The following is a 57,671-nucleotide window of genomic DNA, read 5'->3' as shown; positions in this document are numbered from 1 at the left end:
GCTGAAGGTCCGCAGCACCTTGGAGTTCAGCTTGGGCTTGGTGGCCAGGAACTCGGTGATGCTCTTGGTGCGGTCGGCCCCGGTACGCGGCGTCCCGGTGAGGTTGGAGATCGCGTCCTCGCGGTACAACTGGTCGAAGATGGCCCCCTGTCCGCTGTTGAACGCGGCCACGAACACGTCGTTCTGCTGGTCCGGGTCGTCGGTCAGGGTCAGGTCGAGGGTCTCGCTCATGAGGAGAAGGTCCTTTCCGGTGGGGTGCGCTCAGAGTTCCTTGCCGTACGGGTTGTCGATCGCGAAGCGCCACTGGCCGTCGGCGCCCAGACGCAGCACGTCGAGGCCGATGCCGGAGTGGCGCTCCGCCGCGCTGTCCGCCGTCGCGGGGACGTCCATGGCCCAGTCCGTGACCAGCAGGGCGGTGTCCGACGTCACGTACGACTCGAGGACCTTGTTCGTCAGCACGGGCTTGGCGGCCAGGAACTCGGCCAGCCCCTTGCGCCGTTCCTCACCGCTGACGGCGTGCCCCTTCTCCCACACGCTGATCGCGTCGTCCGTGTAGAGCCGGTCCACGGCTGCGGCGTCACCCGAGTTGAAGGTGCGCACATAGGTGGCGGCGTGTTCCAGAACCGCCGCGGTGAGCGCGTCGTTGGTCTCTGCCATGGCAAAACCACTCCGTTCCGTGAGATGTGCCGTCACCGTAGGCGGGCGCGGGCCACCCCCCGGTCACTGCCAGGCAATGGGTCGGAGCCGGTGCCGGGACGCCGGGGACACCGGCTGATGGACGGTCACTGGAGCGGATCGGAACGCTCAGTTCCCTCCGGCAGCGGATCATCACCCTCGACGTGGCTCACTGAGAGAAGCGGACTGCTCGCGGCAGCACGTCGCCGTCGAAGCCGATCCCGGCCGCGCCGGTCCTCGCGTGGCGGTCAGTCGCGTCGCGAGCTCCGTGAGCCGTTCCGCCAGAGCCCCTGGCGCGGATCTCGTCATGGCGGTGAGCTCGATGGTCGCCGCTCCGTGACGCGGCGGTCCGAACCTGACGGTGGGGCGCGCCCCGGACACCGCGGCGGGTACGACGGTGACGCCGAGACCGCCGGACTTCGAGATGCCGAGGAGCAGGGCGAGCCGGCGCAGCGTCACGTCAGTGCGCCAGCCTGCGACGAGCAGCGCCCGGCCCTCCAGCGGCAGTCCCCAGGGCTTGCCGCGCCGCAACTCATCGGCGCGACGGGACTCTCCGTGAGTGGAGGACCGGCAGGGGCTTCGAAGTGCGACGCCTCGAAGCCGACGATCGAGTACGACATCCGGTAGCACGATACTGACGCACACCGCATGCGCGGCCCGGGCCGGTCACAGGGCCCACCCCGGGCCGCGCCACACCGGAGAACGGAGACACGCAGTGAGTTCCGGCGGGATCACATGGATAGCCGACGGGGACATCTCCTGGCTCGGCTACTGCATCAAGCTCGCCCGGGGCCTGACCGGCGAACAACTCGCCGCCCGCCTCGCCGCTCCCGGCGCCCCCGTACCGGTCCGGGCCACCACCGGGCCGCAGGCCGAAAGTCTCGTCGACGAGCTCGACGCGGAGCACGGCGACGCCGACGGCATCGCCGTCCGCTACGGCGACCACGCCGGCCTGGGCTTCGCCCTTGCCTACGGCCACTGGCCGTCCGTCCTCGGGCCCGCGTACCACGACGGAACATCCCGAGACGGGGTCCACGTCTTCGAGCTCTACTACGAGAAGCAGAACCCGAAGGTCCCGCCGCCCGCATTCGCCTACTTCCACGACGACCACTATGTCTGCGGTTTCGACATGTACATGCATACCTGGTCGCAGGAGATCACCGGCCCCGGCGCCGACCTCGTCCGCGCTGACATCGTCGCGGCCGGAATCCCGGAGGAGACGGAGAGGGACACGGCGCACCGTGCCTCTCTCGCCGTTCTGGAGCAGCGCTTCGAACTGGCCCTGCCGCGTGATCTGATCCTCGACGCGCCACTGCCCACTGCGCTCGTCAGAGGGCAGCAGCCGCGATGAACCCGGGCGCACTCGGGCTTGCGCCGAGCCCGCCCGGGCCGGCTCCCTATCGGAGCCGGACTCCTGTCACGCCGTCAGCGCTGCAGTGTCAGCAGACCCGGACGGTAGGGCAGGAGGCCGTAGTCGCCGCCGGAGTTGGGGCTGCGCCCCTGGTAGAGCAACTGCAGGTGGCAGGGATCGACGGTCATGGTCTGATCGGGGCTGGTGCGGAGCAGTTCGCCGTGGCTGATGTCGTTGGTCCACGTGGCGCCGCTGTTGGCCTTGCCGGCGAAGGGGTTGCTCTCGGTCGCGGCCTGGGGTGTCCACGAGCCGTTCAGACTGGTGGCCGTGAACGAGCGGAAGTAGCGGCCCTGCGAGCCGATCGCCTCGACGATCATGAGGTAGCGGTTCTGGCCCTGCAGCTTGTAGACCTGCGGGGCTTCGAACAGGTTGTTCGTCGTATCGCTCATGACCACGGTCGAGGTCGTGCCGAAGCTGCCCGGGAAGTTCCCGTTCGGCATGCTGGCTCGGTAGATCTTGCCGTTGTCACCGGCGAAGAACAGGTACATGTTCGTCCCGTCACCGATGAGCGTCTGGTCGATCGGTCCTGTTCCGGAGTCGGAGATGCCTCCGGAGAAGAGCACCTGCTGGGACGACCAGCCATTCGGGTTGGTGGGGTCGCTCGACGTCCGGTAGGAGAAGGCGGTCCCGCCCCACTGGTAGGCGAGCACCCAGATGTTCTTCGGTGCGAAGTAGAAGAGCGTGGGCGCGACGGTGGACGTCGACATCGTGTTCTGGCTGGCCGAGGCCATCTCCGACCAGTTGGTGAACAGGCCGAAGTTCATCGAGCCCCAACGCGTCCCCGTGTCGTGCGTCGTCGCATAGACGAGCTGCTTGCCGTTGTAGGGGACGACGGTGAAGTCCTTGAGCGAGACCCACCCCGGCTTGGGCTGTGCCAGCGCGCCCGTTGATGTCCAGCGGTATGTCGACGGAAGATCACACTGGCCGGGGGTGTCGGCGCCGACCTTGACGAGCTGCCACTGCTGGTTGGTGCCGCCCCAGTCGTCGTACTGGACGACGTTCGCGTTGTCGGCGCTGGAGGCGCCCTGCACTTCGAGGGCCTTGTTGCTGTGGCGCGAGATGAGCCTCACGTAGCCGTCCGCGCTGTCGGCCAGCCGCCACTGCTGGTTGGCGGCGTTCAGGTCGGCCCACTGGACGATCGAGCCCCCGTTCGCGGTCGACCAGTTGTGGACGTCCAGGACCTTGCCCGAGTGGCGGGACACGATGCGGTAGTAGCCGCCCCCGGAATCGACGAACCGCCACTGCTGCTGGTTCTGATCGTTCCTGGTCCACTGAGTGATGCGGGCACCGTCGTCGGTCGCCATGTTGTAGACATCCAGGGCCTTGCCGCTGTTGCGGTTGACCAGCACATACGAGGCGTTGGGGTCTACGGTCGCCGCGCCGGCGGGCTGGGCACCGAGGAAGGTGGACACGAGCAACAAAGGCGCGAGGACGGCGAGTAATCGTCTCAGACGGACCGGGGGTGGGTGGCGAAACCACATGGGTGGGCCTCCTTTGGGGGCGGGGGTGAGGTGACCCCGATGAACCACGGAGCGGACTTCCCGGGAGAGGAGGGGCGATCTCGAAACATTCGAAGGATTCCCGGAAGCTTTGACGCCACAAGCTAGGAATGCAGGGCCCTTTGGTCAAGGCCTGTCGCCGATCTGTCCACAAACAGCGCCTCCCCTCGGGCCGGACAAGCTGTCGAACCGACCGGAAGCACGGCCTCGGCCCTGCGGCATCCGTCGACGGCGGCGCCGTGGGTTCGCCGTCCGGCTCGCCGAGACTCCGGAAGTTTCGGTCGAGGAACCGAAATTTCTTCTGCGGGGAGTGTTGACGATGCATCGTCAACACCTCAATCATCCCTGCCTGAGGGACTGGTCATAGTTCGAGATATCGAATCGAGTCTGTGCCGCAGGGCAGATCCACGCACAGCTGCACGGTGCCGGTCGAGATCGTCCTGGTCCCATGACCGCGGTGTCCGGTGGTTCCGAGCTGCCCGGGCTTCGGACCGCCCCGTCCGTCTGTGCGTGGGAGCGGACGACGCATTCCCCTGCGCTTCAGTCCTTCGTCGATTCCTACCCTGGAGGCACATTCATGGGCTCGTATGTCCTTCCCAGACCCGTTGTCCGCCGGAAGGTCCGCGGCCTGCTGTGGGCGCTGGTCGTCGGCGTCCTCGGCGTGGTCGCCGCGCTGGTCGCGCCGCCGACCGCGCACGCCGCCGAGAACACGCTCGGCGCCGCGGCGGCGCAGAGCGGCCGCTACTTCGGCACCGCCATCGCCTCGGGCAGGCTGGGCGACTCGGCGTACACCACGATCGCGGGCCGTGAGTTCAACTCGGTGACGGCCGAGAACGAGATGAAGATCGACGCCACCGAACCTCAGCGGGGCCAGTTCAACTTCACCGCCGGCGACCGTGTCTACAACTGGGCGGTGCAGAACGGCAAGCAGGTGCGCGGCCACACCCTGGCCTGGCACTCCCAGCAGCCCGGCTGGATGCAGAGCCTCAGCGGCAGCACGCTGCGCCAGGCGATGATCAACCACATCAACGGCGTGATGGCCCACTACAAGGGCAAGATCGCCCAGTGGGACGTCGTGAACGAGGCGTTCGCCGACGGCAGTTCGGGAGCCCGGCGCGATTCCAACCTGCAACGCACCGGCAACGACTGGATCGAGGTCGCCTTCCGTACCGCGCGCGCCGCCGACCCGGCCGCCAAGCTCTGCTACAACGACTACAACGTCGAGAACTGGACCTGGGCCAAGACCCAAGCCATGTACAACATGGTCCGCGACTTCAAGCAGCGCGGCGTGCCGATCGACTGCGTCGGCTTCCAGTCGCACTTCAACAGCGGCAGCCCCTACAACAGCAACTTCCGCACCACCCTGCAGAACTTCGCCGCCCTCGGCGTCGACGTCGCCATCACCGAACTCGACATCCAGGGCGCTCCGGCCACGACGTACGCCAACGTGGCCAACGACTGTCTGGCCGTCCCGCGCTGCCTCGGCATCACCGTCTGGGGCGTGCGCGACACCGACTCCTGGCGAGCGGAGCAGACGCCGCTGCTGTTCAACGGCGACGGCAGCAAGAAGCCCGCCTACACCGCCGTCCTCAACGCACTCAACGGCGGTACCTCCACGCCCCCTTCGGAGTCCGGAACGATCAAGGGCGTCGGTTCGGGCCGCTGCCTGGACGTGCCCGGCACCAGTACCGCCGACGGCACCCAGCTCCAGCTGTGGGACTGCCACAACGGCACCAACCAGCAGTGGACGTACACCGCCGCCGGCGAGCTCAGGGTCTACGGCAACAAGTGCCTGGACGCCGCCGGCACCGGCAACGGCACCAAGGTCCAGATCTACGGCTGCTGGGGCGGTGACAACCAGAAATGGCGCCTCGACTCCAACGGATCCATCGTCGGCGTCCAGTCCGGCCTCTGCCTCGACGCCGTCGCAGGAGGCACCGCCAACGGAACCCTGATCCAGCTCTCCTCCTGCTCGAACAGCAACAGCCAACGCTGGACCCGCACCTGAGGGGACCTGTCACCTAACGAAAGGGTGAATCGATGAAGACCTACGGTGCGGTTCCTCCCGCCCCTGCGCGAAAACATCGCTGGTGGTCCCGGGTTGCCGCCCTGGTGGCGACCACCCTCGCGATCGGCATGCTCGCCGCGGTGAACCCGGCGCCCGCCGAGGCGGCGACAGTGGACACCAATGCCTGGTACGTCCTGGTCAATCGCAACAGCGGCAAGGCGCTGGACGTCTCCGGCTCATCCACTGCCGACGGCGCGCGGGTCGGCCAGTGGACGCGCAACGACGGAGCCAACCAGCAGTGGCAGTTCGTGGACTCCGGCGGCGGGTTCTACCGCCTCAAGGCCCGGCATTCGGACAAGGTTCTCGACGTGGCCGGCGCCTCGACCGCGGACGGTGCCGCGATCCAGCAATGGGCCGACCACAACGGGGCCAACCAGCAGTTCCGCCTGGCCGACTCCGACGCGGGCCACGTCCGGCTGATCAACCGCACGAGCAGCAAGGCAGTGGAGGTTCAGGGCGCCTCCACGGCCGACGGAGGCAACGTCGTCCAGTACACCGACTGGGGCGGCGCCAACCAGCAATGGCAGATGATCAAGCTGTCGTCCGGTGGCGGTGGCGGTGGCGGATGCGGCAGCGCCCCGGCTCTGGCGAGCGGTACGCACACGATTCAGAGCGGCGGCAAGAGTCGCAGCTTCATCCTCAGGGTTCCCGCCAACTACGACAACACCCACCGCTACCGGCTGATCTTCGCGTTCCACTGGCGGGGCGGAACCGCCGGCGACGTCGCCTCGGGCGGCACGAGCGGGAACGCCTGGTCCTACTACGGCCAACAAGAACAGTCGAACAACACCGCGATCCTCGTCGCCCCCCAGGGCCTCGGCAACGGCTGGGCCAATGAGGGCAATGAGGACATCACCTTCGTCGACGACATGATCCGGCGCATCGAGGGCGGCCTCTGTGTCAACCCGGCACAGCGCTTCGCCACGGGATTCAGCTGGGGCGGCGGCATGAGCTACGCACTCGCATGCAGCCGGGCGAACGTCTTCAGGGCCGTCGCGGTCATCTCCGGCGCTCAGATCAGCGGGTGCAGTGGTGGCACCCAGCCCATCGCCTACTTCGGAATCCACGGCGTCAGCGACTCCGTCCTCAACATCGGGCAAGGGCGGTCCCTGCGCGACCGATTCGTCAGCAACAACGGCTGCACCTCCCAGGGCCCGCGCGAGCCCGCGCCGGGCAGCCGAACGCACATCACCACCACCTACTCGGGCTGCCGTGCCGGATACCCGGTCCAATGGGCCGCGTTCGACGGAGGCCACATACCCGGTCCGGTCGACGGCTCCCCCAACGAAAGCGGCGTCACCACCTGGACCAAGGCAGAGATCTGGAGGTTCTTCGCACAGTTCCAGTGACACGCCCGCACCATGGAGTGGGGCCAGGATCATCCTGGCCCCACTCCGTCGACGTCTGTCGCGCGCTGTCCCAGCCGCACGCATCCCCCGGCGTGTGACGTGCGCAACAATGACACGTTTGCGGTGCCTTGCGGGAAGTTTGGCGTGATCATGACGGCATGACACATATGAACCGCCGTACGGTGCTGGCCTCCGCTTTCGCGACCGCTGCCGCGGGAACGCCGCTGGTCACCGGAGCGGGGGTGAGCGCGGCGCATGCCGCCGGCGAGGACGACTTCTACAGATCGAACACGGACCTCTATACCCAACTGTCCGGGCGGGAGGGTACGGACTTCGGTCGTCGCTACAAACGGCACCAGATGCTCGACAGCGATCTCTCCGGTACATCGCCGTTCCATCGCACGACCGTGATGGCCCTGCATGGCGGCGGTATCGAGATCGGCACCTCCGAACTCTGCCTGGGCATAGCCGGGTACGACCCGAAAGACCTGTCGGTCTGGACCCCGGACGGCGGGCCCGTGCACGACTACTGGATGTTCGAGGGCCTCCTTTCCGCGGGCAACAGCAAACTGCACGTCACCTCGAAGAACTGCGACGACCATGTCGCCCTCTCCATGGCCGCGAGCAGTCTAAACGTCCTCAGCCTGCACGGCTGCAAGGAAGAGCAGGCGGGTGCCGCCATGTCCGTGGTGGTCGGCGGACTGAACACCTACTTCAAGACCTATCTGTACGAGGCGCTGTCTTCCGCCGGTTTCAACACCATCGACGGATCCACCAATGACGACCTCGCGGGCGTCAACAGGACCAACCCGTGCAACTTGACCATGTTGAACATGGGCGGGCAGCTGGAGATCACCACCGACCTGCGTCAGAGCCTGTTCGGTGACTACAGCAGCCGTGCCGCGCGTGCCGGGAGCGCGACCTCCGACGCCGACTTCGTCCGCTTCACCAGCGCCTGCCGCAAGGCGATCGCCCGCCTCGAGGCACGCGCCGACCAGCAGATCCTCTGAGCTCGGCGTTCAGTACGTCACGGGGTGCCGAGATGGGCGCCGCCTACGCCCGGACTGCGCTCCGCCGAGGCCAAGGGCAGAAAGGGCGGCCGCCGCCCCGCCGTCCCGGCCGACAAGACCGACACCGTCCGCACCGCACACCAGTCCAGGCCGCATCCCTCGCTTTCCGGTCCCGGGGAACGGTTCTGACTCCCGGCTCACGGAAGGCTCCCTGCTCGCCGCCCACCCCTGAAACCAACTCCGTTCGTTTCATTGACATCTCACTCAGAAGACCTACCGTTGGGAGCGCTCCCATAACAGCCTTGCAAACTGGAAGGAGTCCCCCCACATGCGCAAACAGAGTCCGTTAGCCGGGCGTTCGCGGTCACCCCTCCGCCGGCCTCTCCAGGCGCTCGTCATGCTGTTCGCCGTGGTTGTCGGCGCACTCACCTGGTCGGCCCCCGCTCAGGCTCACGGCACCGTCGTCGGCCCCGCCTCCCGCGCGTACCAGTGCTGGAAGACGTGGGGCAGCAACCACACGAACCCGGCCATGCAGACCCAGGACCCCATGTGTTGGCAGGCCTTCCAGGCCAACCCCGACACCATGTGGAACTGGATGAGCGCGCTTCGCGACGGCCTCGGTGGCCAGTTCCAGGCGCGGACGCCCGACGGGACGCTCTGCAGCAACAACCTCTCGAGGAACGCCAGCCTGGACAAGCCCGGCCAGTGGAAGACCACCACCGTCGGCAACAACTTCTCGGTCCACCTGTACGACCAGGCGTCCCACGGTGCGGACTACTTCAAGGTCTACGTGAGCAAGCAGGGCTTCAACCCGAAGACGCAGACCCTGGGCTGGAGCAACCTCGACTTCATCACGCAGACCGGCCGCTTCGCCCCGGCGCAGGACATCACGTTCCCCGTACAGACCTCCGGCTACACCGGACACCACATCCTGTTCGTGATCTGGCAGGCCTCGCACCTCGACCAGGCCTACATGTGGTGCAGCGACGTGAACTTCGGCTGAGCCGGGGAACGCCGCACACGGCACCGGTCCCTGCCGAGTGGGTCGGCAGCGTGACCTGCCGCCGGGGGGCGCCGTGCTGGGTGTCGACTACCCGGACCGGCACCCGCATTCCCAAGGGCAGCGCCCGCTGGTACACCGAGGTCGCCCGTACCGGCGTACTGCCCGGCGCCTGACCGGTCCGGCAGGCACAGCATCCCGGCGTGGTGTGCCGCACCACGGGACCGCCCCCGACCGCCGCAGGAGCGCGCGGGCGGGGGCGGTCCATGCCCGGCGCCCTGTGCGTGTGAAGCGACCCATCAAGAGCCCCGCTGGTCCTGAGGGAAGTGTGGACGCATCGGGCCGGAGTCTTCTAGCCTTGTCGGCGGACCATCACGGTCGTCGATGTGACCCGGCAGCGCGGTAGCCATCGACTTCTCCTGTTTCCGAGCTGTTGCCCCCGCTCGGCGTACTGGCCTGCTGAAGTACACCCGGCGGGCCGAAGCGGCGACATCCCGCTACGGCATCGGCGCGGCAGCGCGCGCCCCAAGCCTGGCAACCACCTGTTCAGGAAGGGGACTGCATTGTCATGTTCATGTTAACCAGGAGAGTCGCGGTCGCGCACTGGCAGGCCATCGGATCGGCTCTGCTCCTGGTCGCGGCCGCTCTCGTCGCGACCTTGTCCAGTGCGACCCCGGCCTCGGCGCACCCGATCAACCCCACCGACTTCCAGCAGGTCCAACTGGCCCGCGGGGTCGGGGAAGTCGGGGAGCCGATGTCGCTGGCCGTCCTCGCCGACCGGTCGGTGCTGCACACCGCTCGCAACGGGACCGTGCGCCGCACGGATGCGGGCGGCAACACCACGGTGATCGGCACCATCCCCGTCTACGCGCACGACGAGGACGGCCTGCAGGGCATCGGCATCGACCCGCGTTTCGCGACCAACCGGCACATCTACCTCTACTACGCCCCGCCGCTGTCCACACCAGGCGGCGACGCGCCGACCACCGGCGGCAACTGGTCGGCGTGGCAAGGTGTCAACCGGCTGTCCAGGTTCACGCTCAACGCCGACTTCACGCTCAACCAGTCCAGCAGAGTGGACATCCTCGACGTGGCGGCCGACCGAGGTATCTGCTGCCACGCAGGCGGAGACATCGACTTCGACGCGGCGGGCAACCTGTACCTGTCCACGGGCGACGACACCAACCCGTTCGAGTCCGCCGGCTATTCCCCCCTCGACGAGCGGACCAACCGCAACCCGGCGTTCGACGCGCAGCGCACCGCCGCCAACACCAACGATCTGCGAGGCAAGATCCTGCGGATCAAGGTGAACGAGAACGGGTCGTACTCGATCCCGGAAGGCAACCTGTTCCCGCCCGGCACGGCCAGGACCCGGCCGGAGATCTACGCGATGGGCCTGCGCAACCCGTTCCGGATGAGCGTGGACAAGGCCACCGGCATCGTCTACGTCGGCGACTACGGCCCCGATGCCGGCAACACCTCGGCGCGCGGGCCGCAGGGCCAGGTCGAGTTCAACCGCGTCACGGGCCCCGGCTTCTACGGCTGGCCGTACTGCACCGGCACGAACACGAGCTCCGAGACGTACGCCGAGTGGGACTTCGCCACCAACACGGCAGGCGCGAAGTACAACTGCTCGGGCGGGCCGACGAACAACTCGCCCCGCAACACCGGCTTGAGCGTGCTGCCCCCCGCCAAGGCCGCCTGGATCCGTTACGGCGGTGACGCCGGCAGCCCGCCGGCGTTCGGCGGCGGCTCGGAGTCGCCGATGGCGGGCCCGGTCTACCGCTACGACCCCGACGTCACCTTGCCCACGAAGTTCCCCCAGTCGTTCGACGGGCAGTTCTTCGCCACGGAGTTCGGCCGCGGCTGGATCAAGCCGATCCACCTCAACGCCGACGGCACCCCAGGGACCGTCGACAGCTTCCCCTGGTCCGGCAAACAGGTGATCGACTCGGCGTTCGGACCGGACGGCTCCTACTACCTGCTGGACTACGGCGCCGGGTCGTACCAGGGCGACCAGTACTCCGCCCTGTACCGCTTCGACTACGTCGGCGGAGGCAACCGGGCGCCCACGGCGGTGGCCGGCGCCAACCGGACCTCAGGCGCGGCGCCGCTGACCGTGACCTTCTCCTCGGCCGGCTCGTCCGACCCCGACGGCGGGGCACTGACGTATTCGTGGAACTTCGGTGACGGCACCAGCTCCACCGCCGCCAACCCGACGAAGAGGTACGACACGAACGGCAACTACACGGCCACACTGACCGTGCGCGACCCGCAGGGTGCCGCCGGCACCGCCGACGTGCGGATCACCGTCGGCAACACCGCGCCGACCGTGACCATCGACAGCCCCGCCGCGGGGGAGATCTTCGCCTTCGGCGACACCGTGCCGTTCCGTATCACCGTGACGGATCCGGAGGACGGCACGGTCGACTGCGCGAAGGTCAAGCTGACGTACATCGTCGGTCACGACAGCCACGGCCACCCGATCACCTCGAAGAACGGCTGCTCCGGCACGGTCACCATCCCGGTCGACGGTGAGCACGACGACGCGGCGAACATCTTCGGGGTCTTCGACGCCGAGTACACCGACAACGCCGGACTCACCACGCACACGCAGCACATCCTGCAGCCGAAGCACCGGCAGGCCGAGCACAACAAGACGTCGTCCGGCGTCGCCACCCTCGACAAGTCGACAGCCGAGGGCGGCAAGTCCGTCGGTGAGATCGAGAACGACGACTGGATCGCATTCGAGCCGTACAAGCTGAGCAACGCCACGTCGTTCAGCGCCCGGGTGTCGTCGGCCGGCGCGGGCGGCAGGTTGCAGGTTCGGGCCGGCTCGCCGACCGGTACCGTCCTCGGCTCCGCCACGGTCCCGGTCACCGGCTCATGGACGAACTTCACCACCGTGGGCGGCTCGATCTCCGGTGCACCGGCCGGCACCACCACGCTCTACCTGACCTTCGCCGGCGGCTCCGGATTCCTCTTCGACGTCGACGCGTTCACTTTCGACACCGGCGGCGGCCCGGCACCCGGCGCGGGTCCGATCGTGGGGCTCGCGAACAAGTGTCTGGATGTCCGTGACGGCGGCTCGGTGGACGGGACGGCGGTGCAGATCTCGTCGTGCACGGGTTCGGCGGGGCAGCGGTGGACGGTGACGCCGGGGTCGACGGTCAAGGCGTTGGGCAAGTGCCTGGACGTCAGCGGCAACAGCACGGCGGACGGGGCGAAGGTCCAGTTGTGGTCCTGCAACGGGGGCGCCAACCAGAACTGGCAGGCGTACCCGGACGGGTCGCTGCGGAACCCGCGGTCGGGCAAGTGCCTGGACGTGTCGGGCGCCAACTCCACCGACGGCACCCCCGTGCACCTGTGGAGCTGCAACGGCGGAGCCAACCAGAAGTGGACCCTCCCCTGATTTCTGTCCCCGAGAAGGGAGCGACGGACATGCGCAGACAAGCCCGAATGCTGCTGGGCGGGGCGGCGACGACACTCGCCGCCCTGGCCCTCCTCGCGCAGCCCACACCCGTCAGTGCCGCGGACACGTCCTACGACGTCCTCGTGTTCTCCAAGACGGCCGGTTTCCGGCACGACTCGATCCCGGCAGGGATCCAGGCCATCCGCGACCTCGGCGCGGCGAACAGTTTCACCGTGACGGCCACGGAGGACGGCAACCAGTTCACCACCGGCAATCTGAGCCGTTACGAGGCGGTGGTCTTCCTCAACACCACCGGCGACGTCCTGAACGACGCCCAGCAGTCGGCGTTCCAGTCGTACATCGGAGCGGGCGGCGGCTTCGTCGGCGTCCACGCGGCCGCCGACACGGAGTACGACTGGCCGTTCTACGGTGAGCTGGTCGGCGCCTACTTCGCCTCGCACCCCGCCGTCCAGCAGGCCGACGTCAAGGTGGAGGGGCGGGCGCACGCGGCGACCGCCCACCTGCCGCAGACCTGGACCCGCACCGACGAGTGGTACAACTTCCGGACCAACCCCCGTACCACCGCGCGCGTGCTCACCACGCTGGACGAGTCGTCGTACTCGGGCGGCTCGATGGGCGCCGACCACCCGCACAGCTGGTGCAAGACCCACTCGGGGGGCCGGGCCTTCTACACCGGCGGCGGGCACAGCCAGGCGTCGTACACGGAGCCGGCGTTCCGGGCGCACCTGCTCGGCGGCATCCGGTACGCGGCAGGCCGGACCAAGGCCGACTGCCGGCCCGAGACCGGCTACACGACCCTCTACAACGGCTCGACCACCGGCTGGTCGCAGACCGGCCCGGGCGGCTTCACCAACTCGGACGCCACCCTCACCTCGTACGGCGGCATGGGCATGCTCTGGTACAGCGCCCGGCAGTTCACCAACTACTCGCTGAAGCTGGACTGGAAGATGCCCGGCGACGACAACTCCGGCGTGATCGTGGGCTTCCCGCCGACGAGTGACCCGCAGTCGGCACTGGACAAGGGCTACGAGGTCCAGATCGACGCCACCGACGCGCCCGACCGCACCACCGGCTCGATCTACGCCGTCAAGGCCCCGGACACGGCTGCCCGGGACGCGGCGCTCAACCCACCGGGCGAGTGGAACACCTTCGAGGTGCTGGTGGAGGGCGAGCGGCTCCAGGTCTGGCTCAACGGCGTGAAGATCAACGACTTCACCGACACCGACCCCGCCCGTTCGCTCGCCGGCCACGTCGGCATCCAGAACCACGGCACGGGGGACGACGTGTCGTTCCGCAACGTCCGGATCAAGGAACTGGGCGGCGGCCCGTCACCCACCCCCGGCGTGGGTCCGGTCGTGGGGCTCGCGAGCAAGTGTCTGGATGTCCGTGACGGGAGCTCGGTGGACGGGACGGCGGTGCAGATCTCGTCGTGCACGGGTTCGGCGGGGCAGCGGTGGACGGTGACGCCGGGGTCGACGGTCAAGGCGTTGGGCAAGTGCCTGGACGTCAGCGGCAACAGCACGGCGGACGGGGCGAAGGTCCAGCTGTGGTCCTGCAACGGGGGCGCCAACCAGAACTGGCAGGCGTACCCGGACGGGTCGCTGCGGAACCCGCGGTCGGGCAAGTGCCTGGACGTGTCGGGCGCGGGCTCCTCCGACGGCACCCCCGTGCACCTGTGGAGCTGCAACGGCGGAGCCAACCAGAAGTGGACCCTGCCCTGAGCTGACGCGGCACGCCGGTCTCGTCTCTGACAGTGAAGGCGGTACGTGAGATCACGTACCGCCTTCACCCGTGCGGCTACGCCCGCGTCCAGCGCTGGTTGGCGCCGTCGTGGCAGTTCCACACGATGACCGCGGAGCCGCCCGCGGTGCCTGCGCCGCTGACATCCAGGCACAGCCCGTTCTGGCCGTTGCTGATCGTGCCGTTGCTGTTGAAGACCCACTGCTGGCCGGCGCCGCCGCCGCAGTCCTGGATCTGTACCCGCGTGCCGGCGGTGGCGCCGGCCGGGACGTGCACGCACTTGCCCAGCACCCGCAGCGCCGCACCGTTCTGGGTGAACTGCTGGTTGGTGTTGCTGTGGCAGTCCCAGATGATCATGGGTGTGCCGTTGGCCGCGTTCGCGCCGTCGACGTCCAGGCACCGGCCCGAACCCTCGTTGCGCAGCCGGAAGGTGGACGGGTTCGGCGGCGGGGTGGGCGTCGTGTCGTCGAACTGCGTGAAGAAGTTCCACACCACCGCCCGGGTCCACGACCTCTCACCCGGTTCGTAGTCGCCGGCCGATCCGTCGACAGGACCGGGCGTATGACCCGCGTCGAACGCGGCCCACGCCACGGGATAGCCGGCGCGGCACCCCGAATAGGTCGTGACGACATGAGTGAGGCTGCCCTGTGCCGGCTCCCGCGGGTTCTGGGGGGTGCAGCCGTTGTTCCGCACGAACCTGTCACGCAGGGAACGACCTGTGGAGATCGGGAGCACCGGGTCACGCAAGCCGTGCAGTCCGATGTACGCGACCGGCTGGGTGCCGCCGTTGCACCCGCTCAACTGCCCGCCCGAGTAGACGGCGACCGCGCGGAACACGGTCGGCCGGGCGCACGCGAGGGCGAAACTCATGCCGCCTCCGTAGCTGAAACCCCCGGCGAAGCGCTGGTTCGTGTCGACGCACAGGCCCGCCTCGATCTGCCTGAGCATGTCGTCCACGAAGGTCAGATCCTCGCCGCCCGAGTTGGCCCAGCCATTCCCGAGGCCCTGGGGCGCGACGAAGATCGTGCTGTTGTTGGAGAGCGCCCGCAGGCCGTAGTACGACCAGGAGTATCCGCTGGTTCCGCCCGAGTCGACGTCATTGGCTGTGCCGCCGTTCCAGTGGAAACCGAAGACCAGGCGGTACGGGCGGTCGTTGTCGTAGTCGGCGGGCACCCGCAGGATGTAGTTCCGCGTCCTGCCGTTGCTCTGAATCGAGTGCGGGCCGCTCGACAGCGTGGGGGACTTGCCGCATCCGGCGCTCGCGGCGACGGAGCGGACCTCGGCGGCGGCGGGCGTCGGCGAGATGCCGCTGATGCCGACCGCGCCGAGCAGGAGCGCGGCGGCCACGGCGATCGGCGTGCGCCATCGGTGACGATTCTTGCCTTGTCGCATCACGTTTCTCCCTTCCTTCATTGATGGAGCGACTCAGCGGTAGCCGGCGGCGACGATGTTGGCCTGTACCGCGCTCTCGGTCGCGTCGGACGGGTATCCGGACACCATCGCGCCCTCGTAGAAGGTGCCGGCGCTGAGGTTGGCGCCGCCGCCGGGCTTGCAGCAGTCGCCACCGCTGCCGAGGATGATGGCGCCCTGCTTCTTCATGGGGCTGTAGCCGGGCGGAAGCGCGCCGTCCCAGAGCGTGGTCAGGCTTCCGGTCTGGGCGTTGCCACCCCTGAGCGCGAAACGGCTCGTCCCGTTGTTCTTGAGCATCGCCGTCACGAACTTGCTGGTGAAGGCTCGCTGGTTCGTGTTCCAGGCCTGACTCCCACCGGAGTAGAGCCCCCATTCGAGGTCGGCCTGGACCCACGGGCCGCTGCCGACGCACCCGCCGAACCAGCACTGGGTGCTGAAATTGATCGCGTCCATCGCCCCGGCCGCGTCGGCCGCTCGGGTCGTCTCACTGTTGCCGTAGTCGAAGCAGCAGCCGCCGTTGACATGGGTGCCGCTGGTCACCATGTACATGCCTTCGGGGGCGCTGCCGGTCGGCACGCCGGTCAGGTGGCCGTCCCGCCAGTAGCTGTTGCCGGGATTGATGTAGAGCGAGTAGGCCTTGCTGCCACCGACCGCCAGCGACTCCGACGTCGCGAGCGCCGGGCGGCTCTGGCTGGAGCCGGGAACCACACTCGACCCCTGGTACCACAGGTCGTTCCCGCGGCCGGACTGGTCGTAGACGACGGTGATGACACAGGTGGTCCCCGCGCAGAACGAGTCCTGCGTCGTCGCGTCGGCGGCGCCACCCGCGCTCAGGACGCCGATGTTCCGGGTCGCGCTGTCGGAGGAGCGCCGGACCTGGTAGAGGTTGCCTTTGTAGGTGCCGTAGAGCGCTCGTACGGTGCTGTGGGCGGCGATGCAGGGGGTGCCGCCCGAGGCGTAGATGTCGCACGTGCCCGCGCCGCCCGGCACCGGCGGCGTCGGCGGTTGGGCCGGCGAGTTCCACTGCTGGTTGGTGCCGCCGTTGCAGGACCAGAGGATGATCCTGGTGCCGCCCGCGGTGCCGCCGGCGTTGGCGTCGAGGCACAGTCCGGACTGGACGCCGGTGATGGTGCCGTTGGGGTTGACGTTCCACTGCTGGTTGTTCTGGCCGTTGCAGTCCCAGATGATGACGGCGGTGCCGTTGGTGGTGCCGCGTCCGATGGCGTCGAGGCACTTGTCGCCGTGGACGGTCAGTTGTCTGCCGGTGGTGTAGGTCCAGGTCTGGCCGGCCGCGCCGGCGCAGTCCTGGAGTTGGGTCTGCGTGCCGTTGGTGGTGCCGGGGACGGTCAGGCAGCGGCCGGACTGCACGCCCACGACGGGGGCGCTCTGCCCGGGTTCGATCGGTGCCGCCAGCGCGGTGGCGCCGACGGCGACAAGCGCCAGGGCGGTGCACAGCGCGGACAACCGTCCGTACCGGCGGGGCCGAGGTATCCGAAACACCATGGCGGTTCCTCACCTGTTCGTAGGGAGGATGCCCGGCGCACGACCGCGCCGGGCATCCCGTCCGGACGGGCTAGACGGCGGTGAACCGCCACTGCTGGTTGGTGCCGCTGTGACAGCTCCACTGCAGGAGTCGTGCGCCGTCGGCCGTCGAGCCGCCGTTGACGTCCACGCACAGTCCACTGGGCACGCTCTTCATCGTGTACACGCCCACCGTGGTGGTCGGTGCGACGAGGAACTTCTGCGCATTGCCGTTGTCGCAGGTGGACTGCTGCAGGAACGCGCCCTGAGAGGTGGAGCCGCCCGTGACGGCGAGGCACTTGCCGCTGTGCACCGCCTTCAGGTGGACGGCGCCGCCACCGGCGTCGACGGCCTGCCACTTCTGGTTGTTGCCGCCGGTGGCCGCCCACTGGACGATCTGGGCGCCGTCAGCGGTCGAGGTCTCGCTGACGTCCATGAATTTGCCGCTGTGCTGCGCCGCGACCGTCCAGGTCCTTCCGGCCACCCCGCCACCGCCGCCGCTGCCCGGTTCACCGACCCCGTTGCCGCCGAAGGTGAGCGAGTCGAGGTCGAACCCGTTGTTCGAGGTGCCCTTGAACACCAGGTAGAGCTGGTGCGATCCGGCGAGATCGGCGGTGTTCACCGCCGACGTGGACTGGTAGTTGTTCCAGCCGCCGGTGCTGGGCACCGGTGTGGTGGCCAGGAGCGTGCCGGTCGGGGAGTCGGCGCGCAGTTCGATCGATCCGCCGCCGCTCGGCGACGACAGGCGGTACTTCACGCTCGTGACGCCCGACAGACTCATCGGTCTGAACGCGATCCAGTCGCCGTCGGAGATGTCGCCGACCCGCTTTCCGCTCTCCGCGCCGGCCTGCTCGACGATCCGCACACCCGACTGGTCCGTGTAGAACTCGGCCTGCTTGTGCTTGGGCTGGAGGATCACTTGGGCGTAGCCGGTGAGCGGGCTCGCACCGCCGGGGCCGCCGTCGTCGGTGTAGCGGGCGTTGAGGACGTAGTACAGGTTGGCGCCGTCGGGGTGCCCGCCCAGCAGCGTCGTGTCGATGGTGCCCGAGCACCCCGGATGGTCCGTGGTCTCATGCTGGTGGTCGTCGTGGCCGAGGGCGGGGTTGACGAACACCTTGGCGCAGTCGATGGGCGCGCCGCCGGGATCCGAGACGGACACCTTGTACGGGACGCGGTCGCCGAAGTCCAGCATGCCGCCGTTGGACGGAAGGGTGAGGGTGACGATCGGTGCGGTGTTGCCCACGGTGATCGGCACGTTGGCGAAGGCCGTCCTGCCGGTGTTGTCGGTGACCTTGAGCTGGGCGGTGTAGTTGCCGTTGCTGGTGTAGGTGTGTGACGGGTTGGCCGCCGTGGACGTGGTGCCGTCGCCGAACGTCCAGTGGTAGCTGAGCGTGCTACCGGGATCCGGGTCCGTGGACCCCGCGCTGCTGAACTGCACGTTCAGTGGCGCGTCCCCGTTGGTGGGCGTTCCGGCGGCTTTGGCGACCGGCGACCGTCCGCCGTGGTTGTAGTCGATGCGGTAGAGCCCCGAGTCGTTGTTGCCACCGGAGAAGTTGTTGCCCCATTCGAGCAGGTACAGCGAGCCGTCGGGCCCGAACTCCATGTCCATCGGCTTGAGGAACTTGGCGGCGGGCATGAAGGGGTTGGTCCGGGTGACCGCGGTCGCGGAGTCGAAGTGGACCTCCTTGACGGTGTGGCGCGACCACTCGTAGAAGAAGTGGACCCCGTCGTAGTAGGGCGGGAACTTTGTCTCGGACGGGTTCGCGGCGTTGTAGCGGTAGACCGGTCCGCCCATCGGCCCCGAGCCGCCGGAGCCGAGTTCGGGGAAGTTCGACGAGACGCCGTAGCCGTACCACATGTTCGGCGCGACGATCGGCTTGAGGCTGGTCAGGCCGGTGTTGTTCGGCGAGTTGTTGACCGGCGCGTTGCAGTTGAACTTGGCTCCGACGACGCGGGTGTCCGGGTTGTAGGGCGCGTAGGCCTGGTTGTCGCCGTGGCAGAAGGGCCAGCCGTAGTTGCCCGGGGACTTGATGACATTGAGCTCGACGAGCCCTTCGGGGCCGCGGTTGGTCGTGGGCGGGTTCCGGTCCGGGCCGTAGTCGGCGAGGTAGACCCAGCCGTTGTCCGGGTCGATCGAGAAGCGGAACGGGTTGCGGAAGCCCATCGCGTAGATCTCCGGCCGGGTCTGCGCCGTGCCCTGCGGGTAGAGGTTGCCGGCCGGGACGGTGTAGCCGCCGCCCGCCGACGGCCGGATGCGCAGAAGCTTGCCCCGCAGGTCGTTGGTGTTGCCGGCGGTGCGGGCGGCGTCGAGGTTGGCCTTGCCCGGCCGCCAGTCCAGCGGGGCGTAGCCCTGCCAGTTGGAGTCGAGGTTCGGTGGGACGTCGTCCCCGGTGCCGATGTACAGGTTCTTGTCGGGGCCGAACTCGATGTACCCGCCCGTGTGTCCGGGCTCGGCGAACGTGCGGTCCCGGGTCGCGGGGATGTCGATGATCGTCACCTGGCTCGACATGTTCAGGGTGTCGCCGGTGAGCGTGAACCGGGAGACCCGGTTGATGTCGTTCGGGACGCCGGCCGGGGAGTGGTACAGGTACACGTAGCCGTTGTCGGCGAAGTCGGGGTCGAGCGCCAGTCCGGTGAGGCCGTCCTCGCCGCCGGTGTAGACGCTGAGCGTGGCGGCTGTCACGGTCCTGTTGGTGGTCGGTTTGAAGATCTTCAGCTGCCCGCCCCGCTGGACGTAGAGCACCCGCCCGTCCGGGGCGACCGCGAGGGCCATCGGGTCCGCGGTGTTGTCGTCGAGGGTGCGCTTCTCGAAGTTGCTCCACACGGTGCCGCCGCAGTCGCCCGGCTCCTTGCCGGCCGCCCACTTGACGCCCCCGAGGACGTGGTTACGGAAAGGGGTCTCGCTGTAGGCCGCGCTGGTGTGCCCCATGCCGGTGGCCCACACGCGACCGCCGCCGGTGTTGCGGCACCAGGAGATGGGGTGATCCGGCCCCATGGCGCGGGGGCCGGGGTTGTATGTGCGCTCGTCCGCGGTGACCAGGACATGGACGTCGCCGCGCGGGTTGCGGTCGAAGTTGTACCACTCCTCGCTGCGGTTCCAGCGGTCCGGCAGGCCCGCCGTCGACGGGTGCTTCTTGTCCGCGACGATCGCGGTGCCGGACAGCACGCCGGGGGAGTGCTCCGGCATGTGCGCGCCACCGTTGATGGTCTGGTCCCACCACGGGTACTCGTTCTCGATGCCCATGTCCGTGGCGTTGTGGATCGCGACGATGCCCTTGCCGCCGGCGAGGTAGCCCTCCACCGCCTGGCGTTGGGCGGCCGTGGTCCACACCATTCCCGAGGTCTGCAACATGATGAGCACGTCGAAGGTGGCGAGGTTCGCCGGGGTGAAAACGCTCGAGTCCTCGCTGTGGACCAGCTCGAAGTCGTTGGCCGCCGCCTGCTCCCGAAGCATCGTGAGGCCGGCGGGGATCGAATCGTGCCGATAGCCGGCCGTCTTCGTGAAGACCAGGGCCCGGAAGGCCGGCGCCGCTGACGCCGGTGGGGCGATGACGAGCGACAGGAGCACGCTCGCGATCGCCCCGAAGACTAATATGATGCGACGCATGCCGTCTCCTATGTCAGCGGAGCAACGATGGCATGACCACGGGCACGCGCCGGCCGCACCTCCGATGCGCCGGAGTGCCTGGCGCGTCGAAGGCACGCGTATGCCGTCAGCTCGTCATCCCGTCCGCCGTGACGGGCAGTCAAGTCCCTACGGAAGAGATAGGGCGTCACACCAGATGCGACCGTCTCCCGTGGTCTGCCGGTCAGCATGCAGCGGCGTATCGCAACAGTCAATATGAATCGGGTGCGGCCGATTCCATAACACCTTTTGCGCATCAATCGTCGTCGGTTCGGCGCGCGACTGTCGCCGGGTCGATTCCATAACGCATTTTGCGCATCGGTCTTCGTGATTCGGTGTGCGACTGCGGGCGGGCCGATTCGATAACAGATTTTGGCGTATCAATCGCTGTCGGCTGATCGCCGGTCCGCATTGAGCAGTATGAACGGCGAATGTCCTGCTGCGATGTCCGCTGGTATTGCCAGGTACTCATCGAGGCATTTACCCTCGGGGCCGCGATGTCGCCATCGCGTCCCGGCGAAATTTCGTGGCTATTCGACCTGACGACGCGAATGCAGAGGTTCCCACGATGTCTGGCCTGCCGCCGTCGCCGCTGCTCGCTCTGCGAGGCATCGGCAAATCGTTCCTCGGCGTGCGGGTGCTCGACGGCGTCGATCTCCAGGTCCGGCCGGGCGAAGTGCACGCGGTCGTCGGCGAGAACGGCGCCGGCAAGTCCACGCTCATGAAGGTGGTGTCCGGCGTCCACCAGCCCGACGAGGGAACGGTCGAGTTCGCCGGCGCACCGCGGACGTTCCGCACCCCGCGTGAGGCCCAACAGGCCGGTATCGGCACCGTCCACCAGGAGCTGACCCTGCTGCCCGAGCGCACCGTCGCGGAGAACGTCTGGCTGGGCCGCGAGCCCCTGCGTCGTGGGCTCGTCGACCGACGGGCGATGCTCAGCCACACCGCGCGGCTCCTCGCCTCGATCGGGGAGGGCTCCTTACCGCCCGGCACCCGCGTGGGACGACTCGGCGTGGCGCAACAACAGGTGGTCGAGATCGTCAAGGCGCTCGCCCTCGACGCGCGGCTGCTCGTCATGGACGAGCCCACCGCGGCTCTCGCCGACCACGAGGTCGACCAGCTCTACGCGCTCGTACGGCGGTTGCAGGAGCACGGGATCGGCGTGCTGTACGTCTCGCACCGCCTCAAGGAGGTCTTCGACCTGTCCAGCCGGATCACCGTGCTCAAGGACGGCCGGGCGGTGGCCACCTTGGACACCGCGGACACCGGCGCCGATCAGCTGGTGCGCCACATGGTCGGCCGCGAGCTGTCGAGCTACTACCCGGACCTGGCGAGGCCGCAGGAGCTGGGCCCGGTGCGGCTGACCGTCCGCTGCGCAGGCAACCGGAAGCTGCGCGGCATCGACCTACGGCTGCGCGCCGGCGAGGTGCTCGGCGTCGGAGGCCTGCAGGGATCCGGCCGGTCGGCGCTGGCCCGCGCACTGTTCGGCGCCGCCCCGTTCAGCACCGGTCATGTGAGCGTCGACGGAGCGCCGGTCCGGCTGCGCTCGCCCCGCGCCGCGATGCGGGCCGGTATCGCCTACGTCTCCGAGGACCGCAAGGGCGAGGGGATCGTCGCCGAGCAGTCGGTGCTCGACAACGCGCTGTTGGCCGCCCGCGCCGTCCGCGCCGTCCACCCGGGCCGGGGCGGCCGCGGTGCCCGGACCGCGCGGGTCCGGGAGCTGCTCGCGGCCGTCGACCTTCGCGCCGCCGGGGAGGACCAGGAGATCCGTTACCTGTCCGGCGGCAACCAGCAGAAGGCCGTGCTGGCCAGGTGGCTCGCGCTCGCCCCGAGGATCCTGCTCTTCGACGAGCCGACCCGGGGCATCGACGTGGGCGCCAAGTCGGCGATCCACGATCTCGTCCGCCGACTGGCCCGCGACGGCGCCGCCGTGCTGATGGTCTCGTCCGAGCTGCCCGAACTGCTCGGCATGAGCGACCGGGTCATCGTCATGCGCGACGGCCGGATCGCCGGCGAGCTGGCCGCCGGCGCGACGGAAGAGGATGTCATCGCCCTCGCGGTCGGCACCGTGGGGGAGGCGGCCGGATGAGCGCCGCGCCGTCCCTGCCGGCCCGGCGGACCCCGCCCGGCGTGTTCGTCGCCCTGGTCCTCACCCTGGCGATCGGCTGGCTCGTCGTCACTCTCGACGGCGGCCGGCTGTTCAGCCTGCCGACGACGGTGAGCCTGCTGCACGTCGCCGCCGGTCTGGGCCTCGTCGCGGTCGGCCAGACCCTGGTCATCGTGGGGGGCTCGCTGGACCTGTCGGTGGCGTACGTGGTCAGCCTGAGCACCCTCGTCGCCGCGGAGACCATGGCCGGTGACGACGGTGCGCTGCTGCCGGCGATCTGCCTGGCGCTCGCCGCCAGCGCCACGATCGGCCTCGTCAACGGCCTGCTCGTCACCACGGCGCGGATCAACCCCTTCATCGCGACCGTCGGCGTCGGACTGCTGCTCAAGGGGTACCTCGACAACGGATACGACGGCCCGGCCGGCAAGACCGCACCCTCTCTGGTGCAGGGCCTGGGGTACCAGCGGGTCGGCCCGGTGCCACTGTCGTTCCTGCTGCTGCTCGCCGTCGCCGCCGCGGCCTGGTTCGTGCTGACGCGCACCCGTTTCGGCCACCACCTGATCGCCGTGGGCGGTGACCCGGAGGTCGCCCGGCTCTCCGGCGTGCGGGGCACCCGGGTCCTCGTCACCGCCCATGTGCTGTGCGCCCTCTGCGCCGGCCTCGCCGGGGTCTACCTCGCCAGTCGGCTCGGCGCCGGCGCACCGAGGGTGGGCACCGAGGGACTCTACGACCTGGAGTCGATCGCGGCGGTGGTGCTCGGCGGCACCGCCCTCGCCGGCGGACGCGGCGGCGTCGTCGGCACGGTCGGCGGCGTGCTGCTGCTCGCGAGCATCGACGCCGTCTTCAACCAGCTCGAGGTCGACGTGTTCTTCAGCAGGTGATCCGTGGCGTGATCATCATCGCGGCGGTCGCCGTCTACGCCCGTCGGGCGATGCGAAAGGCGTCGTAGCATGCGGATCGCGCGCCCACGTCGGCTCCTCACGTTCCGCTCCGGCGGTCTCGCACCGATCGTCGTGATCCTGGCGGTGCTGCTGGTTCTGCTGACCGCCCGCCAGCCGGACTTCCTCTCGCCGCCGTCGCTGATGTCGTTCCTCGGCCGCTCCGCGCCGGTCGTCCTGCTCGCCGCCGGCCAGTACTTCGTGATCGTCTCCGGCGAGCTGGACCTGTCCGTCGGCTCTCTGGTCACCGCGCAGGTGGTCGTCGCCGCCCGGCTGATCGACGGCGATCCGTCGGCCGGCTGGCCCGTCGGGGTGCTCCTGCTCGCGTTCGGCATCACCGTCGGCCTCGTCAACGGCCTCGTCACCACGCGGCTGCGGGTGCCGTCGTTCATCACGACCCTCGGGATGTTCCTGATCCTCGTCGGTGCCGTGTACCTGTGGTCCGACGGTGCCCCGAAGGGCGGCCTCTCCGAGGGGTTCCGCCGGCTCGGCCGGTCGGCGTTCGAGGACGTGCCCGTGCTGGGCCGGATCCCGTACGCCCTGGTCGTCCTGCTGGCGGCGGCCGCTCTGGCGCTGGCGCTGACACGTTCGGACTTCGGCCGCACCCTGGTCGCCGTCGGCGGCAACCCGCGGACCGCCGAGCTGAGCGGCGTGCGCGTGTGGCGCGCCAAGACCATGGCGTTCGTCCTCAGCGGGCTCGCCGCCACGCTCGCGGCGGTCCTCATCGGCGGCTACAGCGGAGTGTCGTTCCAGGCCGGTGCCGGCCTGGAGTTCGGCGCGATCACCGCGGCGGTCCTCGGCGGTGTCGCTCTGGGCGGGGGCCGCGGTTCGGTCGTCGGCGCGATGCTGGGCGCGCTGACCCTCGAGACGCTCTTCACGCTCATGAACTTCTACGGCGTCTCCGGCGCCCTCAGACCGACCGTCCAGGGCGCGATCATTCTGTTCGCCGTGGCGGCGGCGTCCTTCCGTTTCCCGTCCCGATAAAGGGGATCCAGTGAGGCATTCCATGACGGCGCTGGCCGTGAGCACGTTGCTGGTACTGGCCGGCTGCGCCACAGACGAGCCCACCACCGGCGCATCGGGTTCGCCCTCCGCGGGCAGCGGGTCGGGCACCGGCAAGCAGTCGAAGTTCTTCGTGCGGTCCGACTACGAGGAGCAGCTCGCGCTCCTCGACGCCGCGCCCACCGGGCCGCCCGGCAAGCCCTGGGAACAGGCGCTCGACCCGGCGATGGTGGAGACCGCGAAGTTCAGGAAACCTGGACCGTACAAGATCTGCTTCTCCAACGCGGGGCTGAACAACCCCTGGCGCCAGGTCGGTTTCAAGACCATGCAGGCCGAGGTCGACACGCACCGCGGCCGGATCTCCGAGTTCGTCCACGTCGACGCCGAAGGCAAGGACCAGAAGCAGATAGCGGACATCAACGACCTCCTCGGCAAGGGCTGCCACGCGCTCATCGTCTCGCCGAACACCACCGCGACGCTCACCCCGGCCGTGAAGGCCGCCTGCGAGAAGGGCCTGCCGGTCATCGTCTTCGACCGCGGTGTCGACACGAACTGCCCGGTGACGTTCATCAACCCGATCGGAGGCTACGGATTCGGCCATGTCGCGGCGGAGTTCGTCACTCGGAAGACGAAGCGGGGAGGCAAGGTGCTCGCGCTGCGCATCCTGCCCGGCGTCGACGTGCTGGAGACCCGTTGGTCCGCGGCGAAGGTCGCCTTCGACAAGGCGGGCGTCGACGTCGTCGGCGTCGAGTTCACCGACGGCGACCCGGCCAGGACGAAGAAGATCGTCAACGACTACATCCAGCGGTACGGCACGATCGACGGCGTCTGGATGGACGCCGGGGCGGTCGCGGGCGCGGCGGTCGAGGCGTTCGAGGACGCCGGCAAGCCTGTGCCGCCGATCAACGGCGAGGACCAACTCGACTTCCTGAAGCTGTGGAAGGACAAGAAGCTCACGGCGATCGCCCCGACCTACCCGACCTACCAGTGGCGCACCCCGATCATCGCCGCGCTGAGGATCCTCGACGGCGAGCGGGTGCCGAACCCGTGGAAGCTGCCCCAGCCGACCATCACCCAGGACAACCTGGACGAGTACGTCGATCCCGAAATGCCGCCGCTGCACTACGCGATGTGCGGCTGCACCGACCTGCCCGGCTACCCGAAGCGCTGGAAGTAGTCCGGTGTACACCATCGGTGTCAACCCGTGGGTCTGGGCCTCGCCGGTCGACGACGAGGCCATGGCCGAACTGGTGCCCCGCATCGCCGCGTTCGGGTTCGACGCCGTCGAGCTGCCGGTCGAGCGACCCGGCGACTGGGACCCGGCCCGCACCCGGGACCTGCTGGCGGCGTACGGCCTGCGCGCGGCCGGCGTCTGTGCGGTCACCTCGCCCGGACGGGACCTCGTGAACGCCCCGCCGGAGGCCGTCGCCTCCACCGTGGCGTACCTGAAGACGTGTGTGGACAGTGCGGTGGCCGTCGGCGCGCCCTGCGTCGGCGGCCCGGTCTACGCCGCGGTGGGGCGGACCTGGCGCATGTCACCGCCTGAGCGCGCGGCCTGCTACGCGGACGTCCGGCGCGCCCTGCGGCCCGTGGCCGACCACGCGGGGGAGCGGGGCGTGAGCATCGGCGTGGAGGCCCTCAACCGCTATGAGACGAGCGTCGTCAACACCGTCGAGCAGGCGGTGGAGCTGATCGACGGCCTGCCCGCGAACGTCGGTCTCATGATCGACACCTATCACATGAACATCGAGGAGGCCGACCCCTACGAGGCGCTCGTCGCGGCTGGTCCGCACATCAAGCACGTCCAGGTCAGCGGCACCGACCGCGGCGCCCCGGGCGCCGACCACTTCGACTGGCCACGCTTCATCGCCGGCCTGGCCACGACCGGCTACGGCGGCGCGCTGTGCATCGAGTCGTTCACCGCGCGGAACGAGGCCATCGCCACCGCGGCCTCGATCTGGCGGCCGCTCGCCCCGTCGCAGGACTCCCTCGCCCGTGACGGGCTGTCCTACCTCCGAACCGTCCTCCGCGGACTGGAGAACGCTCCCTTGGACGGGTCATAGGGGTCGCAGTGCTGCTTGCGCCGTCATCCCCTTCGGCCCCGGAACCGCCAAAAGGAGAAAACGTGTTGACCACTGTCACGATACGAAGGCGGCTTCTGGCCGGAGCCGCCACAGCCGGTTTGACCGCGACCGCCGTGATGGCGTTCCCCGCGCCCGCATCCGCGGCTCCCCGCACCGTGTACGTCTCGCCGTCCGGCACCGGCACCGACTGTTCCAGCGCGCGGCCGTGCTCACTGACAGCCGCGCAGGCGACGGTTCGATCCCTCAACGACGACATGTCGGAGGACATCGTGGTGCAGTTGGCCGACGGTGTGTACAGACTGTCGCAACCCTTCCGGCTGACGGCGGAGGACTCCGGCTCAGGCGGCCACACGGTCGTGTGGCAGGCCGCCCCGTCGGCGCGTCCGGTGATCACCGGTGCCCGGGCGGTCACCGGCTGGTCGGTGGCCGACGCGGCCAAGAACATCTGGAAGGCCGACGTGCCCGCCGGTCTCGACGCCCGGCAGCTCTATGTCGACGGCGCCGTCGCCACCCGGGCACGCACCCAGGTGAACCGGGCCGATTTCACGCCCTCCGACGCCGGATTGAGGTTCTCGAGCGGTGCGCTGAGCTATCTGAACAACCTGGCCGACCAGAGCCGGATCGAGGTGGAGGGCGTCAACTCCTTCACCGACCGGTACTCGCCGGTGCAGAGCATCAGCGCGAACTTCATCACGATGCAGCAGCCGGCGTGGAGCAACAACAACTTCGGCTACGACACCCTCATGCGGCCACACCGGGCCGGTCCGTTCTACCTGTCCAACGCCTACGAGTTCCTGGACTCGCCCGGCGAGTGGTACCTCAGCCCCAGGGCCGGAACCTTGTACTACATCCCCCGGGCCGGGCAGAACATGAGCACCGCCGCCGTGGAACTGCCGACGCTGCAGTCGCTGGTGAACGTCGGCGGCACGTACAGCGAGCCGGCGCACCACATCACGTTCAGCGGGATCACCTTCACCGGTACGAGCTGGCTGGGCCCCAGCAGCAACCAGGGTTACGTGGACCAGCAGACCGGCGCCTACCTCGCCGGCAACTGGAGCCGGCCGGGCTTCGACTCCTGCCACAACGGCTGCACGCAGTTCGAGGCCGCCCGGCCGCACTGGTCGCAGATGCCGGCCGCCGTGCAGGTCTCCGCCGCCAACGCCATCACCTTCAGCGACTCCCGGTTCGTCAACCTGGGCCAGACGGCCATCGGCATCGGCAACGACGCGAACGCGCACGCCAGTGGCGTCGGCCTGGGCGCCGCCAACATCACGGTGACCCGGTCGGAGATCGCCCGGAGCTCAGCCGGCGGCATCCTCGTGGGCGGTGTGCGCGCCGACGCCCACCACCCCGGCGACCAGCGCATGGTCAACAGGGACATCACGATCAGCAACAACCGCATCCACGACCTCGGGGCGGACTACCGGGGCATCGTCTCCGTCCTGACCACGTACGTCACGGGCAGCACCGTCGCCCAGAACGAGGTCTACAACATGCCGTACTCCGGCATGTCGATCGGGTACGGCTGGGGCGCCAACGACGCGGGCGGCAGCGACCACTATGCCAACCGCGGCCTGTACAACTACCAGCCGCGCTACACGACGCCGACCACCGCGTCCGACAACCGGCTCATCGGCAACTACATCCACGACGTCATGCAGCAGATGAACGACGGTGGCTGCATCTACACGCTCGGATGGAACCCGAGCGCGCTGATCAGCCGGAACTACTGCCTGCGGACCAACGGGTACTTCGGGATGTACTTCGACGAGGGCTCGAAGTACTACAAGGCCACCAACAATGTCTTCTCGAACACCGGTACATGGGCGACGGCCAACTACTGGGGTGGCGAGAACATGGGGAACTGGACCGTCACCGACAACTGGTCGACCAACGGCAGCACGAACGTGACCAACGGCGACCGCGGCAACGTGGTCTCCGGCAATGTGACGGTCAGCAACGGCAACTGGCCTTCCGGCGCCCAGGACGTGATGGCGTCCGCCGGACCGCAGGACACCACCCCACCGCCGACGACGCAGATCGTGGGCGTGCAGTCCGGCCGCTGCCTGACCGTCCCCGGCACCACCAACGGCACACAGACCCAACTCCAGGACTGCACCGGCGCGGCCGGCCAGACCTGGACCTACACCACCGGCAGACAACTGACCGTCCACGGCGACAAGTGCCTCGACGCCAGCGGACGCGGCACCACCAACGGCACCGCCGTCGTCATCTGGGACTGCAACGGCCAGAACAACCAGCAGTGGAACGTCAACCCCAACGGCACCATCACCGGCGTCCAGTCCGGACTGTGCCTCGACGCCAACGCCGGCGGCACCGCGGGCGGCACCAGGATCATCCTCTGGTCCTGCAACGGCGGCACCAACCAGCAGTGGGCACAGCGATAGCGGAACGCGTCGGCCTCGCTCGCGGCAGGACGTGCCGGTCGTGAGCGGGGCTCGCCACTAGGGCCAAACGACAGGCCCTAACGCCGTAGCCGGGTCGGCTCGCCCGGTCCGCTGCGGCGCACCACCCACGCCTCGGTGATGTGGGTGAACATCGCCTCGGCCGCACCCTTGGGGTCCTGCGCGGCGATCCGCTCGTAGATGCGCCGATGGCCGTGGTTGGACGCCACGCAGAAGGCACGGCCGGTTCGGCCCACGTAACGGGCGGAGTCGATGACCTGACGCTCCAGCGAACGGACCACGGCACGGCCGATGCGGTTCCCCGACGCCTGCATGACGGTGTCGTGGAACGCCCGGTCCTCTTCGTGGTACGCGGCGGGGTCGTCGACGAGCTCGTCCATCCGCTCCACCAGACCGCGCAGCCGGTCGATCACTTCGGCGTTCGCCAGGCGGGCGGCGACGTTGGCCATGTCGGCCTCCAGCACGCGGCGGGTCGCGACGAGGTGATCGAGGACGGCCAGGCTCTCGTCCTCGGCGATGGTCGCGCCGAGCACCAGCTCGTCGAGCATGTTCCACATCGCCGGCGGGGTGACCATCGTGCCGGCGCCCTGGCGGACCTGTACCAGCCCCTTCTCCTGAAGGATCTTCACCGCCTCGCGGACCACGGTGCGGCTGACCGAGAAGGTCGCGCAGAGCACGGGCTCGGGGGGAAGCGGCGAACCGGACGGATGGACTCCACGGACGATCCGCTGCACCAGCTCAGCCGTGACCGCGGCGGCGAGATTCGCCGGGCGCCGGCTCCAGGCGGGGGCCTCGGAGGCCTCTGCGGATGACTGCGGTACTGCCGTCATGACACCCCCCGGGACCCGCGCTTTACCACACGGATGTTGGGCCACTATACGGCATCCGGTTGACGTCATACGTCATACGAGTTACATACGTCATACGAGTTGCGTTCCTCCTCAACCTCAACCGCCGGACAGCCGGCCACCTCAGGAGAGTGGGGCAGCAATGAAGCAGCGAACACTGTGGTCGGTGACCCTGGTTGCCGGTCTCGTCGTCTTAGCCGGCTGCGGCAGCGCCTCCGACCCGGATGCGGCGGCCGGTGGTTCGAAGGGCAAGCTCGTCGTCTGGGACTGGAAGTCCGGCGACGCCACAGCGTCCTCCGACATCAAGAAGGCCAAGGCCGACTTCGCCCAGCGGCATCCCGGAGTGACGGTCGAGTTCGTCGCGCAGCCGTTCGATCAGTACTACACCCTGCTCGGGGCCGCCATCCAAGCCGGCAAGGGGCCGGACGTCATGCTGTTCAACGGAGGCGGGCAGATCCGTGACCGCGCGGACTCCCTTCTGCCGCTGGACGAGTACGTCCGTGACGACAGGAAGCGGCTGGCCGGGTGGGATGCCTTCACCAAGGACGGCAGGACCTACGCCGCCCCGGTGACCTTGCAAGGTCACCCGATCTACTACAACAAGTCGCTGTACCGGAAGGCGGGGCTGGACCCGGAGCAGCCGGCCACCCGTTGGGACGAGTTCGTCGCCGACTGCCGGACCCTCACCAAGACGACCGGTGCCAGATGCTTCGCGCAGGGCAACAAGGAAGGCATCGGCATCCAGTTCTTCCTGTCCGGGCTCGGCTCGGGCGTCCTGTCGCCCACGGAGTACGACGACTGGATCGCCGGCAGACGAGACTGGTCCTCGCCGGCGGTCAAGCGCGTCTTCTCGCTCTGGAAAGAGGTCAACGACAAAGGCCTGAACAACGACGGGGCGAACTCGACGGCGATGTTCAACGACGCGTTCGCGGTGTTCCAGTCCAACAAGGCCGCCCACGTCATCGGGCTCATGTCGGACACCGGGCACTGGAAGGACTTCGCCGAATTCCTCGACGCCGACGACGTCGGCGTCATGAAGTCGCCGGTCGTCATGGCCGGCGCCATGCCGAGCCTTCCCTACGACGGCGGCATCGGCTACGCCGTCGCGAAGTGGACCAAGGACCCCGAGGTCGCCGCCGACCTGGTGCGCTCCCTGACCTCCACCGGCGCACTGAAGTCGTTCTTCGCCGACGCGGGCGCCATCGCGGCCGACCGCACCGTGGACGTCTCGAGCGGCGGCCCGGCCGTCGCCACCATCGTGTCCGAGATCGACCGTGGCAAGCCCGCTCTGCACGTGGCCCTGCCGTCCAGGACCGTGGAGCTGATGGGGCGGCTGTCTCAGCAACTGCTGAGCGGATCGGTCACGGTGGACGCGGCGGTCAAGCAGCTGGCGGCGTCCGACCAAGCGGGCTGAGGCCATGTCACCGGTCGGCCGGCGCGCCGAACGCCTCGCCCCCTACGTCCTGGTCGCTCCCGCTGTCCTGATCATCGTGTTACTCCGGCTCTGGCCACTGGGACTGGGTGTCAGCTTCTCCTTCACCGGTGATGGCGACCGCAACGGCGCCACGGTGGGGCTCGGCAACTACGCGGAGCTCATCGGCGACCCGCTGTTCCGCACCGCGCTGCGCAACGTCGGATGGCTCGTGGTGCTGCTGCCGGTCGCGGTCGCGATCCCGGGACTGCTCGCCACTTTCATCCACCTGCGGGTGCCAGGGCATTCGTTCTTCCGGAGCGTCTACTTCTTCCCGGCTGTGCTCTCACCGGTGATCGTCGGCGCGATCTTCAACCTGCTCCTGGCCTTCGACGGTCCGCTGAACACCGTGCTCGGCGGCTCAGGTGCCGGCCCGGTCGACTGGCTCGGCGATCCCGACGTAGCCATCTTCACCGTGGTCGGCGCGCACATCTGGGCGACGTCAGGGATGGCGCTGGTGGTGTTCCTGGCCGGGTTCGCGACCCTGGACTCCGCACTTCTGGACGCCGCCCGGGTCGACGGCGCCTCGCTCGCGCGGATGATCTGGCACGTCATCATCCCGGGTCTGTCCCGCACCATCCAGTTCGTCGTCGTCACCACGATGATCGGAATGCTGACCTCGATGTTCGGGCTGCTCTACGTCATGACCAGTGGTGGCCCGGAAGGGTCGACCTACCTGCCGGAGTACTACATCTGGGTCCAACAGGGGCAGATGAGCCGCCCGGCGCTCGCGTCGGCCGCGTCCACGGTCCTCTTCCTCGTCATGCTCGTCGTGGGCCTCCTGCAGGTCGGTCTGCTGCGCCGGGCGGGGAGGGAGGACTGATGTCCCGCCTGGGGCCGAGCAGATGGCTGGTCGTCGTGCCCATGGGGCTCCTCGCCATGGCGACGGTCTACCCGCTGCTGTTCACCGCCAACGTCGCGACGAAGACCCGCCGGGAGTACATCCTCGACCGGTTCTCCCTGGCGAGCACTCTCCGGTGGGACAACCTCAGCACCGCGTGGAACAGCGTCGGCATGGGGCGGTACTTCCTCAACTCCGTGATCGTGGTGGCCTGCGCCGTGGCGCTGTTGCTGCTCATCGGGTCCATGGCCGCCTTCGCGCTGGCCCAGGTGCGCTTCCGTGGCTCGTCCGCGCTGGCCCTGGTCTGCCTCACGGCACTGTTCATCCCGTTCCAGGTGATCATGGTGCCGCTGGCCAGGATCATGGCCGAGGGCGGTCTCGTCGACACCTATCCGGGGCTGGTCCTCGCCTACGTCGCGCAGTTCCTGCCGTTCACCGTCTTCCTGCTGACGAGCTACTACCGGGCGGTGCCCACCGAGCTCGTCGACGCGGCACGGATCGACGGAAACACCCTGTACGGCGTCTACCGGCGGATCATGCTGCCGATGGGTGCTCCGGCACTGCTGTCGGTGGGCATCCTCGACGCGCTGTTCTGCTGGAACGACGTGCTCATCGCACTGCTGATGATGCCGTCGGCCGGCCATCGCACCCTGATGGTGGGCATCACCTCACTGCGCGGCCAGTATTCCGCCGACATCCCCACCTTCGCAGCCGGTGTCCTGATCGCCGGGCTGCCCGTGTTGGTGACCTACCTGTTCCTGCAGCGCCAGATCGCCGACGGCGTGACGGCCGGCGCGACGAAGGGCTGACGCATGCGCATCACCGGGTACAGAACCCTGACGACGGCACAGCGATGGGGCCGACCCGTCGGTGACGCCAACGGCGTCTACGCCGACGGCGTCGTGCCCGTGCCGGTCGTCATCGTCGAGACCGATGAGGGGATCACCGGAGTCGGCCTGGGACCGCACGTGGAAGCCGAGGTGATTTTCGCCGCCATCGACGGCCAGGACCCGCGCGCGGTGACCGCCCTCTACGACCGCATGCTCCGGCACACCTTCAAAGCCGGGCACGCCGGCGTGGTGTTCGGCACGATCGGCGCCTTCGACACGGCGTTGTGGGACATCAAGGCACAGGCGGTGGGTGAGCCGCTGTGGCGGCTGCTCGGCGGCGACGACCGCCTGGTCGACGCCTACGCCTCCGGCCTGGACATCGGCCTCACCGACGACGAGCTCGTCGCCACCTACCAGGTCTATGCCGAACGGGGGCTGAGGGCGGCGAAGCTCAAGGGCGGCCTGGACATCGAGCGTGACCGGCATCGGCTGTTGCTCGTACGCGAGGTACTGACCGAGGCCGCGCACGGGAGGCGGCCAGGGCTCATGCTGGACGCGAACGAGTCCTGGAGCCGCAAGCAGGCGGTACGCCACGTCGCTGAACTGGAACGCGCACTCGACCTGACCTGGATCGAGGAGCCGGTCCGGCGCTGGGACGCCGACGGCCTGGCCGCTGTCAGCCGTGGCGTACGGGCGGCGGTCGCCAGTGGGGAGAACCTCACCGGCCTCGAACAGTTCCGCCCGCTGATCGCCGCGGGAGGCGTGGACATCGTCCAGACGGCCGCGGTCTGGGGCGTCACCCACTTCCTGCGTGTCGCCGCGCTGGCGCACGCCTACGACCTGCCGGTCAGCCCGATCGGCAACACCCCTGTCGCGCTGCTGCACGCCGCGACATCGGTGCCCAATCACCTCGCGAGCGAACTGCAGGGCCTGCAGCCACCGATCGGTGTGGCGATGGACCTGCACGTCGAGGACGGCGCCTACGTGCTCGGTGACACGCCGGGCCTGGGCATCCGGATCGACGAAACGGCGATGACCTCGGCCCGTCAGAGAACGGCACCCGCACCCGACGAACCGCACATACGGCCGGAGCGGGCCGGTCTGCGGCTGCTCGCGGTCACTCCCGGACCATGCCGATCCACCGCGGAAGGGACGTTCGACACCATGGGGATGGAGGATCGATGAAGGCGGTTGTCCACCGCGGGCCCCGGCCCCCGGAGATCGAGAGCCGGGCCGCCGAGGCGCCGGCCCCGGCGAAGGAGCGCGGCGGGCGCGGCGTCGGCGTCAACGCCACCGCACCGGGCTGCGTCGCCACCGACAGTACCGGGGCGTTACGCGCGGACCCCCAGCGCGACCAGGCGGTCCTCGGCCCAATCCCGGCCGTTCGCCGGAGGCACGCCGACGATCTCGCCGCGGCCACGGTGTTCCTCGCCTCCCCGGCGCAGGACCAAGTCGACGGCATCGTTCGTCCCGTTGACGGCGGACGGCCGGGGCGATGACGGGCTGCCAGGCATTACCAGCCGACCGCGCCCGAGTCGGTCGTGCGCGCGAAGCCGAGGAGGGCGACGTGCGCGGCACGTGGGGCGGCCTTGCCCGAGGCAACGTGTACGGGCTCGTGATGCGAGCCGGCCGAGCCGACGAGACGAGCCTGGTCGTCGCCGCACAGGCCGGCGATCCACGCGCGCTCGACGACCTGGCCGCGACGTACCTGCCGCTGGTGTACGCGATCGTGCGCAGGGCGCTGGGTGAGCTCGCGGACGTCGACGACGTGGTGCAGGAGACGATGCTGCGGGCACTTCCCGAACTGCGCACGTTGCGCGCCCCGGAGTGCTTCCGGCCCTGGCTGGCCACGATCGCGACACGGCAGATCAGCACCCATCTGCAACGGCGGCAGGCGGACGCCGAACGGACGGCGCCACTCGACGAGATGACCGACCCGCCGGACGCCGACGCCGAGAACCTGGCCCTGATCCACGTCGAGCTGTCCGGTCATCGCCGAAGGACCGTACGGGCCTCTCGATGGCTCGACCCGGACGCCCGGGCGCTGCTGTCGCTGTGGTGGCTGGAGACCGCGGGCCGCCTGACCAGGGTGGAGCTCGCGGCGGCGCTGGGAACGAGCGTGGCTCACGCGGGTGTGCGGGTCCAGCGGATGCGCAACCAACTGGAGCTGAGCCGGTCACTCGTCGCCGCGCTGGAAGCCAGCCCCCGGTGCCCACTGCTGACCGCCGCGCTGGGGGGCTGGGACGGCGTACCGAGCGCGCTGTGGCGCAAGCGCATCACCCGGCACACCCGGTCCTGTGCGGACTGCGGCCGGGCCGCCGACGAACTGGTCCCCCTTGAGCGGCTGAGTGTCGCCTTGGCGCTGCTCCCCGTCCCGCCGGCACGGTCGGCCACGGTGCCCGACCAACCTGTGGCCGGGTTACTCGGCCAGTTCGCCTGACGCCGCTGGAGTCGGCACCCGAGTACCCGCCCATAAAGAGAATTCACCGCCTGAAAAGGTTATGCGGGGTGGCAGTCAATGGTCGCGCTTCTCCAATTGGTTGTGCGACGACTCAGGCTCAAATGTATCGACGCTCCCCTCTTGAATGGACCATGACAATCTGCCAATGTTCTAGTCGTCTACTCGCTGCTTTCTCCATTTGTGACCTGTGAAAGCGGAAGCCAAAAAGAGAAAGGACAGACCGACTCCCCCTGCCGGCCGGAGATCCGGGCGAAGCGGGGGAGCGAGGCTTTCCAGGCGCCACGGCGGTGGCATGACGCTGACATGCCCGCTGCGCGAGCGATCTGGGAGGGGGCCGGCGTGGAGAGGGCAAGCTCCGCGCCGGCTCGGCCGGCTGCCGCGGTCCCACAGGTACTGGCACTCGTTCACCCACCAGACGGCGCGACTGCCAGGGCAGGGATGGCGGCCGAGACCTCGACCCTCCAGTCCGCGAAGGGAGAACGACATGTCCGAGGTGACACGCAGACGGTTTCTCGCCGCGGGAGCGGCGGCTGGAGCAGGGATCGTGCCGGGTGGGTGGACGGCCACTGCCAGGAGCGGCTCGGCCGCGCCGCCGAAGGTCCTGGCCGCCAACGACCTCGCACTGTGGTACGACAAGCCGGCCGGCGCGGACTGGCTGCGGGCACTGCCGATCGGCAACGGACGCCTCGGCGCGATGGTGTTCGGCAACGCCGACACCGAACGGCTGCAACTCAACGAGGACACCGTCTGGGCCGGCGGTCCGTACGACTCCGCCAACCCCCGCGGCGCCGCCAACATCGCCGAGATCCGGCGGCGGGTCTTCGCGGATCAGTGGGGGCCGGCGCAGGACCTGATCAATCAGACGATGCTGGGCAGTCCGGCCGGACAACTGGCCTACCAGCCGGTCGGAAACCTTCTGCTCTCCTTCGGCAGCGCCACCGGCGTGTCGCAGTACAACCGGACGCTCGACCTCACCACCGCTACGGCCGTCACGACCTACGTGCTCAACGGCGTGCGGTATCAGCGTGAGGTGTTCGCCAGCGCACCAGACCAGGTGATCGTGGTCCGGCTGACGGCCGACCGGGCCAACTCCATCGCCTTCAACGCCACGTTCGACAGTCCGCAACGGACCACGGTGTCCAGCCCGGACGGGGCCACGATCGCCCTCGACGGCGTCTCCGGCACCATGGAGGGCATCACCGGGCGGGTCCGGTTCCTTGCCCTGGCCAATGCCGCCGTGACGGGCGGAACGGTCAGCAGCTCGGGCGGCACACTGCGGGTCTCCGGCGCCACCAGCGTGACGGTGCTGGTGGCGATCGGCTCCAGCTACGTCGACTTCCGGAGGGTCGACGGCGACTACCAGGGGATCGCGCGGCGCCACCTCAACGCCGCCCGCGACATCGGCATCGACCAACTACGCAGGCGGCATCTCGCCGACTATCAGGCGCTGTTCAACCGGGTGTCGGTCGATCTGGGACGTACCACGGCGGCCGACCAGCCGACCGACGTACGGATCGCCCAGCACGCGCAAGCGAACGACCCGCAGTTCTCCGCCCTGTTGTTTCAGTTCGGCCGGTATCTGCTCATCTCGTCCTCGCGGCCGGGCACCCAGCCGGCGAACCTGCAGGGCATCTGGAACGACCAGATGGCTCCCTCCTGGGACTCGAAGTTCACCGTCAACGCCAACCTGCCGATGAACTACTGGCCCGCCGACACGACGAACCTCTCCGAATGCTTCCTCCCGGTCTTCGACATGATCGACGACCTGACCGTGACCGGCGCCCGGGTGGCCCAGGCGCAGTACGGCGCGGGCGGCTGGGTGACGCATCACAACACCGACGCGTGGCGGGGCGCCTCGGTCGTCGACGAAGCGCGGTGGGGGATGTGGCAGACCGGTGGCGCATGGCTGGCCACCCTGATCTGGGACCACTACCTGTTCACCGGTGACATCGACTTCCTCCGCTCGAACTATCCCGCCCTGAAGGGCGCCGCCCAGTTCTTCCTCGACACCCTGGTCGCCCACCCGTCGCTCGGACACCTGGTCACCAACCCGTCGAACTCTCCGGAACTCGCTCACCATGCGGACGCCACCGTCTGCGCGGGGCCCACCATGGACAACCAGATCCTGCGCGACCTTTTCCACAGCGTCGCCCGCGCCGGTGAGATCCTCGACGTGGACGCCGCCTTCCGCGCCCAGGCGAAGGCGGCCCGGGAGCGGCTGGCGCCGACGAAGGTCGGCTCCAGGGGCAATGTCCAGGAGTGGCTGGCCGACTGGGTGGAGACCGAGCGGACACACCGGCACGTCTCCCACCTCTACGGTCTGCATCCGAGCAACCAGATCACCAAGCGCGGGACACCCCAGTTGCACGAGGCCGCGCGGCGGACGCTGGAGCTGCGCGGTGACGACGGGACGGGATGGTCCCTCGCGTGGAAGATCAACTTCTGGGCGCGGTTGGAGGACGGCGCCCGGGCCCACAAACTGATCCGGGACCTGGTGCGGACGGACCGGCTCGCGCCCAACATGTTCGACCTGCACCCACCGTTCCAGATCGACGGCAACTTCGGTGCGACCGCGGGGATCGCGGAGATGCTGTTGCAGAGCCACAACGGCGAACTGCACGTGTTGCCGGCGCTGCCGGCCGCCTGGCCCACCGGGCGTGTGAGCGGACTGCGCGGCCGGGGCGGATACACCGTCGGCGCCGAGTGGAGCAGTGGCCGGACCGAGTTCGTCATCACACCCGACCGAACCGGTGCCGTCCGGGTGCGGGGTCGGATCTTCACCGGCGACTTCACGCTGAAGGACGATGCGAGCGGCGAGCCGGTCCAGCCGAAGCGGCTCGAGGCCGACCTCATCGAGTTCTCCGGCCAGGCCGGCACCACCTACCGCGCGTCCGCACTCGGGTCGGGGTCGCCGGTGGAGGCCGGCGTGGCCTATCGGCTGGTGGCCGAGCACAGCGGCAAGGCCGCCGACATCAACGGCGCGTCCACCGCCGCCGGTGCGCGGCTGATCCAGTGGCAGATCACCTCCGGACTCAACCAGCACTTCGAGTTCCTGCCCTCCGACGGCGGGCACTACAAGATTCGGGTGGGGCACAGTGGTCTGGTCCTGCAAGTCGCCAGTAGCAGCAGCGGCGCCGACATCACCCAGCAGCCGGGTACGGACGCCGCCGACCAGCAGTGGCGGATCGTCGACCACGGCGGCGGCGTGATCAGTCTGGTCAACCGGCAGAGCGGCCTCGCCCTGGACGTGTGGGAGGCCTCCACCGCCGACGGAGCCCGCATCTCCCAGTGGGCAGCCACCGGGAGCACCCACCAGCGATTCCAACTCCGCCGCGTTCAGGCCGCGGCAAACCGTGGCCGACCGACAGGGGGTGCCATGTCGCCGAGCAGCGAGGGAGTCGCATGATGTCGCTCCGCGGATGGTTCTCCGGGCGAGCCGTGTAGCGGCAAGTGAGGTACCCGACGGCTGAACCGGGGTTTGGTCCGTGGCTGGTCCGGCCGCACTGGTCAGGAGGGGTGCAGTCGTGGGAGTTGGCTGCCGTGAGAGCGATGCGGGCCTGGGTGCCGGTCAGGACGGCGGTTACGGCGCTGGGATGCGCGACACGGAGCCCCCGGATTCCATAGCCCGGAATCCGGGGGCTCCGTCGTCCTCGAACACGTGGATGCCTCGTGAGGCTGCCGCAGCGATCGCGCCCTCCTCGCTGCCCGGCGTGGTGTCGCGTGGCCTTGTCGGAGGGCCCGAAGGGTTCGAGGTCGAGTACATCGGTGCCGATGGGGCACGCCGTCGCGTCGGGCTGGCCGAGTGCTGGGCGGAGCAGGCTCTCTGGTCACGGGCCTGGGCAGCCAAAGAATCAGTACTCGACTTCGCCGTAACCGCTTAGGCGGAAGGGATCAGGCTCAGGTCTTCCCACACCTCCAGGCGCCGAAGTCGCCCATCTCGCCGCCTGTCGAGATACCCGCGGAGATGCAGATCTTCCTGCCCTCGGGGAAGTTGAAGCCGTTCTCGGTCTTCGTAGTCCCGTTGCCACCGTGGTTGGTGATCAGGTGGTCGTAGTCCCACTCGTTCGGCTTCATCGGAGCCACGTCGACCTTCAGGACCGCAGCCCAGCCTTCAGCGCAGGTGTCCTTGATGTACAGCGTGTCGCCGTCGGCCACGAACCGGCCCTCTGAGTTGAAGCTGCAGCCGTGGCTGCCATTGCTGCGCGCCTGCGCGTCGGCGCCGGCGAAGGCCGGTGAGTTCGCGAGTGCCACGCACGCGACCGCGGCCGCACACGCCCCTAAAACCTTGGTCCGGTATACCTTCACGCTGATTTCCCCCTACCAGGAACTGGCCGAATACACAACATATGAGATCATCGCCAGATGTGCGGCATTCGTCGTATTGCCCATCAGAAGCTGACCGACGTAGTTCCGGTCCCGCTCACCGGCGCATGCGTTTCACGGTAGGGGGGCAGCAGCATGGAGTCGTTAGCGACGAGTGCACACACACTTGGCAACGCGTCCACTTACTGATCTTCTTCGGGGCCGGCCACTGATCGGGGGCGGTCCGCGAAGCGCAACGAGTGAGGCGGGACCCTGGCCCGGAAATGCCCCGGAAGTCCTGGTAGATGTGTGCCGAGAAGGGCGCCTGACGGGTACCTGCCCTGGTCAGGCGCCCTTCTTCTGTGTCTAGAAGAAGCCCAGCTTCTTCGCCGAGTACGACACCAGCAGGTTCTTCGTCTGCTGGTAGTGGTCCAGCATCATCTTGTGGGTCTCGCGGCCGATGCCTGACTTCTTGTAGCCGCCGAACGCCGCGTGGGCCGGATAGGCGTGGTAGCAGTTGGTCCACACCCGGCCCGCCTTGATCTCGCGGCCCAGGCGGTAGGCCGTGTTGCCGTCGCGGGTCCAGACGCCGGCACCCAGGCCGTACAGGGTGTCGTTGGCGATCTTCAGGGCCTCGTCGACCGAGTCGTAGGTCGTCACCGAGACGACCGGGCCGAAGATCTCCTCCTGGAAGATCCGCATGTCGTTGGTGCCGCGGAAGATCGTCGGCTCGATGTAGTAGCCGCCCTCGAGGCCCGGCACCGCGCGCGGGTTGCCGCCCGTGACCAGTTCGGCGCCCTCCTTCTTGCCGATGTCGAGGTAGGAGAGGATCTTCTCGTACTGGTCGTTGCTCGCCTGTGCGCCGATCATGGTGGCCGGGTCCAGCGGGTCACCGCCGACGATGGCCCGCGTGCGCTCGACGCAACGGGCCATGAACTCGTCGTAGATCGAGGAGTGGACCAGGGCTCGGGACGGGCAGGTGCACACCTCGCCCTGGTTGAGGGCGAACATCACGAAACCCTCGACCGCCTTGTCCAGGAAGTCGTCGTCGGCGGCCATGACGTCGGGCAGGAAGATGTTCGGGCTCTTGCCGCCCAGTTCCAGCGTGACGGGGATGATGTTCTCGCTGGCGTACTGCATGATCAGGCGGCCGGTCGTCGTCTCCCCGGTGAACGCCACCTTCGCCACGCGAGGGCTGGAGGCCAGGGGCTTGCCCGCTTCGACACCGAAGCCGTTGACCACGTTGAGGACGCCCGGGGGCAGCAGATCCGCGATCAGGTCGATGACGTAGAGGAGGCTGACCGGGGTCTGCTCGGCCGGTTTGATCACCACGCAGTTGCCGGCCGCCAGCGCGGGTGCCAGCTTCCACGTGGCCATGAGGATCGGGAAGTTCCACGGGATGATCTGGCCGACCACGCCCAGCGGTTCGTGGAAGTGGTACGCGACGGTGTCGGCGTCGATCTCCGCGATGCTGCCCTCCTGCGCGCGCACGACGCCGGCGAAGTACCGGAAGTGGTCCACGGCCAGCGGGATGTCGGCGGCCAGGGTCTCGCGGACCGGCTTGCCGTTCTCCCAGGTCTCGGCGACCGCGATCTTCTCCAGGTTCTCTTCGATGCGGTCCGCGATCCTGTTCAGGACGCCCGCGCGCTCCGCGGTGGACGTGCGCCCCCACCGGTCGGCCGCCCGGTGCGCGGCGTCCAGGGCGAGGTCGACGTCGGCCGCGGAGGAGCGGGCCACCTCGCAGAAGACCTTGCCGGTCACCGGGCTCGGGTTCTCGAAGTAGCGGCCCTCGACGGGGGCGACCCAGTCGCCGTCGATGAAGTTGTCGTAGCGGCGGGCGAAGGTGACGATGCTGCCGTCCGTTCCGGGCTGCGCGTACACCATGGCGGCTCTCCTCGGTGAAGGGCGGGGGAGGGGCGGGTGCGGGCCACGCCCCGTGACAGCCCTCACTGTGGTGCCCTGAGGTTGGCGCAAGGTTGGTGCCGTGACGGGGAGTTCAGTCGCGCTCGGCCGTGGTCAGCCGGCCCGCCGCGATCGCCCGGCGGGTGTCGTCCGGGCCGAGCAGACGCAGCGCGTGCGCGTGGATCTCCGCGTCGTACGGCGCCCGTTCGCCGTAGCGCAGGGCGTGCTCCGGGCGGGTGCTCGCCAGTACGGCCTCGCGAACGGCCACTTCGAGGCGGGTGCGCCACTCCTCGATGCCGGGCGCCTGCGAGCGGGGGAGCAGCGGGCCGCCGTAGAGGCGCAGGGCGGTGTCCGTGTCGCCCCGTTCCAGTGCGCGCAGTACACCGGCCGCGTCGCAGGACACCGGGATCGTCAGGGCATAGCGGCGGGCGGTGATGCCGCCGTCCAGGGCGCGCCGCAGGTGGGAGATCTCCGCCTTGAAGGTGGACGCGGTGACCGGCCGGTCGCCGTACAGGGCCGCGCGCAGCCGCTCCGGGGAGAAGCCGTCGGGTTCGAGCGCGAGCAGGGTCAGGATCTCCACCTGGCGGGGGCGCAGGGGCAGTGGTCGTCCCTCCCGCACGACCTGTTCGGTGCCCAGGCAGGTGAGCCGGACCTCGCCCGTGCGAGGTTGTTCCGTGGCCAGACGGGCCTCGATCGTGGACACCAGCGTGCGCACGGTGGACATGGCCAGCGGGTGCGAGCGGTCCCACGTGGTGGACAGGTCGAGGACGCCGAGGACACGGCCGTCCGGGCCGTGCACGGGGGCGCAGTAGCAGACCCAGCCGTGCAGGGCCGACACCAGGTGCTCGGCCGAGAAGACGGAGCTGGGGCGGCCGGTGCGCAACGCGAGGGAGAGCGCGTTGGTGCCCATGGCCTGCTCGTCCCACCGGCCGCCCGGCGCGAAGTTGACCTGCTCGGCCTTGCGGCGCATGGCCGGGCCGCCGCAGGTCCACAGGATGGTGCCGGACTCGTCGGTGACCGCCGTGACGAATCCGGCGTCCTCGGCGATGCTGTGCAGCTCCCCGGCGAGGCCCGAGACCGGCCGGTGCAGCGGCGAGGACGTCCAGCGCTGGTGCACCGGGCCGCCGTCGGTGACCGGGGCGCTGTCCCGCCCGGGGTCCACGCTGCCCAGCGAACGCGCCCAGGACTCGGTCACCTCGTGGCGCAACGCCACGCTGCCGCCCGGCCGGGCGCCCGGCACGCTCAGCCGCGGCACCCAGCGGGACCACTCGTGCTCCAGCACGGCCCTGCGCTGCCGGAGGTCAGGGCGCTGTGACATGGCCTCTCCCTGCCGTCGTACGGGGAGGACCGGTTCGCCGCGCGGTTGGCGCGGTGCCCGCCCGGTCCTCGGCCTGAGGTCAGTGTTACCGGACGCATACGGTCGAGGTCGAGAAAACCGTCAGAGCCGGTGGCTGCCGTTCCGCATGCCGGCCTGGAGGCGGCACCGGAAACGACCTCCGCGAAGGGCCCCGCTCTGAACGGGCGACCGCCTGACTGGATGTTTGTCCGGTACCCGCATGCCGCCGTACGGGTGACGGGTTCACTCGACCCGACGGACGCGGCCCGGCACGCGTACCAGCGGCGTACCGCGTCGCGTTGCCCAGGCATGGACAGCAGTGAGACGGCGCGGCGCCCTCTCGGGACCGACGCCGCGCCCCGGTCGTATGCCGAACTCACCAGCGGATACGGAGGCCATCCGCCCATCTACGCGGCGCTGGTCGCCGAATGGCAGGCCCGTGGACACGACGTCCCGGAGCACCGTGACGGCCAGTGGGTCTCCTTCGCCGCCCCGTCCGCGAGCGAGACCTGGGCCGCCCTCACCACCTGGGCCGCCGGCCGGCACCCGGGCACCGCCGTCCCCGACGGCCCCCGCCTCACCAGCGGTCGGCCCCCACGTGCTCCGCGCTGACCGGCGCCAGCACGGCGAGTGTGCCGGTGGCCTCCCGCAGGGCCGACTCGAGCGTGCCGGGGGTGTGCAGGGCGCCGGTCCCGTCCGGCGGGACGAGCCACTCCAGGCGTCCGGCGGGCCGGTAGGGCGGTGGCACGGCGACCCAGGAACCCCGCCCGACGTGCCGGACACCGAACCCGATCCACTCGCTGACCGGATCCGGCGGCAGGAAGAACCCCACTCTGCGTACGGCGCTGTCCACCAGGGTGGGACCGGGCGTCTTCAGCGGGTCGCGCCACAGGATGTCCAGGGCGAGCAGGCCGAGCCGGTCGGGAACACTGAGCACGTCCCAGTAGCGGCCGGCCTCCACGAGCGCCGTTCCCGTGCCGTGGTCCCACTCCCGTTTGCACTCCTGGGGGTCGGTGGCGGCCGCGGCGAGCCACTCGACGGCTTGTTTCCACATGACGCTCTGCATGACCACCCCAGGCACAGTCGGCAGCGCCGCGAGGGGCGCACGCTGGACACGCTCCGGTGACCCGCGGGGCTTCGGGCCCCGCGTGCCGGTCCGGCGACCCCATGTTTGTGGATATTTCTACGCGCTGGAAGGGGTGGCGCGGCCTGGCGTTTACGTGGGGCATGCCCCGGTCGAAAGGGGGCACTCGAAGGTGGATCCCGTAAGGGCTCGATCAACTTCGTGCGCGTCCATGCCGCCCGGCTGAAACCGGCCGTCGACGGTTGTGGACGACGCGCGGAGAAGTCGGAGAGCGGGGTCTTCTGGGCGTGCCCTCGATGGCCGCTCGACGCCACCGCGGTCCTCGGAGACCTGCTCACCTTCCACTCCGAGCGGATCACCGACGAGGCGTACCTCCGCACCGCGAACGAGCACCGCTCCCTGGTACTGCTCGGCCGGCTCGTCGGGCACTGGCCGCGCCCCGGCGTCGCCGCCGCCACGCACCTGGCGTACACCCTCGACCGCGACCCGCGTGCCGAGGCCCAGAACGTGCTGATCCCGCGCGGCACGCACAGCCACAGCATGCCCGCCTCCGCGGACGAGGAGTCGCTGACCTTCGAGACCGGCCGGGACCTCGTGGCGCGCGGGGACCTCAACGAACTGAAGGTCCGCCGCCGTCCCTCGGACCAGGTCCTCGCCCCGCTGCGGTCCGACCTGGACGGCGTAAAGACGCCCGAGCGGCTCGTGACCCGTCTCACGGAACCCGTTGCCCGTCTCGGTGAGGCTCAGGTGCTCGCCGCGCCGTATGAAGACATGGCGGAGTGGTTCGAGCAGTTGGAGGCGGTGTTGACGGAACTGGCTGAACAGGCCTTGCGGTTGGCACCTGCGCAGACGAACCAGCTGTACCGGGTGGAGGTCCACGAGGGCGGCGAGGCGAAGGACGCCACCTTCAAGTGGTCCCGCGAGAACGGGTCCGTGGTCCTCCCGGTCGACGAACTGGACGGCACCTGGGTTCAGCTGGCGTCGCTCGGCCACGACGACAAGCTGGACCTGGACATCGGCGACCACGTGGAGTTCGTCGACACCGCCTACGCCTCCCGACTGGAGCCCCTGCCGCTGCTGCGCGTCGAGGAGCTGGACCTGCCCGGCCGCCGTGTCCGCCTGTCGGCCGAACCGGCCCCGAGCGTCGGACGGCTCGCGCACCTGAACCCGTACCTGCGCGCTGGGACCACCGCGGCGGCCTCAAGCGCAAGGACCGCGGCTCCGAAACTGCGCGGTGGCGCCGTTCCCGTCGCGGAGGGGGAGTGGCTGCCCCTGGAGGACGGTGTCGAGGTGTACTTCGCGCGGGGCGGCAGCTACCGCACCGGCGACCACAGGCTCGTCCCCGCCCGCACCGCCACGGGCGGCGTCGAATGGCCGGTCGACCCGGCCCGCCGCCCCCTGCTCCAGGGCCCCGCCGGGATCGCCCGGCACTTCGCCCCGCCGGCCCTGATCAAGGGGGAGGGCAGCGCGGTCGACCTGCGCCTGGCCTTCGGCCCGCTGGCGAGCAGCATGCCGGCCGCGGACGAGGCGACGCTCGCCGCGGAGGAACAGGCCCGCCGTGAGGAGCTGGCCGCCGAGGACCCCTCGCGAGGGCGGTCCCAGACCACCGCGGAGGCGGAAGCCGCCGTGGAAGGAGACAACTGATGGCCAAGCCGCTGAGCGCGTCCAAGCTGGTGGAGATCCTCCGCGCCGAGGGCGTGACCGTCCACGAGGTCCGCAACTGGCGCACCCACAACCGCAACAGCAAGGGCCCGTGGGGCCCGGTGAACGGCGTGATGATCCACCACACCGTCACCTCCGGCACCGCCGCCTCCGTCGACATCTGCTACGACGGCCACTCCAACCTGCCCGGCCCGCTGTGCCACGGTGTCATCGACAAGAAGGGCGAGGTACACCTGGTCGGCAACGGCCGGGCCAACCACGCCGGGCTCGGCGACAGCGACGTCCTGCGCGCCGTGATCAACGAGTCGAAACCGCCGACCGACAACGAGGCCGACACCGACGGCAACCGGCACTTCTACGGCTTCGAGTGCATCAACCTCGGCAACGGCAAGGATCCGTGGCCCGAAGCGCAGAAGGAGGCCATCGAGAAGGTGTCCGCGGCGATCTGCCGCCACCACGGCTGGTCCGAGCGGTCCGTCATCGGCCACAAGGAGTGGCAGCCGGGCAAGGTGGACCCGCGCGGGTTCACCATGGACAGCATGCGCAAGCGCATCGCCCAGCGGCTGAGGGGCGGCGGGGGCGGCACCAAACCCGCCCTGGACCCCAAGCCGGCGCCCAAGCCGTCCTACGAGCCCTTCCCGGGCGCCGCGTTCTTCCACGTCGGGCAGCGGTCCCCGATCATCACGGCGATGGGCCGCCGCCTGGTCGCCGAGGGCTGCGGCCACTACGAGGACGGCCCCGGCCCCGGCTGGACCGAGGCCGACCGCCGGTCCTACGCGCTCTGGCAGCAGAAGCAGGGCTTCTCCGGCCGGAACGCCGACGGCATCCCCGGCAAGATCACCTGGGACCGGCTGAAGGTGCCCAGGTCGGGCAAGTGAGTCCGTGCGCCCCTCCCGTGGGAGGGGCGCACGAACGTCACGGCTCCGTTCATATTCGTGAACAAGTTTCACGAATCTAAATGATCGGCCAAGCTACGGATCGCCTCATCGCCATGTCAATACATGGCTGAAACTTTTCACCGACGTCACACCGGGCCGGAAGAGCCCCAGGAGAACGACGACGGCCCCAACCGGAAGATCCGGTTGGGGCCGTCCGAAAGGGTGCGGCGCCGGGGGTCAGGCGTCGCGTTCGGCGTGCTTCTTCTTGATCCGGGCCGTCTCCTTGCGGACCTCCGCCTGGGTGGCGCGCTCCCGCACCAGCCACTCGGGGCTGTCCTGCTTCAGCGTCTCGATCTGCTCGGTGGTGAGCGGCTCGGTGACGCCCCCGCGCGCCAGGCCCGCGATGGAGACGCCGAGCTTCGCCGCGACCACCGGGCGGGGGTGAGGTCCGTTGCTCCGCAGGTCCTGCAGCCACTGCGGCGGGTTCGTCTGGAGCTCGTTCAGCTCGGCGCGTGAGACGACACCCTCCCGGAACTCGGCGGGTGTGGCCTCGAGGTACACACCCAGCTTCTTGGCCGCGGTAGCGGGCTTCATCGTCTGGGTGCTCTGGTGCGACGTCATGGCGTCCAGGGTATCGAGCGTGTGCACGACCTCCGACCACGGCCGGTAACCTGGCCCGGTGACAAGCTCGGATGATTCCCCCGCGTTCCAGCTCGTGTACGTCCCCGGGGTGATGCCCGACAAGTGGGTGCGCATCTGGAACGAGCGGCAGCCCGATGTCCCGCTCACCCTGGCACAGGTGCCCGCAGGGGCGGCGGCCGGGCAGTTGCTGGGCGGGGACGCCGACGCGGGTCTCGTCCGGCTGCCCGTCGACCGGACGGTCCTCAGCGCCATCCCCCTCTACACCGAGCAGACGGTCGTCGTCGTCCCCAAGGACCACCTGGTCACGGCGGTCGACGAGGTGACGCCGGAGGACCTGGCCGACGACATCGTGCTGCACCCCCTCGACGACGTCCTCGACTGGGAGGACCTCCCCGGGCGGCCCGCCTTCGAACGCCCCGCCACCACGGCCGACGCCGTCGAACTGGTCGCGGCCGGCATCGGCGTCCTCGTCGTGCCCCTGTCGCTCGCCCGCCTCCACCACCGCAAGGACCTCACCCACCGCCCCCTCAGGGACGCCCCCGAGTCGAGCGTGGCACTGGCCTGGCCCGAGGACGCGACGACGGACCAGGTGGAGGACTTCATCGGCATCGTTCGCGGCCGCACGGTCAACAGCACGCGGGGCCGCAAGCAGGATCCGGCGCGGGGCGCCACAGAGACCGACCGGGCAGACGCCCGGCGAAAGCCGATGCCCGGTAGGTCGGCGGCCGGGAAGTCCGCGGCGCCGAAGCGCACCGGCAAGGGCGGGCGCGGAGCCCCCAAGGGCGACAGGCGCGGCAAGCCCCGGCGCCGTTCCTAAGGTTCGGGGCCCGCCGCGGGGGCGCGGCCCTCGAACCGTTCCTCGCTCAGCCGGCCGACGGAGTCGGCTGCGGCGCCCCGTAGGACGGATTGGGGGCGACCGTCTGCAGGTCCTTCAGGTTCTCCGGGACCTCCAGTACGCGGACCGGCGAACCCGGTTGCGGCGGCGGGGGCGTCGTCTGGTCCTGGGGCATCTTGGGCGGGGAGGTGATCTGGAGGTTGACCTGCTCGTGGTTGATCAGACCGGTCTTCTCCAGGACCGTGATGTGGTCGAGCACGGTGTCGTTGGTCGTGTCGGCGAGTTCCCGCACCATGCTGTTCCGGGTGGTGGCCCGGATCTTGGCGATGACCGGGAAGATGCCCCCGTGCGCGACGCGCATGGTGGTCACGGCCGTGGACTCGAACTCCTTGCCGGTGGCCCCTTCCGCCGTCGCCACGAACTGCTGCTGCTGCGGCGATGGCTCGTTCGGCAGGGTGATGCCAAGGTCCGTGGAGATCTTGCGGCAGGCCGCGTCGAGCCGGCCGTGCCCCACGAGCAGATGCTCCGCGACCTCCTTCATCGCCGGCGCCGTGCTCCGCTCCATGATCAATTGCCCCATCGGCTGCTCCCACAGCCCGGCCGCGCGCACCTTTACCACGAAGTCGCGATCCGCCTCGGTCAGCGGACCCCACTGGGTGTTGGCGATGATGCGGTCCTGACCGGAAGCCGTGTTCTGCACGCCCAGCATGCTGGGGTAGGCGAGCGCCGTGAGCGTAAGGATCAGCGCACCGCCCACGAACGCGGTTCCTGCGGTGCTGCGCGAGATGCGCATCGTGCCTCCTGGGATATGAACGGCCCAACACCAGGAAGTACGGATGCCGCGGGCGAAACAATCACTGCCGCCGCAAAAAAGTTCGTACTGTGTGCGGGCCGTCCACGACGGTGAACAGCCCGCCGCTCACCATCGGTTCAGGGCCGGTACGAGGCCGCGCCCGCCGTGCTCACCACCCGGTCGCCGTCGGCCCCGCTCAGCAGCCCGGCCGTCACCCACGCGTCCACCGTGGACCGCACCCGCGACACCAGCGCCCCCTTGTTCCGGAACGGCGCCCCGGCCCAGACCTCGTCCAGGAGTGTGGTGCCGTCGGCCTTCGCCGGGTTGGCGACCCCGGAGTCCCGGCCGCCGAACACGGCCTTCGGCTCGGAACGCCGGACGTAGACATGCGTCGGATCCTCCGTCCCCTCGGCGAACGGCGCCCACTCGATCCCGTCCAGCGTGAAGTGGAGCGGCTTGCCCGGCACCGGCGTGAGGGAGTGCGACAGGTCCCCGGACAGTCCCGCGTCGCGGTACAGCCCGACCTTCAGGTACTCCGTGGCGGAGTCGCGGGCGACCAGGTTGACCGGCCCGTGGAACAGGGTCTGCAGGGACGGGTCGTCGAGGGCCTTCTCCACCCGCGTCCGGAACGGCATGGCGATACGGACGGTGTCACCGGCCCGCCAGGTCCGGGACACGTCGAAGTAGCTCCCGGGCCTCGGAGTGCCGGACACCGCACGCCCGTTGACGGTCACACCGAACCCGGCGGTCGCCCACGACGGCACCCGCAGCCGCAGCGTGAAGGAAGCGCGCCCGCCGCCGAGGGTGAGCGTGCTGCCCTGCTCGCGGGGGAAGGACGTGCTCTGCGTGACCGTGACGCCCTTCTCGGCCCAGGTGAGCGTGGACGGGCTGTACAGATTGACGTACAGGGCACTGCCGTCGGCCTGCGCGAAGTACACCGAGTCCTGGTACTTGGTGGCGCTCTCCATGCCGGTGCCCTCGCAGCAGGTCGTGCCCTGCTTGGGCGTGTAGTCCCGCACGTGACCGGGCGTCAACCCGATGAAGTACGTGACGAGCGGCTTCTCCACGTCCGGCTTGTCCTGCTTCGAGCCGAGCACCTGGTTGTACAGGGCCCGCTCGTAGTAGTCCATGTACTTCGGGTCCTGCTCGTGGAAGAACAGGGTCCGGCTCAGCTTGAGCATGTTGTACGCGCAGCAGGTCTCGGCGGTGGTCGCGCTGATCGTGCCCGCGATCACGTCCCTCGCCTTCCAGAACTCCTGGGTGCTGGTGCCGCCGATGCCGTACATGCGGTGCGGTACGACCATGTCCCAGAAGTTCTTCGCGGACCTGAGGTAGCGCTCCTCGCCCGTCTCGTCGTACAGCCGCACGTACCCGGTGAAGATCGGGATGTGCTGGTTGGCGTGCAGCCCGTCGAGGATGTCGGTGTTCGCGGCGCACGCCTCGATCAGCCGGTCCAGGTCGAACAGCTGGGCCAGCGCGAGGTGTTCGGCCTTGCCGGTGAGAGTGTGCAGGTCGCAGATCGCCTCGACGATGCCGCCGAACTCGCCGCTGGAGAAGATCCCCCACATGCGCTGGAGCGTGGACTCCGGCAGCTTCGAAAGCCGGGAGTGCATCCAGTCGCACATGCCGGACGCGAGGTCCAGGGCCCGGTCGTCGTCCGTGGCGGTGTACGCGTCGAGCAGCCCCCTGAGGATCTTGTGCGCGGTGTAGTACGGGGCCCAGACCTTGGTGTAGTCGGAGGTGGTCCTGGACTCCAGGTCGATGAACTGCGTCTCCGGGTAGGCCGCGAGGAACCCGGGGTGGCTGGGCCCGCCCCAGGTGCGGCGCAGGGTGGCGGTCAGGTTCCGGCCGGAGGTGTCCGCGAAGGTGCCGCCCTCCGTCTCGTCGAAGGCGTACGACGCCAGGTCGCCCCGGCCCGTCGAGGCGTCGGCGGGCCGGCGGTTCTGCAACTCGGTGATCTCGGCGCCGGTCAGCGCCCGCGAGAAGACGTCGAACTGCTCGAAGGCGCCCGCGAAGACCGGGTCCGCGGCGTAGTGGGAGCGGCCGAGCCAATTGTTCTTCAGCGTGCCGAGGGTCGCCGGGGTGAGGTTCATCGCGGTGTTCTGAGCGACGGCCGTGCCGTTGACGTAGAGGGTGCCGGTGCCGCTCGCGAGCGTGACGGCCAGGTGGCTCCACCGGTCGAGCGGCAGCGCGGCGGTGCCGTTGAGCCCCTGCTCGCCGCCGGCGCCCGAGGTCGTGATGGCGAAGCGCGGCACCCCGGCCTGGTTGCGGGCGGCCAGGTACAGGTAACGCGTGGTGTCGTTGCCGAAGTCGAAGACACGGGTCCAGTTCGCGTCGTGCGTGGGCCGCACCCAGACGGAGAGGGTGATCGCCGAGACCCCGTCGAGCACGGCGGCCGGCAGATCCACGTACTGGTAGGAACCGCGCACCTGATCGGCGGCGCTCCCGAACTTCCCGGCGACGCTCAGCACCGCCGGATCACGCCGCAGCGCCGCACGCACCTCGGTCAGCGCCCCGACCACGGCGCCGATCCGGTCGGCGAACACCTGCTCCTTCGTGCTGCGGTACGCCTGCGCCAGCATGGTCAGGAAGTGGCCGGTGTAGTGGCCCCGCAGGTTGCCGTTGGCCTCGCCGTCCAGCCCTTCCCAGCCGCCCGGGGCCACCGCGCCGCCCGTGGCGAGACCGGCGTTGGCGCGGAACACCTGGAGCAGCCGGTTCACGTCGTAACCGCGGGCGTGGTCCAGCATCAGCTGCCGCTTGTCGGCGAAGACGCCCCGGCCGAGGCTCACGTCCTCCAGTCCGAACGGCCGCACGGTCCAGGCGGACGGGGCGCCGAGGGCTCCCGCGGCGACCGCCGCCGCGGCGGGGGCGGCGGTGGCCCGGCCGGTCGCCGCCCGGGAGAGCGCGGGTACGGCCGCGGCGAGGGTCGCGGCCTGGAGAAGGGATCGTCTGGAGAGGGGCCGAGCCATGTGTGCGCCTCCGCGGTGTCCACGTACTCACGTGTGGTCGAAATATCGAACACTGTGCGAATGATCGACCAGACCCTAGGGAGGGGACGGGGGAGCGTCAACGGGTCGGGAGAGGCGAGTTCAGGAAAGGCCGGCCGAGCGCACCAGCCAGTCGTGCGCCGTCTTTGCCGTGAACTCCTCCTGGCCACCCCTCAGCAGCAGCCCGGCGGTGGCGAACTCCGGGGCGTCCGCCTGCGCCGGGACGTACGGGACGGCGATGCACCGCATCCCGGCCGCGTGCGCGGCGGCGGCCCCCGGGGCGGCGTCCTCCAGCACCACGCACCCCGCCGGGTCGGCGCCGAGCCGGTGGGCCGCCTCCAGGAAGACGTCCGGGGCCGGCTTGCCGTGTGCGACCTCGTCGGCCGAGACGACGGTCCGCAGGCGGGCGTCCAGACCCGTGCCCGCCAGGACCGCCTCTATGGCCTCGGGCGAGGATCCCGAGGCCACGGCCATGGGCACGCCCTCGGCCGCCAGCAGCTCCACGAACTCACGCATCTCGGGGTACGCGCGCGTGGAACTGCGGGCGAGCTCCAGATAGCGGCGGTTCTTGGCGGCGAACAGTTCCTCGACGGAGGCCCGCAGGCCGTACCGCTCCTTCCAGTCCGCGACCGTCTCCCGGGTGCTGATGCCCACGTACCGCTCGTGGTCCGCCCAGCTGAAGTCGGGGACGCCGTGCTCGGCGAGGGTCTGCCGGCCTGCCTCGTAGTAGTTCGGCTCGCTGTCCACGAGCGTTCCGTCGAGATCGAAGATGACCGTCACGCCGCCGAGATTGCTCATGGTGGCAGCATGTCAAAGGCCATGATCCGCAGACCGTGAGGGGTCAGGTCCGGGCCGCGCGCCCGAGGGACTCCACCAGCGGAAGCATCCGGTGGGTGACGCGTTCGCGCAGGGCGACCTCGGTGCGGGTGCGGACGACCCCCGGCATGCTGATCAGCTTCTGGACGACGTCCTCCAGATGGGCGTTGTCCCGCGCCACGACCCGGGCCAGCAGGTCCCCGCCGCCCGTGATGGAGAACGCCTCGACGATCTCCGGCACCGCCGCCAGCGCGTCGCCCACCTCGTCGAGGTGGCCCTGGGTGACCTCGATGTGCACGAACGCGAGCACCGGATGCCCCAGAGCGGCGGGGGAGAGGGCCGGGGCCGCGCCGGTGATCACACCGTCGCGCTCCAGACGGTCGAGCCGGGCCTGCAGCGTGCCCCGGGCGACGCCGAGGATGCGGGCGTACTCGCGCACGCTCGTGCGCGGCTGCTCCAGCAGCAGCCGCAGGATGCGGGTGTCGAGCTCGTCCACGGGCATGGCGCGTCCTCCTCGTCCGTTGGCTCTGTCACGGCCGCCGTCCGGCCACTATGACTGCACCAATGGCCCAGTCTAGAAGGAGCCTGTTGAGCCAGTGGTGCCCGGGATGCTGATATGGAGGCGTCGATGGCGCTGCGGACCCCGCGGCGCCTTTTTCATGTTTTCTCATGGCCGGCGGGCGAAGGGGGCGGTAAGCGGTGCTGAAGAGGGTGTTCATGGCTCCGGATCCGGGGCGGACGCGGTTGCGGTTCGCCACCCGGGCCGTGCTCGGTATCGCGCTCGCGGTCGCCGTGTGCGGCCTGGCCGGACACTCCCTCACGGGCGCCGTCACCGGCGGCCTGGCCGCCCTGCTCGCCCTGTTCACCGTCACCGACGCCACGGTCCGCGGCCAGGCGGTCACCACCGTGCTGCTGCCCGCCGTCGGACTGCCCGTGCTCACGGCCGCGGCCGGACTGCACGACCACCCGGTGGCCCGGGACCTGACCTTCCTCGCCGTGGTCGGCGCGGGCGTGTACGCCCGCCGCTGGGGCCCGCGCGGGCACAGCCTCGGCGTGTTCGCGTTCATGACCTTCTTCGCGGCGCAGTTCCTGCACGCCACCACGGCCCAGCTGCCCGAGCTGTACGCCGCCGTCCTGCTGTCCGTCCTCGCCGCCGCCGGGGTGCGGTTCGGCCTCTGGTGCTACGAGCGTGGGCTGCCCCAGCCCGCGGTGCCCGCACCGCCGGGCGGCACGGGCCTGGCCCGGGTGACCACCCGGCAGGCCGTCCAGGCCACCGCCGGCGCGGGCTTCGCCCTCGTCGTCGGCCAGCTGGTGTCCGGGCAGCGCTGGTACTGGGCCGTAGGCGCCACCTGGTGGATCTTCGTCAACACCGCCTCGCGCGGCGAGACCCTGGTCCGCGGCTTCCGGCGGCTGCTCGGCACGGTCATCGGCATCGCCCTCGGCCTGCTCGTCGCCGTGCCCGTGCACGGCGACCCGGCCGTCACGGCCCTGCTCGCCGCCGCCTGTGTCTTCGGCATCTTCTACACGGCCGCCGTCTCCTACACCTGGATGATGCTCTGGGTCACCCTCCTCGCCGGGCTGCTCTACGGCCTCCTCGGCGTGCTCGGCCCGGGCCTGCTCGCGCTGCGGTTCGCCGAGACCGGCGTCGGGGCGCTCGGCGCCGCGCTGGCCGTGATCCTCGTCCTGCCCGTCACCACGCACAGCGTCACCGACGCCTGGATCCAGCGGGCCCTGCGCTGCGTCCACGCCTGCGCCGCCGAGACCGCCCGGCGCCTGGCGGGAGCGGCCGACGCCGACCCCGCCCCGCGGGTGGCCGAACTGGAGCAGCTGCTCGCCCGGGTGCGGCTCTCCGTCGCCCCGCTCGTCCACCCCCTGAACCCGATGCTCGGCCGCAAGCGGCGGGCCCGGCACGTGCTCGCCCTCCTCGACGACTGCGCCCGGGAGATCCGCGGCCTGGTCTCCGTCGCCGCCGACCCGGAGGCCTCCCACGACGCCCGCCTCGCCGCCGCCTGCTGGCGCGTCCAGGCCGCGGTCGAGGCGCTCACGGCGGGCGGAGACGTCTCGGCTCTGGCGCAGGGCCCGACGGCGACGGAACCGGCCCTGGCCCATCTGCACGGACTGGAACGGGCCCTGGCGGAGCTGGCCAGGCCGCTGCGCACGCCGTCAGGGTCGCCGCTGGCCGGGGCCTGAGCGCCGTCAGGCCCACCGCATCCTTGACCGGTTGGTCTAGACCGCGCATGATCGATTGCGCGGTCAGTACGGGCGGCTCGGCGACGAGAGGGGACAGCGGTGGCGGACGGTGGCAGGCGACGGGCGTTCATCGGGTCGTTCACGGCCGCAGGCGGCCCTGGGATCGTGACGGCGGCCGTCGACCCGGACAGCGGTGAGCTGACCGTCCTGGGCGCCGTGAACACCGTCCCCGACCCGTCCTACCTGGCTCTCTCGCCCGACGGGGACACTCTCTACGCCGTCAGCGAGACGGCCGAGGGCGCCGTCGCCGCGTACCGGGTGGACGGGGACGAGGAGCCCGAGCCGGCCGGACCGCCCGTGCCGGTCGACGGCAGCGGGCCGACCCACCTCGGCCTGTTCGCCGGACACGTCCTGACCGCCAACTACGGCTCGGGCAGCGTCACCGCCGTCCCCGTCCGCCCCGACGGCACCCTCGCGCGATCCGCCTCCGGCGTTCTCCGGCACCGGGGCGCGGGCCCGCACACGCCACGCCAGCAGGGCCCGCACGCCCACCAGGTGCAGCCCGACCCGAGCGGCCGCTGGGCCGTCAGCGTCGACCTCGGCACCGACTCGGTACGGGTGTGCACGCTGGCGGACGGCGTCCCGGTCCTGCACCGGGAGACCGCCCTGCGGCCCGGCTCGGGCCCGCGGCACCTGGCCTTCCACCCGGACGGCTCCCGCGCGTACGTCGTCAACGAGCTCACGCCCTCCGTCACGGTCTGCCGCTGGGATGCCGCCGAAGGCGTGCTGACCCCGCTGACCGAAACCCCCGTCCTGCCCGCCGCACCGGCCGTCGACGCCTACCCGTCGGGCATCGTCACCTCGCCCGACGGCCGCTTCGTGTGGACCGCCACCCGCGGAGCGGACGTCCTGTCGGTCCTGGCCGTCGACGGCGAGAAGCTCAGCCCGGTCAAGACCGTGCCCTGCGGCGGTCACTGGCCACGCGCCCTCACCGCCTCCGACGGCTTCCTGTACGTCGCCAACGAACGCTCCGGCGACGTGACCTGGTTCGCCACCGACCCGCACACGGGCGTCCCGGAACGCGGAGGCTCCATCAGGGTGCCGGCGGCGTCCTGCGTGATCCTCGGCTGACGGGGGGATGGGGGGCTAGCCTCCCAAGGGGCGCGGGGCCGCGTCGACGTGCGGCTCCGCCGCGTAGGTGCGACCAGCCACAACGCACCCGCACCCGACGGACGACACACACCCCAACGGCGAAGGCCCGCCCCTGAAACGGGGCGGGCCTTCACAGGCGACGGGGACGTCAGCGAACAGGCGTCCCCTGAGCCTGCTGCGGTGTGATCCCCAACGCCGTCGTGTACTTGGCCAAGGCCAGCTTCCCGATCGCCGGGTACGGCCCGAGCGACTCCGCGGCGGAGCAGTCCGCCTCCTTCGCCGCCTCCGCGACCAGCCCCGGCTCGATCTCCGGGCCGATCAGATACGGCGCGAGGGCCAGCTGCTGCGAACCCGAGGAGCGCAGCTGGTCCGCGACGGACGCGATGGAACCCTCCTGGTCCAGGGCCGCCGCCATCACCGGCACCGCGAGGCGCGCGGCGAGCAGCATGCCGGTGATCCCGGCCGCCTGCACGGCCTCGTCACCGCCCACGGACGCCAGGATGATGCCGTCGGCGGCGGTGGCCACGGTGAACAGCCGCGCGCGGTCCGCGCGGGCCAGACCGGCCTCGGAGAGCCGCACGTGCAGCGCCTCGGCGAGCAGCGGGTGCGGGCCGAGGACATCCGTCAGCTCGGCGGCGATGCGGCTCTCCATGACGGCCTGGCGGACCCGGCGCAGCAGCGCACTGTCCGGACCGGCGAGCAGCGGCACGACGACGGCGACGGGCCCGTCGGGCTCCCTGACGTCCATGCCGGCGGCGCGCGCCTGCTCGAAGCGGGCGGTGCGCTCCTCGGCGGCGCGCACGAGCACGGTCTGCAGCGAGGGGAACTCCGCGTTGTCCCCGTCGAGGTACCCGATGCGGGCGTCGAGGCCGGGCAGCTCGGAGCGGGCGATGCTCACGACCTCTTCGGCGAGGCCGCGCGTGGCGCTACTGGGCGTGCCCGGCACGGCGAGGACGAGCGCCGGCGCGCCCTCGGGAGCCACCAGCGGCTCGGGACGGCGGTGCCGTCCGGGCTGGCGGGGTCGCGGCATTCGTACTGGCAGGCCGGACTCGGGTCCAGTGGGGGAACTCATGGCGCCGCATGTTACTGGTTTCTTGGGCTCCCCTGTTCGGGGAGGGGGCAGGTGAGCGGTATCCGTCCTGTTTTGTCTGATGAGTTACGTACGGATTGAGTTACGTACGGATCATGCGTGATCGTCTCCCTCGCCCGACTGGGCCGTCACACGCGGCGTCGTCACACACAGCATGGTCTCGTCACCCGGCAGCGTGAGCGAACCGGCGGTCAGCTCGGCCGCGAGGCGCACCGAGCCGTGCAGCGGATCGCCCTCGGCCGGCACCCGCCGC

At 69.8% G+C, this 57,671-nt stretch carries 42 protein-coding genes and 3 pseudogenes (1 of these 45 cut by a window edge); 27 read left to right on the top strand and 18 right to left on the bottom strand.

Going from position 1 to position 57,671, the window contains the following annotated elements:
• The 3 genes and pseudogenes from SSQG_RS04190 to SSQG_RS42465 all read right to left on the bottom strand — a co-directional run.
• Positions 1-231, bottom strand: partial view of a YybH family protein gene (locus SSQG_RS04190; RefSeq protein ID WP_003988462.1) — the 5' portion only. 168 nt of this gene lie to the left of the window's left edge; only the first 231 of its 399 coding nucleotides appear in the window; its start codon is at positions 229-231; its stop codon lies beyond the left edge, outside the window.
• 30 nt (positions 232-261) lie between these two features.
• Positions 262-657: a YybH family protein gene (locus tag SSQG_RS04185; RefSeq protein ID WP_039931915.1), complete on the bottom strand. Its 396-nt coding sequence runs from the start codon at positions 655-657 to the stop codon at positions 262-264.
• A gap of 432 nt (positions 658-1,089) precedes the next feature.
• Positions 1,090-1,215, bottom strand: a pseudogene (locus tag SSQG_RS42465) (IS5/IS1182 family transposase); the annotation flags it as partial.
• A gap of 175 nt (positions 1,216-1,390) precedes the next feature.
• Between SSQG_RS42465 and SSQG_RS04175 the strand changes: the two are divergent.
• Positions 1,391-2,026 carry a hypothetical protein gene (locus SSQG_RS04175; RefSeq protein ID WP_003988459.1) on the top strand — a complete coding sequence of 212 codons (636 nt, stop codon included), beginning with the start codon at positions 1,391-1,393 and terminating at the stop codon, positions 2,024-2,026.
• A 74-nt stretch (positions 2,027-2,100) separates the two neighbouring features.
• Here SSQG_RS04175 and SSQG_RS04170 read toward each other — a convergent pair whose 3' ends face one another.
• Complete coding sequence (locus SSQG_RS04170) at positions 2,101-3,567, bottom strand: non-reducing end alpha-L-arabinofuranosidase family hydrolase (protein WP_039931913.1); 1,467 nt, start codon at positions 3,565-3,567, stop codon at positions 2,101-2,103.
• 595 nt (positions 3,568-4,162) lie between these two features.
• On the opposite strand from SSQG_RS04170, the gene SSQG_RS04165 reads away from it, so the two are divergent.
• From SSQG_RS04165 to SSQG_RS04140, 6 genes are all read left to right on the top strand, one after another.
• On the top strand, positions 4,163-5,593 hold the full coding sequence (locus SSQG_RS04165) for an endo-1,4-beta-xylanase (protein ID WP_003988457.1): 1,431 nt from the start codon (positions 4,163-4,165) through the stop codon (positions 5,591-5,593).
• A gap of 101 nt (positions 5,594-5,694) precedes the next feature.
• Positions 5,695-7,002 (top strand): RICIN domain-containing protein, encoded by a 1,308-nt coding sequence (locus tag SSQG_RS04160; protein ID WP_039934705.1) that lies wholly within the window; start codon positions 5,695-5,697, stop codon positions 7,000-7,002.
• A gap of 158 nt (positions 7,003-7,160) precedes the next feature.
• Entirely contained in the window at positions 7,161-8,012 is an 852-nt protein-coding gene (locus SSQG_RS04155) for a poly-gamma-glutamate hydrolase family protein (RefSeq protein WP_039931912.1), read from the top strand.
• Positions 8,013-8,409: 397 nt separating this feature from the next.
• Complete coding sequence (locus tag SSQG_RS04150) at positions 8,410-9,015, top strand: lytic polysaccharide monooxygenase auxiliary activity family 9 protein (RefSeq protein WP_039931910.1); 606 nt, start codon at positions 8,410-8,412, stop codon at positions 9,013-9,015.
• Between the two features lie 565 nt (positions 9,016-9,580).
• A complete protein-coding gene (locus tag SSQG_RS04145; RefSeq protein ID WP_003988451.1) occupies positions 9,581-12,424 on the top strand; it encodes a lectin in 2,844 nt (947 codons plus the stop codon).
• Between the two features lie 29 nt (positions 12,425-12,453).
• A complete protein-coding gene (locus tag SSQG_RS04140) occupies positions 12,454-14,166 on the top strand; it encodes a ThuA domain-containing protein (protein ID WP_003988450.1) in 1,713 nt (570 codons plus the stop codon).
• 76 nt (positions 14,167-14,242) lie between these two features.
• Here SSQG_RS04140 and SSQG_RS04135 read toward each other — a convergent pair whose 3' ends face one another.
• The 3 genes from SSQG_RS04135 to SSQG_RS04125 all read right to left on the bottom strand — a co-directional run bounded on the left by SSQG_RS04135 (position 14,243) and on the right by SSQG_RS04125 (position 20,723).
• Positions 14,243-15,577, bottom strand: coding sequence for a ricin-type beta-trefoil lectin domain protein (locus SSQG_RS04135; protein ID WP_244299045.1), 1,335 nt, complete (start codon positions 15,575-15,577; stop codon positions 14,243-14,245).
• 33 nt (positions 15,578-15,610) lie between these two features.
• Complete coding sequence (locus SSQG_RS04130) at positions 15,611-17,098, bottom strand: arabinofuranosidase catalytic domain-containing protein (protein WP_003988448.1); 1,488 nt, start codon at positions 17,096-17,098, stop codon at positions 15,611-15,613.
• 70 nt (positions 17,099-17,168) lie between these two features.
• Positions 17,169-20,723 (bottom strand): ThuA domain-containing protein, encoded by a 3,555-nt coding sequence (locus SSQG_RS04125; RefSeq protein ID WP_039931909.1) that lies wholly within the window; start codon positions 20,721-20,723, stop codon positions 17,169-17,171.
• Between the two features lie 586 nt (positions 20,724-21,309).
• Between SSQG_RS04125 and SSQG_RS04120 the strand changes: the two genes are divergently transcribed.
• From SSQG_RS04120 to SSQG_RS04095, 6 genes and pseudogenes are all read left to right on the top strand, one after another.
• Entirely contained in the window at positions 21,310-22,830 is a 1,521-nt protein-coding gene (locus SSQG_RS04120) for a sugar ABC transporter ATP-binding protein (protein WP_039931908.1), read from the top strand.
• Positions 22,827-23,797: pseudogene (locus SSQG_RS04115) on the top strand (ABC transporter permease). The gene SSQG_RS04120 and the pseudogene SSQG_RS04115 overlap by 4 nt, the downstream one beginning before the upstream one ends.
• A 1-nt stretch (position 23,798) precedes the next feature.
• A complete protein-coding gene (locus tag SSQG_RS04110) occupies positions 23,799-24,770 on the top strand; it encodes an ABC transporter permease (RefSeq protein ID WP_003988444.1) in 972 nt (323 codons plus the stop codon).
• A gap of 22 nt (positions 24,771-24,792) precedes the next feature.
• The gene (locus tag SSQG_RS04105; RefSeq protein ID WP_003988443.1) at positions 24,793-25,965 is read left to right on the top strand and encodes a substrate-binding domain-containing protein; all 1,173 of its coding nucleotides are present in this window, start codon (positions 24,793-24,795) and stop codon (positions 25,963-25,965) included.
• A 4-nt stretch (positions 25,966-25,969) separates the two neighbouring features.
• Positions 25,970-26,851: a sugar phosphate isomerase/epimerase family protein gene (locus tag SSQG_RS04100; protein WP_003988442.1), complete on the top strand. Its 882-nt coding sequence runs from the start codon at positions 25,970-25,972 to the stop codon at positions 26,849-26,851.
• A gap of 137 nt (positions 26,852-26,988) precedes the next feature.
• Entirely contained in the window at positions 26,989-29,280 is a 2,292-nt protein-coding gene (locus SSQG_RS04095; protein WP_003988441.1) for an RICIN domain-containing protein, read from the top strand.
• Positions 29,281-29,357: 77 nt separating this feature from the next.
• Here SSQG_RS04095 and SSQG_RS04090 read toward each other — a convergent pair whose 3' ends face one another.
• On the bottom strand, positions 29,358-30,128 hold the full coding sequence (locus SSQG_RS04090) for a FadR/GntR family transcriptional regulator (protein ID WP_003988440.1): 771 nt from the start codon (positions 30,126-30,128) through the stop codon (positions 29,358-29,360).
• Positions 30,129-30,288: 160 nt separating this feature from the next.
• Between SSQG_RS04090 and SSQG_RS04085 the strand changes: the two genes are divergently transcribed.
• The 7 genes from SSQG_RS04085 to SSQG_RS04055 all read left to right on the top strand — a co-directional run bounded on the left by SSQG_RS04085 (position 30,289) and on the right by SSQG_RS04055 (position 39,155).
• Positions 30,289-31,560, top strand: coding sequence for an ABC transporter substrate-binding protein (locus SSQG_RS04085; protein ID WP_039931907.1), 1,272 nt, complete (start codon positions 30,289-30,291; stop codon positions 31,558-31,560).
• Positions 31,561-31,564: 4 nt separating this feature from the next.
• Positions 31,565-32,440, top strand: coding sequence for a carbohydrate ABC transporter permease (locus SSQG_RS04080; protein ID WP_003988438.1), 876 nt, complete (start codon positions 31,565-31,567; stop codon positions 32,438-32,440).
• The gene (locus SSQG_RS04075) at positions 32,440-33,267 is read left to right on the top strand and encodes a carbohydrate ABC transporter permease (RefSeq protein WP_039931906.1); all 828 of its coding nucleotides are present in this window, start codon (positions 32,440-32,442) and stop codon (positions 33,265-33,267) included. Before SSQG_RS04080 ends, SSQG_RS04075 begins: the two co-directional genes overlap by 1 nt.
• A 3-nt stretch (positions 33,268-33,270) precedes the next feature.
• Complete coding sequence (locus SSQG_RS04070; protein WP_003988436.1) at positions 33,271-34,473, top strand: mandelate racemase/muconate lactonizing enzyme family protein; 1,203 nt, start codon at positions 33,271-33,273, stop codon at positions 34,471-34,473.
• Positions 34,470-34,787, top strand: coding sequence for an SDR family oxidoreductase (locus tag SSQG_RS04065; protein ID WP_003988435.1), 318 nt, complete (start codon positions 34,470-34,472; stop codon positions 34,785-34,787). Before SSQG_RS04070 ends, SSQG_RS04065 begins: the two co-directional genes overlap by 4 nt.
• A gap of 68 nt (positions 34,788-34,855) precedes the next feature.
• Positions 34,856-35,728 carry an RNA polymerase sigma factor gene (locus SSQG_RS04060; protein WP_052310226.1) on the top strand — a complete coding sequence of 291 codons (873 nt, stop codon included), beginning with the start codon at positions 34,856-34,858 and terminating at the stop codon, positions 35,726-35,728.
• Positions 35,729-36,233: 505 nt separating this feature from the next.
• On the top strand, positions 36,234-39,155 hold the full coding sequence (locus tag SSQG_RS04055) for a glycosyl hydrolase family 95 catalytic domain-containing protein (RefSeq protein WP_039931905.1): 2,922 nt from the start codon (positions 36,234-36,236) through the stop codon (positions 39,153-39,155).
• A 491-nt stretch (positions 39,156-39,646) separates the two neighbouring features.
• On the opposite strand, the gene SSQG_RS04050 is transcribed toward SSQG_RS04055, so the two are convergent.
• From SSQG_RS04050 to SSQG_RS04040, 3 genes are all read right to left on the bottom strand, one after another.
• Entirely contained in the window at positions 39,647-40,054 is a 408-nt protein-coding gene (locus tag SSQG_RS04050; protein WP_003988431.1) for a hypothetical protein, read from the bottom strand.
• 363 nt (positions 40,055-40,417) lie between these two features.
• Complete coding sequence (gene adh, locus SSQG_RS04045; RefSeq protein WP_003988430.1) at positions 40,418-41,935, bottom strand: aldehyde dehydrogenase; 1,518 nt, start codon at positions 41,933-41,935, stop codon at positions 40,418-40,420.
• Between the two features lie 112 nt (positions 41,936-42,047).
• Positions 42,048-43,271, bottom strand: coding sequence for a helix-turn-helix domain-containing protein (locus SSQG_RS04040; protein WP_003988429.1), 1,224 nt, complete (start codon positions 43,269-43,271; stop codon positions 42,048-42,050).
• Between the two features lie 327 nt (positions 43,272-43,598).
• Between SSQG_RS04040 and SSQG_RS38055 the strand changes: the two genes are divergently transcribed.
• Positions 43,599-43,901, top strand: a complete 303-nt coding sequence (locus SSQG_RS38055) for a hypothetical protein (protein WP_052310225.1) — start codon at positions 43,599-43,601, stop codon at positions 43,899-43,901.
• Here the strand turns inward: SSQG_RS38055 and SSQG_RS04030 are convergent.
• Positions 43,867-44,355, bottom strand: coding sequence for a hypothetical protein (locus tag SSQG_RS04030; RefSeq protein ID WP_039934702.1), 489 nt, complete (start codon positions 44,353-44,355; stop codon positions 43,867-43,869). The two genes, SSQG_RS38055 and SSQG_RS04030, sit on opposite strands and share 35 nt — an antisense overlap.
• A gap of 321 nt (positions 44,356-44,676) precedes the next feature.
• Here SSQG_RS04030 and SSQG_RS43875 point away from each other — a divergent pair.
• From SSQG_RS43875 to SSQG_RS04020, 3 genes and pseudogenes are all read left to right on the top strand, one after another.
• Positions 44,677-45,228, top strand: a pseudogene (locus tag SSQG_RS43875) (putative baseplate assembly protein); the annotation flags it as partial.
• Complete coding sequence (locus SSQG_RS43870; RefSeq protein WP_425315012.1) at positions 45,202-46,017, top strand: DUF6519 domain-containing protein; 816 nt, start codon at positions 45,202-45,204, stop codon at positions 46,015-46,017. The pseudogene SSQG_RS43875 and the gene SSQG_RS43870, both read left to right, overlap by 27 nt.
• Positions 46,017-46,913 carry a peptidoglycan-binding protein gene (locus SSQG_RS04020; protein ID WP_003988425.1) on the top strand — a complete coding sequence of 299 codons (897 nt, stop codon included), beginning with the start codon at positions 46,017-46,019 and terminating at the stop codon, positions 46,911-46,913. Before SSQG_RS43870 ends, SSQG_RS04020 begins: the two co-directional genes overlap by 1 nt.
• 237 nt (positions 46,914-47,150) lie before the next feature.
• On the opposite strand, the gene SSQG_RS04015 is transcribed toward SSQG_RS04020, so the two are convergent.
• Positions 47,151-47,534: a DUF5997 family protein gene (locus tag SSQG_RS04015; protein WP_039934697.1), complete on the bottom strand. Its 384-nt coding sequence runs from the start codon at positions 47,532-47,534 to the stop codon at positions 47,151-47,153.
• A gap of 58 nt (positions 47,535-47,592) precedes the next feature.
• Here SSQG_RS04015 and SSQG_RS04010 point away from each other — a divergent pair, with 58 nt between their 5' ends.
• A complete protein-coding gene (locus tag SSQG_RS04010) occupies positions 47,593-48,372 on the top strand; it encodes a LysR family substrate-binding domain-containing protein (RefSeq protein WP_003988423.1) in 780 nt (259 codons plus the stop codon).
• 46 nt (positions 48,373-48,418) lie between these two features.
• Here the strand turns inward: SSQG_RS04010 and SSQG_RS04005 are convergent, their stop codons facing one another.
• From SSQG_RS04005 to SSQG_RS03990, 4 genes are all read right to left on the bottom strand, one after another.
• Positions 48,419-49,183: a DUF4142 domain-containing protein gene (locus tag SSQG_RS04005; protein ID WP_003988422.1), complete on the bottom strand. Its 765-nt coding sequence runs from the start codon at positions 49,181-49,183 to the stop codon at positions 48,419-48,421.
• Positions 49,184-49,320: 137 nt separating this feature from the next.
• Entirely contained in the window at positions 49,321-52,152 is a 2,832-nt protein-coding gene (locus SSQG_RS04000; RefSeq protein WP_003988421.1) for a beta-L-arabinofuranosidase domain-containing protein, read from the bottom strand.
• A 120-nt stretch (positions 52,153-52,272) separates the two neighbouring features.
• The gene (locus SSQG_RS03995; RefSeq protein WP_003988420.1) at positions 52,273-52,968 is read right to left on the bottom strand and encodes an HAD family hydrolase; all 696 of its coding nucleotides are present in this window, start codon (positions 52,966-52,968) and stop codon (positions 52,273-52,275) included.
• A 43-nt stretch (positions 52,969-53,011) separates the two neighbouring features.
• The gene (locus SSQG_RS03990) at positions 53,012-53,488 is read right to left on the bottom strand and encodes an Lrp/AsnC family transcriptional regulator (protein ID WP_003988419.1); all 477 of its coding nucleotides are present in this window, start codon (positions 53,486-53,488) and stop codon (positions 53,012-53,014) included.
• A 197-nt stretch (positions 53,489-53,685) separates the two neighbouring features.
• On the opposite strand from SSQG_RS03990, the gene SSQG_RS03985 reads away from it, so the two are divergent.
• Positions 53,686-55,176 carry an FUSC family protein gene (locus SSQG_RS03985; RefSeq protein ID WP_003988418.1) on the top strand — a complete coding sequence of 497 codons (1,491 nt, stop codon included), beginning with the start codon at positions 53,686-53,688 and terminating at the stop codon, positions 55,174-55,176.
• 99 nt (positions 55,177-55,275) lie between these two features.
• A complete protein-coding gene (locus SSQG_RS03980; RefSeq protein ID WP_003988417.1) occupies positions 55,276-56,307 on the top strand; it encodes a lactonase family protein in 1,032 nt (343 codons plus the stop codon).
• 169 nt (positions 56,308-56,476) lie between these two features.
• Here the strand turns inward: SSQG_RS03980 and SSQG_RS03975 are convergent, their stop codons facing one another.
• A complete protein-coding gene (locus SSQG_RS03975; protein ID WP_003988416.1) occupies positions 56,477-57,400 on the bottom strand; it encodes a sirohydrochlorin chelatase in 924 nt (307 codons plus the stop codon).
• Positions 57,401-57,671 lie beyond the last annotated feature (271 nt).

Source organism: Streptomyces viridochromogenes DSM 40736 (assembly GCF_000158955.1).
Lineage (GTDB): Bacteria > Actinomycetota > Actinomycetes > Streptomycetales > Streptomycetaceae > Streptomyces > Streptomyces venetus.
This window is presented reverse-complemented; position numbering and strand designations above follow the sequence as displayed.

Coding starts and splice junctions, on each gene's coding strand:
- SSQG_RS04185 (WP_039931915.1), bottom strand. CDS start 657: ATGGCAGAGACCAACGACGCGCTCACCGCGGCGGTTCTGGAACACGCC.
- SSQG_RS04170 (WP_039931913.1), bottom strand. CDS start 3,567: ATGTGGTTTCGCCACCCACCCCCGGTCCGTCTGAGACGATTACTCGCC.
- SSQG_RS04165 (WP_003988457.1), top strand. CDS start 4,163: ATGGGCTCGTATGTCCTTCCCAGACCCGTTGTCCGCCGGAAGGTCCGC.
- SSQG_RS04155 (WP_039931912.1), top strand. CDS start 7,161: ATGACACATATGAACCGCCGTACGGTGCTGGCCTCCGCTTTCGCGACC.
- SSQG_RS04150 (WP_039931910.1), top strand. CDS start 8,410: ATGCTGTTCGCCGTGGTTGTCGGCGCACTCACCTGGTCGGCCCCCGCT.
- SSQG_RS04145 (WP_003988451.1), top strand. CDS start 9,581: ATGTTCATGTTAACCAGGAGAGTCGCGGTCGCGCACTGGCAGGCCATC.
- SSQG_RS04140 (WP_003988450.1), top strand. CDS start 12,454: ATGCGCAGACAAGCCCGAATGCTGCTGGGCGGGGCGGCGACGACACTC.
- SSQG_RS04135 (WP_244299045.1), bottom strand. CDS start 15,577: ATGCGACAAGGCAAGAATCGTCACCGATGGCGCACGCCGATCGCCGTG.
- SSQG_RS04130 (WP_003988448.1), bottom strand. CDS start 17,098: ATGGTGTTTCGGATACCTCGGCCCCGCCGGTACGGACGGTTGTCCGCG.
- SSQG_RS04125 (WP_039931909.1), bottom strand. CDS start 20,723: ATGCGTCGCATCATATTAGTCTTCGGGGCGATCGCGAGCGTGCTCCTG.
- SSQG_RS04120 (WP_039931908.1), top strand. CDS start 21,310: ATGTCTGGCCTGCCGCCGTCGCCGCTGCTCGCTCTGCGAGGCATCGGC.
- SSQG_RS04110 (WP_003988444.1), top strand. CDS start 23,799: ATGCGGATCGCGCGCCCACGTCGGCTCCTCACGTTCCGCTCCGGCGGT.
- SSQG_RS04105 (WP_003988443.1), top strand. CDS start 24,793: ATGACGGCGCTGGCCGTGAGCACGTTGCTGGTACTGGCCGGCTGCGCC.
- SSQG_RS04095 (WP_003988441.1), top strand. CDS start 26,989: ATGGCGTTCCCCGCGCCCGCATCCGCGGCTCCCCGCACCGTGTACGTC.
- SSQG_RS04090 (WP_003988440.1), bottom strand. CDS start 30,128: ATGACGGCAGTACCGCAGTCATCCGCAGAGGCCTCCGAGGCCCCCGCC.
- SSQG_RS04085 (WP_039931907.1), top strand. CDS start 30,289: ATGAAGCAGCGAACACTGTGGTCGGTGACCCTGGTTGCCGGTCTCGTC.
- SSQG_RS04080 (WP_003988438.1), top strand. CDS start 31,565: ATGTCACCGGTCGGCCGGCGCGCCGAACGCCTCGCCCCCTACGTCCTG.
- SSQG_RS04075 (WP_039931906.1), top strand. CDS start 32,440: ATGTCCCGCCTGGGGCCGAGCAGATGGCTGGTCGTCGTGCCCATGGGG.
- SSQG_RS04070 (WP_003988436.1), top strand. CDS start 33,271: ATGCGCATCACCGGGTACAGAACCCTGACGACGGCACAGCGATGGGGC.
- SSQG_RS04065 (WP_003988435.1), top strand. CDS start 34,470: ATGAAGGCGGTTGTCCACCGCGGGCCCCGGCCCCCGGAGATCGAGAGC.
- SSQG_RS04055 (WP_039931905.1), top strand. CDS start 36,234: ATGTCCGAGGTGACACGCAGACGGTTTCTCGCCGCGGGAGCGGCGGCT.
- adh (WP_003988430.1), bottom strand. CDS start 41,935: ATGGTGTACGCGCAGCCCGGAACGGACGGCAGCATCGTCACCTTCGCC.
- SSQG_RS04040 (WP_003988429.1), bottom strand. CDS start 43,271: ATGTCACAGCGCCCTGACCTCCGGCAGCGCAGGGCCGTGCTGGAGCAC.
- SSQG_RS38055 (WP_052310225.1), top strand. CDS start 43,599: ATGGACAGCAGTGAGACGGCGCGGCGCCCTCTCGGGACCGACGCCGCG.
- SSQG_RS04030 (WP_039934702.1), bottom strand. CDS start 44,355: ATGCAGAGCGTCATGTGGAAACAAGCCGTCGAGTGGCTCGCCGCGGCC.
- SSQG_RS04020 (WP_003988425.1), top strand. CDS start 46,017: ATGGCCAAGCCGCTGAGCGCGTCCAAGCTGGTGGAGATCCTCCGCGCC.
- SSQG_RS04015 (WP_039934697.1), bottom strand. CDS start 47,534: ATGACGTCGCACCAGAGCACCCAGACGATGAAGCCCGCTACCGCGGCC.
- SSQG_RS04005 (WP_003988422.1), bottom strand. CDS start 49,183: ATGCGCATCTCGCGCAGCACCGCAGGAACCGCGTTCGTGGGCGGTGCG.
- SSQG_RS04000 (WP_003988421.1), bottom strand. CDS start 52,152: ATGGCTCGGCCCCTCTCCAGACGATCCCTTCTCCAGGCCGCGACCCTC.
- SSQG_RS03995 (WP_003988420.1), bottom strand. CDS start 52,968: ATGAGCAATCTCGGCGGCGTGACGGTCATCTTCGATCTCGACGGAACG.
- SSQG_RS03990 (WP_003988419.1), bottom strand. CDS start 53,488: ATGCCCGTGGACGAGCTCGACACCCGCATCCTGCGGCTGCTGCTGGAG.
- SSQG_RS03975 (WP_003988416.1), bottom strand. CDS start 57,400: ATGAGTTCCCCCACTGGACCCGAGTCCGGCCTGCCAGTACGAATGCCG.